69 protein-coding genes and 1 other RNA gene (1 of these 70 cut by a window edge) are annotated in these 56731 nt (G+C 31.8%); 64 read left to right on the top strand and 6 right to left on the bottom strand.

The genetic code is table 11. The features are described 5' to 3' along the window. From ABNK64_RS06045 to ABNK64_RS05875, 35 genes are all read left to right on the top strand, one after another. Window positions 1–274 carry part of the coding region annotated (locus ABNK64_RS06045) for an elongation factor Tu (protein ID WP_349763804.1) on the top strand (this coding region is incomplete at its 5' end). Its footprint begins 482 nt before the window's first position, so 274 of the 756 annotated nt are shown. A gap of 269 nt (window positions 275–543) precedes the next feature. Further along, entirely contained in the window at window positions 544–855 is a 312-nt protein-coding gene (gene rpsJ / locus ABNK64_RS06040; protein ID WP_349763803.1) for a 30S ribosomal protein S10, read from the top strand. 180 nt (window positions 856–1035) lie between these two features. Continuing rightward, entirely contained in the window at window positions 1036–1662 is a 627-nt protein-coding gene (rplC, locus tag ABNK64_RS06035) for a 50S ribosomal protein L3 (protein WP_291256205.1), read from the top strand. Window positions 1663–1692: 30 nt separating this feature from the next. Next, window positions 1693–2325: a 50S ribosomal protein L4 gene (rplD, locus tag ABNK64_RS06030; protein ID WP_291256206.1), complete on the top strand. Its 633-nt coding sequence runs from the start codon at window positions 1693–1695 to the stop codon at window positions 2323–2325. After that, window positions 2325–2612: a 50S ribosomal protein L23 gene (gene rplW, locus ABNK64_RS06025; RefSeq protein WP_005885871.1), complete on the top strand. Its 288-nt coding sequence runs from the start codon at window positions 2325–2327 to the stop codon at window positions 2610–2612. The genes rplD and rplW overlap by 1 nt, the downstream gene beginning before the upstream one ends. A 66-nt stretch (window positions 2613–2678) precedes the next feature. Further along, entirely contained in the window at window positions 2679–3509 is an 831-nt protein-coding gene (gene rplB / locus ABNK64_RS06020; RefSeq protein WP_291256207.1) for a 50S ribosomal protein L2, read from the top strand. A gap of 29 nt (window positions 3510–3538) precedes the next feature. Continuing rightward, entirely contained in the window at window positions 3539–3817 is a 279-nt protein-coding gene (rpsS, locus tag ABNK64_RS06015; RefSeq protein ID WP_291256208.1) for a 30S ribosomal protein S19, read from the top strand. A gap of 46 nt (window positions 3818–3863) precedes the next feature. Further along, window positions 3864–4196 (top strand): 50S ribosomal protein L22, encoded by a 333-nt coding sequence (rplV, locus tag ABNK64_RS06010; protein WP_291256209.1) that lies wholly within the window; start codon window positions 3864–3866, stop codon window positions 4194–4196. Window positions 4197–4213: 17 nt separating this feature from the next. Beyond that, window positions 4214–4870, top strand: a complete 657-nt coding sequence (rpsC, locus tag ABNK64_RS06005; protein ID WP_005885879.1) for a 30S ribosomal protein S3 — start codon at window positions 4214–4216, stop codon at window positions 4868–4870. Window positions 4871–4872: 2 nt separating this feature from the next. Then, a complete protein-coding gene (gene rplP, locus ABNK64_RS06000) occupies window positions 4873–5295 on the top strand; it encodes a 50S ribosomal protein L16 (RefSeq protein ID WP_291256210.1) in 423 nt (140 codons plus the stop codon). Then, complete coding sequence (rpmC, locus tag ABNK64_RS05995) at window positions 5295–5477, top strand: 50S ribosomal protein L29 (RefSeq protein ID WP_005885895.1); 183 nt, start codon at window positions 5295–5297, stop codon at window positions 5475–5477. The genes rplP and rpmC overlap by 1 nt, the downstream gene beginning before the upstream one ends. Before the next feature lie 47 nt (window positions 5478–5524). Further along, window positions 5525–5776 (top strand): 30S ribosomal protein S17, encoded by a 252-nt coding sequence (gene rpsQ / locus ABNK64_RS05990; RefSeq protein ID WP_005885897.1) that lies wholly within the window; start codon window positions 5525–5527, stop codon window positions 5774–5776. Between the two features lie 30 nt (window positions 5777–5806). Further along, window positions 5807–6175, top strand: coding sequence for a 50S ribosomal protein L14 (gene rplN, locus ABNK64_RS05985; protein WP_005885899.1), 369 nt, complete (start codon window positions 5807–5809; stop codon window positions 6173–6175). 24 nt (window positions 6176–6199) lie between these two features. Further along, window positions 6200–6541: a 50S ribosomal protein L24 gene (rplX, locus tag ABNK64_RS05980; protein WP_204688121.1), complete on the top strand. Its 342-nt coding sequence runs from the start codon at window positions 6200–6202 to the stop codon at window positions 6539–6541. Window positions 6542–6559: 18 nt separating this feature from the next. Then, window positions 6560–7111: a 50S ribosomal protein L5 gene (gene rplE, locus ABNK64_RS05975; protein WP_291256211.1), complete on the top strand. Its 552-nt coding sequence runs from the start codon at window positions 6560–6562 to the stop codon at window positions 7109–7111. A gap of 22 nt (window positions 7112–7133) precedes the next feature. Beyond that, window positions 7134–7421, top strand: a complete 288-nt coding sequence (gene rpsN, locus ABNK64_RS05970; RefSeq protein ID WP_005885905.1) for a 30S ribosomal protein S14 — start codon at window positions 7134–7136, stop codon at window positions 7419–7421. 26 nt (window positions 7422–7447) lie between these two features. After that, entirely contained in the window at window positions 7448–7843 is a 396-nt protein-coding gene (gene rpsH, locus ABNK64_RS05965) for a 30S ribosomal protein S8 (RefSeq protein WP_005885908.1), read from the top strand. Window positions 7844–7867: 24 nt separating this feature from the next. Beyond that, window positions 7868–8401: a 50S ribosomal protein L6 gene (rplF, locus tag ABNK64_RS05960; RefSeq protein WP_291256212.1), complete on the top strand. Its 534-nt coding sequence runs from the start codon at window positions 7868–7870 to the stop codon at window positions 8399–8401. A gap of 29 nt (window positions 8402–8430) precedes the next feature. Continuing rightward, window positions 8431–8799 carry a 50S ribosomal protein L18 gene (rplR, locus tag ABNK64_RS05955; protein WP_291256213.1) on the top strand — a complete coding sequence of 123 codons (369 nt, stop codon included), beginning with the start codon at window positions 8431–8433 and terminating at the stop codon, window positions 8797–8799. Window positions 8800–8823: 24 nt separating this feature from the next. Continuing rightward, entirely contained in the window at window positions 8824–9327 is a 504-nt protein-coding gene (rpsE, locus tag ABNK64_RS05950; protein WP_005885912.1) for a 30S ribosomal protein S5, read from the top strand. 14 nt (window positions 9328–9341) lie between these two features. Then, window positions 9342–9527, top strand: coding sequence for a 50S ribosomal protein L30 (rpmD, locus tag ABNK64_RS05945; protein ID WP_005885913.1), 186 nt, complete (start codon window positions 9342–9344; stop codon window positions 9525–9527). A 1-nt stretch (window position 9528) separates the two neighbouring features. Continuing rightward, window positions 9529–10008 carry a 50S ribosomal protein L15 gene (gene rplO / locus ABNK64_RS05940; RefSeq protein WP_349763802.1) on the top strand — a complete coding sequence of 160 codons (480 nt, stop codon included), beginning with the start codon at window positions 9529–9531 and terminating at the stop codon, window positions 10006–10008. A 38-nt stretch (window positions 10009–10046) separates the two neighbouring features. Continuing rightward, window positions 10047–11327 carry a preprotein translocase subunit SecY gene (gene secY / locus ABNK64_RS05935; RefSeq protein WP_300341726.1) on the top strand — a complete coding sequence of 427 codons (1281 nt, stop codon included), beginning with the start codon at window positions 10047–10049 and terminating at the stop codon, window positions 11325–11327. Window positions 11328–11470: 143 nt separating this feature from the next. Next, entirely contained in the window at window positions 11471–12379 is a 909-nt protein-coding gene (locus ABNK64_RS05930; protein ID WP_349763801.1) for a DMT family transporter, read from the top strand. A 130-nt stretch (window positions 12380–12509) separates the two neighbouring features. After that, on the top strand, window positions 12510–13151 hold the full coding sequence (locus ABNK64_RS05925; RefSeq protein WP_300341722.1) for an adenylate kinase: 642 nt from the start codon (window positions 12510–12512) through the stop codon (window positions 13149–13151). Between the two features lie 24 nt (window positions 13152–13175). Further along, on the top strand, window positions 13176–13940 hold the full coding sequence (gene map / locus ABNK64_RS05920; RefSeq protein ID WP_291256218.1) for a type I methionyl aminopeptidase: 765 nt from the start codon (window positions 13176–13178) through the stop codon (window positions 13938–13940). Window positions 13941–14041: 101 nt separating this feature from the next. Beyond that, window positions 14042–14263, top strand: a complete 222-nt coding sequence (gene infA, locus ABNK64_RS05915) for a translation initiation factor IF-1 (protein ID WP_005885934.1) — start codon at window positions 14042–14044, stop codon at window positions 14261–14263. Between the two features lie 22 nt (window positions 14264–14285). After that, window positions 14286–14399, top strand: a complete 114-nt coding sequence (gene rpmJ, locus ABNK64_RS05910) for a 50S ribosomal protein L36 (protein ID WP_005885935.1) — start codon at window positions 14286–14288, stop codon at window positions 14397–14399. A gap of 175 nt (window positions 14400–14574) precedes the next feature. Further along, the gene (gene rpsM / locus ABNK64_RS05905) at window positions 14575–14931 is read left to right on the top strand and encodes a 30S ribosomal protein S13 (protein WP_176846798.1); all 357 of its coding nucleotides are present in this window, start codon (window positions 14575–14577) and stop codon (window positions 14929–14931) included. A gap of 57 nt (window positions 14932–14988) precedes the next feature. Beyond that, window positions 14989–15378: a 30S ribosomal protein S11 gene (rpsK, locus tag ABNK64_RS05900; protein WP_005885940.1), complete on the top strand. Its 390-nt coding sequence runs from the start codon at window positions 14989–14991 to the stop codon at window positions 15376–15378. Between the two features lie 63 nt (window positions 15379–15441). Further along, the gene (gene rpsD, locus ABNK64_RS05895; RefSeq protein WP_291256219.1) at window positions 15442–16029 is read left to right on the top strand and encodes a 30S ribosomal protein S4; all 588 of its coding nucleotides are present in this window, start codon (window positions 15442–15444) and stop codon (window positions 16027–16029) included. 27 nt (window positions 16030–16056) lie between these two features. After that, entirely contained in the window at window positions 16057–17034 is a 978-nt protein-coding gene (locus tag ABNK64_RS05890; protein WP_291256220.1) for a DNA-directed RNA polymerase subunit alpha, read from the top strand. Between the two features lie 27 nt (window positions 17035–17061). Further along, on the top strand, window positions 17062–17412 hold the full coding sequence (rplQ, locus tag ABNK64_RS05885; RefSeq protein ID WP_291256221.1) for a 50S ribosomal protein L17: 351 nt from the start codon (window positions 17062–17064) through the stop codon (window positions 17410–17412). Between the two features lie 60 nt (window positions 17413–17472). Next, the gene (locus tag ABNK64_RS05880; protein WP_349763800.1) at window positions 17473–17943 is read left to right on the top strand and encodes a C-GCAxxG-C-C family protein; all 471 of its coding nucleotides are present in this window, start codon (window positions 17473–17475) and stop codon (window positions 17941–17943) included. Window positions 17944–18129: 186 nt separating this feature from the next. Continuing rightward, entirely contained in the window at window positions 18130–18570 is a 441-nt protein-coding gene (locus ABNK64_RS05875) for a PTS sugar transporter subunit IIA (protein WP_349763799.1), read from the top strand. 54 nt (window positions 18571–18624) lie between these two features. Here ABNK64_RS05875 and ABNK64_RS05870 read toward each other — a convergent pair whose 3' ends face one another. Next, window positions 18625–20505: a PTS fructose transporter subunit EIIC gene (locus ABNK64_RS05870; RefSeq protein ID WP_349763798.1), complete on the bottom strand. Its 1881-nt coding sequence runs from the start codon at window positions 20503–20505 to the stop codon at window positions 18625–18627. A gap of 173 nt (window positions 20506–20678) precedes the next feature. On the opposite strand from ABNK64_RS05870, the gene ABNK64_RS05865 reads away from it, so the two are divergent. Then, on the top strand, window positions 20679–22733 hold the full coding sequence (locus tag ABNK64_RS05865; RefSeq protein ID WP_349763797.1) for a BglG family transcription antiterminator: 2055 nt from the start codon (window positions 20679–20681) through the stop codon (window positions 22731–22733). A gap of 56 nt (window positions 22734–22789) precedes the next feature. Here the strand turns inward: ABNK64_RS05865 and ABNK64_RS05860 are convergent, their stop codons facing one another. Beyond that, on the bottom strand, window positions 22790–22990 hold the full coding sequence (locus tag ABNK64_RS05860; protein WP_291256227.1) for a cold-shock protein: 201 nt from the start codon (window positions 22988–22990) through the stop codon (window positions 22790–22792). 231 nt (window positions 22991–23221) lie between these two features. Here ABNK64_RS05860 and ABNK64_RS05855 point away from each other — a divergent pair, with 231 nt between their 5' ends. Further along, the gene (locus ABNK64_RS05855; protein WP_291256228.1) at window positions 23222–23812 is read left to right on the top strand and encodes a ComF family protein; all 591 of its coding nucleotides are present in this window, start codon (window positions 23222–23224) and stop codon (window positions 23810–23812) included. 72 nt (window positions 23813–23884) lie between these two features. Here ABNK64_RS05855 and ABNK64_RS05850 read toward each other — a convergent pair whose 3' ends face one another. Continuing rightward, complete coding sequence (locus ABNK64_RS05850) at window positions 23885–25432, bottom strand: sodium:solute symporter family protein (RefSeq protein WP_300341707.1); 1548 nt, start codon at window positions 25430–25432, stop codon at window positions 23885–23887. A 343-nt stretch (window positions 25433–25775) separates the two neighbouring features. On the opposite strand from ABNK64_RS05850, the gene ABNK64_RS05845 reads away from it, so the two are divergent. The 8 genes from ABNK64_RS05845 to eno all read left to right on the top strand — a co-directional run bounded on the left by ABNK64_RS05845 (window position 25776) and on the right by eno (window position 35069). Beyond that, window positions 25776–26801, top strand: coding sequence for a substrate-binding domain-containing protein (locus ABNK64_RS05845; RefSeq protein ID WP_300389855.1), 1026 nt, complete (start codon window positions 25776–25778; stop codon window positions 26799–26801). 25 nt (window positions 26802–26826) lie between these two features. Further along, the gene (locus ABNK64_RS05840) at window positions 26827–27813 is read left to right on the top strand and encodes a sialic acid TRAP transporter substrate-binding protein SiaP (RefSeq protein ID WP_291256230.1); all 987 of its coding nucleotides are present in this window, start codon (window positions 26827–26829) and stop codon (window positions 27811–27813) included. A gap of 25 nt (window positions 27814–27838) precedes the next feature. Beyond that, the gene (locus tag ABNK64_RS05835) at window positions 27839–29686 is read left to right on the top strand and encodes a TRAP transporter large permease (RefSeq protein ID WP_349763796.1); all 1848 of its coding nucleotides are present in this window, start codon (window positions 27839–27841) and stop codon (window positions 29684–29686) included. Between the two features lie 93 nt (window positions 29687–29779). Continuing rightward, a complete protein-coding gene (locus ABNK64_RS05830; RefSeq protein ID WP_349763795.1) occupies window positions 29780–30688 on the top strand; it encodes an ROK family protein in 909 nt (302 codons plus the stop codon). 74 nt (window positions 30689–30762) lie between these two features. Then, complete coding sequence (locus ABNK64_RS05825; RefSeq protein ID WP_291256233.1) at window positions 30763–31224, top strand: NanQ anomerase/TabA/YiaL family protein; 462 nt, start codon at window positions 30763–30765, stop codon at window positions 31222–31224. A gap of 24 nt (window positions 31225–31248) precedes the next feature. Beyond that, window positions 31249–31923, top strand: a complete 675-nt coding sequence (locus tag ABNK64_RS05820; protein ID WP_349763794.1) for an N-acetylmannosamine-6-phosphate 2-epimerase — start codon at window positions 31249–31251, stop codon at window positions 31921–31923. 353 nt (window positions 31924–32276) lie between these two features. Further along, on the top strand, window positions 32277–33689 hold the full coding sequence (gene pykF / locus ABNK64_RS05815; protein ID WP_300342546.1) for a pyruvate kinase PykF: 1413 nt from the start codon (window positions 32277–32279) through the stop codon (window positions 33687–33689). 72 nt (window positions 33690–33761) lie between these two features. Next, window positions 33762–35069 (top strand): phosphopyruvate hydratase, encoded by a 1308-nt coding sequence (eno, locus tag ABNK64_RS05810; RefSeq protein WP_291256236.1) that lies wholly within the window; start codon window positions 33762–33764, stop codon window positions 35067–35069. A 51-nt stretch (window positions 35070–35120) separates the two neighbouring features. On the opposite strand, the gene ABNK64_RS05805 is transcribed toward eno, so the two are convergent. Continuing rightward, the gene (locus ABNK64_RS05805) at window positions 35121–36398 is read right to left on the bottom strand and encodes an ArsB/NhaD family transporter (protein ID WP_349763793.1); all 1278 of its coding nucleotides are present in this window, start codon (window positions 36396–36398) and stop codon (window positions 35121–35123) included. A gap of 214 nt (window positions 36399–36612) precedes the next feature. On the opposite strand from ABNK64_RS05805, the gene ABNK64_RS05800 reads away from it, so the two are divergent. Both ABNK64_RS05800 and ABNK64_RS05795 read left to right on the top strand, forming a co-directional pair. Further along, on the top strand, window positions 36613–37131 hold the full coding sequence (locus ABNK64_RS05800) for a GNAT family N-acetyltransferase (RefSeq protein ID WP_349763792.1): 519 nt from the start codon (window positions 36613–36615) through the stop codon (window positions 37129–37131). A gap of 45 nt (window positions 37132–37176) precedes the next feature. Beyond that, window positions 37177–37794: a LysE/ArgO family amino acid transporter gene (locus ABNK64_RS05795; protein WP_349763791.1), complete on the top strand. Its 618-nt coding sequence runs from the start codon at window positions 37177–37179 to the stop codon at window positions 37792–37794. 394 nt (window positions 37795–38188) lie between these two features. Here the strand turns inward: ABNK64_RS05795 and trhA are convergent, their stop codons facing one another. Then, a complete protein-coding gene (trhA, locus tag ABNK64_RS05790) occupies window positions 38189–38809 on the bottom strand; it encodes a PAQR family membrane homeostasis protein TrhA (protein ID WP_349763790.1) in 621 nt (206 codons plus the stop codon). Window positions 38810–38836: 27 nt separating this feature from the next. Continuing rightward, on the bottom strand, window positions 38837–39460 hold the full coding sequence (gene pncA, locus ABNK64_RS05785; protein ID WP_349763789.1) for a bifunctional nicotinamidase/pyrazinamidase: 624 nt from the start codon (window positions 39458–39460) through the stop codon (window positions 38837–38839). 225 nt (window positions 39461–39685) lie between these two features. Here pncA and rpsB point away from each other — a divergent pair, with 225 nt between their 5' ends. The 17 genes from rpsB (at window position 39686) to rnpB (ending at window position 56566) form a co-directional block, all read left to right on the top strand. Next, a complete protein-coding gene (rpsB, locus tag ABNK64_RS05780) occupies window positions 39686–40435 on the top strand; it encodes a 30S ribosomal protein S2 (protein WP_291256505.1) in 750 nt (249 codons plus the stop codon). A 62-nt stretch (window positions 40436–40497) separates the two neighbouring features. Next, complete coding sequence (gene tsf / locus ABNK64_RS05775) at window positions 40498–41391, top strand: translation elongation factor Ts (protein WP_291256504.1); 894 nt, start codon at window positions 40498–40500, stop codon at window positions 41389–41391. Between the two features lie 65 nt (window positions 41392–41456). Beyond that, entirely contained in the window at window positions 41457–42176 is a 720-nt protein-coding gene (pyrH, locus tag ABNK64_RS05770; protein WP_291256503.1) for a UMP kinase, read from the top strand. Between the two features lie 16 nt (window positions 42177–42192). Continuing rightward, window positions 42193–42759 carry a ribosome recycling factor gene (frr, locus tag ABNK64_RS05765; protein WP_300341587.1) on the top strand — a complete coding sequence of 189 codons (567 nt, stop codon included), beginning with the start codon at window positions 42193–42195 and terminating at the stop codon, window positions 42757–42759. Window positions 42760–42900: 141 nt separating this feature from the next. Further along, the gene (gene uppS / locus ABNK64_RS05760; protein ID WP_291256501.1) at window positions 42901–43587 is read left to right on the top strand and encodes an undecaprenyl pyrophosphate synthase; all 687 of its coding nucleotides are present in this window, start codon (window positions 42901–42903) and stop codon (window positions 43585–43587) included. After that, window positions 43587–44408 carry a phosphatidate cytidylyltransferase gene (locus tag ABNK64_RS05755; RefSeq protein WP_291256500.1) on the top strand — a complete coding sequence of 274 codons (822 nt, stop codon included), beginning with the start codon at window positions 43587–43589 and terminating at the stop codon, window positions 44406–44408. The genes uppS and ABNK64_RS05755 overlap by 1 nt, the downstream gene beginning before the upstream one ends. A 47-nt stretch (window positions 44409–44455) precedes the next feature. After that, window positions 44456–45607, top strand: coding sequence for a 1-deoxy-D-xylulose-5-phosphate reductoisomerase (gene dxr, locus ABNK64_RS05750; protein WP_349763788.1), 1152 nt, complete (start codon window positions 44456–44458; stop codon window positions 45605–45607). Window positions 45608–45610: 3 nt separating this feature from the next. Then, window positions 45611–46282, top strand: coding sequence for a dTMP kinase (locus ABNK64_RS05745; protein ID WP_349763786.1), 672 nt, complete (start codon window positions 45611–45613; stop codon window positions 46280–46282). A gap of 23 nt (window positions 46283–46305) precedes the next feature. Continuing rightward, window positions 46306–47325, top strand: a complete 1020-nt coding sequence (locus ABNK64_RS05740) for a M50 family metallopeptidase (protein WP_349763784.1) — start codon at window positions 46306–46308, stop codon at window positions 47323–47325. Between the two features lie 142 nt (window positions 47326–47467). Further along, window positions 47468–48853: a sigma 54-interacting transcriptional regulator gene (locus ABNK64_RS05735; protein ID WP_349763783.1), complete on the top strand. Its 1386-nt coding sequence runs from the start codon at window positions 47468–47470 to the stop codon at window positions 48851–48853. A gap of 60 nt (window positions 48854–48913) precedes the next feature. Then, window positions 48914–50641: a peptidylprolyl isomerase gene (locus ABNK64_RS05730; RefSeq protein WP_349763782.1), complete on the top strand. Its 1728-nt coding sequence runs from the start codon at window positions 48914–48916 to the stop codon at window positions 50639–50641. Window positions 50642–50775: 134 nt separating this feature from the next. Further along, window positions 50776–52596: a DNA primase gene (dnaG, locus tag ABNK64_RS05725; protein WP_349763781.1), complete on the top strand. Its 1821-nt coding sequence runs from the start codon at window positions 50776–50778 to the stop codon at window positions 52594–52596. Between the two features lie 23 nt (window positions 52597–52619). Further along, on the top strand, window positions 52620–53948 hold the full coding sequence (gene rpoD / locus ABNK64_RS05720) for an RNA polymerase sigma factor RpoD (protein WP_291256493.1): 1329 nt from the start codon (window positions 52620–52622) through the stop codon (window positions 53946–53948). Between the two features lie 71 nt (window positions 53949–54019). After that, complete coding sequence (locus ABNK64_RS05715) at window positions 54020–54832, top strand: sigma-70 family RNA polymerase sigma factor (RefSeq protein WP_349763780.1); 813 nt, start codon at window positions 54020–54022, stop codon at window positions 54830–54832. Next, the gene (locus ABNK64_RS05710; protein WP_349763779.1) at window positions 54829–55608 is read left to right on the top strand and encodes a Nif3-like dinuclear metal center hexameric protein; all 780 of its coding nucleotides are present in this window, start codon (window positions 54829–54831) and stop codon (window positions 55606–55608) included. Before ABNK64_RS05715 ends, ABNK64_RS05710 begins: the two co-directional genes overlap by 4 nt. A gap of 13 nt (window positions 55609–55621) precedes the next feature. Beyond that, the gene (locus tag ABNK64_RS05705; RefSeq protein ID WP_349763778.1) at window positions 55622–56209 is read left to right on the top strand and encodes a hypothetical protein; all 588 of its coding nucleotides are present in this window, start codon (window positions 55622–55624) and stop codon (window positions 56207–56209) included. 9 nt (window positions 56210–56218) lie between these two features. After that, an RNA gene (gene rnpB / locus ABNK64_RS05700) (RNase P RNA component class A) lies at window positions 56219–56566 on the top strand. The last annotated feature ends 165 nt before the right edge of the window (window positions 56567–56731 follow it).

Below are 56731 nucleotides of genomic sequence, written 5' to 3'. Positions count from 1 at the left end.
CTTCAGATCAGAAGTATACGTATTAACTAAAGAAGAGGGAGGAAGACATACTCCATTCTTCTCAGGATACAGACCACAATTCTACTTCAGAACAACTGACATAACTGGAGCAATCACATTACCAGAAGGAGTAGAAATGGTAATGCCAGGAGACAACATCGAAATGAGAGTTGAATTAATCCACGCGATCGCAATGGAAACAGGATTAAGATTCGCTATCAGAGAAGGTGGAAGAACAGTAGCTTCAGGAGTAGTTGCTGAAATTCTTAAATAATAATTGATATGAAAGGGAGCTTTTAAAGCTTCCTTTTTTTTATAGAAAAATATATAAAATAATAATAAAGATTGAAGATTGGAAATTTTTGCTGGTTGTTTCCTTGTAAAATGATCTCTAAATCTATATTTGAAAAAAACTCAAAAAAACTTTAGAAAAAAATAAAAAAAAGCTTTTCTTTTTTGGGAAAGTATGATATACTCTTTAAAGTGTATAAGGATATTTGAAAAAATCCTTAAAGATAATTTTCAAGGAGGTGTAAAGAATAAATGGCTTCTAACAAATTAAGAATCTACTTAAAAGCTTATGATCACACTTTATTAGATCAATCAGCTAAGAAAATAGCGGAAGTTGCTAAAAAGTCTAGAGCGGAGATCGCAGGACCTATGCCATTACCTACTAAAATTAGAAAGTACACTGTATTAAGATCAGTGCATGTAAACAAGGATTCAAGAGAACAATTTGAAATGAGAGTACACAGAAGAATGGTTGAAATCAACAATTCTACACAAAAGACAATAGCTTCGTTAACAGCAGTTAACTTACCAGCTGGTGTTGGAATAGAAATCAAACAAATCTAGTTGATTTTTAGAAAAACATTGTAAGGTTATATTTCGAGAATTTGATTTGTTTGATAAGATGATTATCGGAATAAAAAATTTCCTTACAGAATAATACAAGTTGGCGCTTTTTTTAAAGCAAAGTGGTAGAACCACGAGGTCAAGTTGTCAACCAATATATTATTTGATGGAGGTAGAAAAATGTCAGGAATTTTAGCAAAGAAAATTGGAATGACTCAAATTTTTGAAGATGGAAAATTCATTCCAGTAACAGTTGTTGAAGCTGGTCCTAACTTCGTACTACAAAAGAAAACTGTAGAAAACGATGGATATACAGCTCTACAATTAGGATTTGATGAGAAAAAAGAGAAAAACACTACTAAACCAGTAATGGGAATCTTCAAGAAAGCAGGAGTAAACCCTCAAAGATTCGTAAAAGAATTAAGAGTTGACTCAGTTGAAGGTTATGAATTAGGTCAAGAGATCAAAGTTGATGTACTTGCTGAAGTAGCTTATGTAGATATTACAGGAACTTCAAAAGGTAAAGGAACATCAGGAGTTATGAAGAGACACGGATTCGGTGGAAACAGAGCTTCTCACGGGGTATCTAGAAACCACAGACTAGGTGGATCTATCGGAATGTCAAGTTGGCCTGGTAAAGTATTAAAAGGAAAAAGAATGGCTGGACAATATGGTAACGAAACAGTAACAGTTCAAAACTTAAAAGTAGTTAAAGTTGATGCAGAAAACAACTTATTACTAATAAAAGGTGCAGTACCTGGAGCAAAGAACGGTTACATAGTTGTTAAACCAGCTGTAAAAAAATAATTCATTAGTAGATGTGGAAGGAGGAAAATAATGGCAGTTTTAAACATATATGACTTGACAGGAACTCAAACTGGAACTGTAGAAGTTAAAGATACAGTGTTTGGGATTGAGCCTAATCAAGCAGTACTTCATGAAGTACTAACTGCAGAATTAGCAGCTGCTAGACAAGGAACTGCAGCTACTAAGACTAGAGCAATGGTTAGAGGAGGAGGAAGAAAACCTTTTAAACAAAAAGGAACTGGTAGAGCTAGACAAGGAAGTATCAGAGCTCCTCACATGGTTGGTGGAGGAGTAACATTCGGTCCTCACCCAAGATCATACGAGAAAAAAGTTAACAAGAAAGTTAGAAACTTAGCATTAAGATCAGCTTTATCTGCTAAAGTTGCTAACGGAGATATCTTAGTTCTTGAAGGAACTATCGAAACTCCAAAAACAAAAACAATAATTGCTTTAACAAATGCAGTTAATGCAACTAACAAGCAATTATTCGTAGTAAATGATTTAGCAGAGTTAAACGATTACAACTTATACTTATCAGTAAGAAACTTAGAGAACGCAGTTGTATTACAACCAAACGAGATCGGAGTTTACTGGTTATTAAAGCAAGAGAAAGTAATCGTAACTAGAGAGGCACTAACTACAATAGAGGAGGTGCTTGGATAATGACAGCTTATGATATCATCAAAAGACCTGTTATCACTGAGAAAAGTGAAATGTTAAGAAGAGAGTATAACAAATATACTTTCGAAGTAAACACAAAAGCAAACAAAATTCAAATAAGAAAAGCTGTAGAGGAAATATTTAACGTAAAAGTTGAATCTGTATCTACTTTAAACAGCAAACCAGTTGTTAAAAGACACGGAATGAAACTTTACAAAACTCAAGCTAAAAAGAAGGCTATTGTTAAATTAGCTCAAGGAAGCACAATCACTTATTTTAAAGAAGTGTAATAGATTAACGGCTAAAGATATATATAGGTCTAAATATAAAGGAATTTTTTCGGAGGTTAAGCAAAAATGGCTATTAGAAAAATGAAACCTATTACTAATGGACAAAGAGGAATGTCAAGATTAGTTAATACGGATTTAGATAATGTAAGACCTGAAAAGTCTTTAACTGTACCTTTAAAATCTGCATATGGTAGAGACAACTATGGACACAGAACATGTAGAGATAGACAAAAAGGACACAAAAGACTTTACAGAATTATCGATTTCAAGAGAAATAAATTAGATATACCTGCTAGAGTAGAATCTATCGAGTATGATCCAAATAGAACAGCTAATATAGCTCTTTTATTCTACGTTGATGGAGAGAAAAGATATATACTAGCTCCTAAAGGACTAAAAAAAGGTGACATGGTTATGGCAGGATCTCAAGCTGAGATTAAACCAGGAAACGCACTTAAAATAAAAGATATGCCAGTAGGGGTTCAAATTCACAATATTGAACTACAAAGAGGAAAGGGTGGACAATTAGTTAGATCTGCAGGAACTGCAGCAAGACTAGTTGCAAAAGAAGGAACTTACTGTCACGTTGAGTTACCATCAGGTGAGTTAAGATTAATTCACGGTGAATGTATGGCTACAATCGGTGAAGTAGGAAACTCAGAACATAGCTTAGTACAAATTGGTAAAGCTGGAAGAAACAGACATATGGGAAAAAGACCTCATGTAAGAGGATCTGTAATGAACCCTTGTGATCACCCTCATGGAGGAGGAGAAGGAAAGAATCCTGTAGGTAGAAAAGCTCCTTTAACACCTTGGGGAAAACCTGCTTTAGGTGTTAAAACTAGAGGTAAGAAAACTACAGATAAGTTTATCGTAAGAAGAAGAAACGATAAGTAATTCTAAATTCGAGAGGAGGCTAATAAGGAATGGCTAGATCATTAAAAAAAGGACCTTTCTGTGACCACCACTTAATGAAAAAAGTAGAAGAGGCAGTAGCTTCTGAAAACTTAAAAGCAGTTATTAAGACTTGGTCAAGAAGATCAACAATATTCCCTAACTTCATCGGAATCACTTTTGGTGTATATAACGGGAAAAAACATATCCCTGTTCACGTAACTGAGCAAATGGTTGGACATAAATTAGGAGAATTCGCTCCAACTAGAACTTACTATGGACACGGAGTAGACAAGAAAAAGAAAAAATAATTTCAATTAAGCATATATTTGAGAAAGTAAAGAGGAGGTTGGACTAGTGGAAGCTAGAGCAATTACGAGATACGTAAGAATGTCTCCTAGAAAAGCTAGATTAGTAGCTGACTTAGTGAGAGGAAAATCAGCACTAGAAGCATTAGATATTCTAGAATATACAAATAAAAAATCAGCTAGATTAATAAAGAAGACATTAGCATCAGCTATTGCTAATGCAACTAACAACTTCAAAATGGACGAAGATAAGTTAGTAGTTTCAACAATTATGATAAATGATGGACCAGCTCTTAAGAGAATAATGCCTAGAGCTATGGGAAGAGCAGATATAATCAGAAAGCCAACAGCTCACATTGTTGTTGCTGTTTCTGAAAAGTAGTTTAAGGAGGTAAGACTGTGGGACAAAAAGTAGACCCTAGAGGACTAAGACTTGGAATAACAAGATCTTGGGATTCTAACTGGTATGCAGATAAAAAGGAATACGCTAAGTACTTCCATGAAGATGTAAAAATCAGAGAGTATGTCAAGAAAAACTACTTCCACGCAGGAATAGCGAAGGTAAAGATCGAAAGAACTTCTCCTTCAAATGTAGTAGTTCTTGTTTACACAGCTAAAGCAGGAATAATCATCGGAAGAAAAGGTGCTGAAATAGATAACTTAAGAGTAAATCTTGAGAAATTAACAGGAAAGAAAGTAACTGTAAAAGTACAAGAAGTTAAAGAATTTAACAAAGATGCTGTACTAGTTGCTGAAAACATTGCTACATCTATCGAGAAAAGGGTAGCATACAAAAGAGCTGTAAGCCAAGCTGTAATGAGAGCTATGAGAGCTGGAGCTAAAGGAATCAAAGTTATGGTTTCAGGAAGACTAAATGGAGCAGAAATTGCCAGAGCTGAGTGGGTAGTTGAAGGAAAAGTTCCTTTACATACATTAAGAGCTGATATTGATTATGCAACAGCAACAGCTCACACAACTTATGGAGCTCTTGGAATAAAAGTATGGGTTTTCCATGGTGAAGTTCTTCCAACTAAAAGGGAAGGAGGAGAAGCGTAGTCATGTTAATGCCAAAAAGAACAAAACATAGAAAAATGTTTAGAGGTAGAATGAAAGGTACAGCTCAAAGAGGTAACACTGTAGCGTTCGGAGATTACGGACTACAAGCTCTTGAGCCACACTGGATAACAAATAGACAAATAGAATCATGCAGGGTTGCAATCAACAGAACATTCAAAAGAGAAGGAAAAACTTTCATAAGAATATTCCCTGACAAACCTATCACAGCTAGACCAGCTGGAGTGAGAATGGGTAAAGGTAAAGGAAGCGTTGAAGGTTGGGTAGCAGTAGTTTTACCTGGAAGAATGATGTTCGAAGTTTCAGGAGTAACTGAAGAGAAAGCTATAGCAGCATTAAGAAAAGCTTCTATGAAACTTCCTGTAAGATGTAAAATAGTAAAAAGAGAGAATGGTGGTGAAAACTAATGAGAGCTAAGGAAATAAGAGAAATGTCAACTGAAGACTTAGTTGTTAAGTGTAAAGAGCTTAAGGAAGAGCTATTCAACCTAAAGTTCCAACTTTCATTAGGTCAACTTACTAACACTGCTAAAATCAGAGAAGTTAGAAGAGAAATTGCTAGAATAAATACAATCTTAAATGAAAGATAATCTCATTCAAAGTATAAATTGATTCTTAGGAAGAGGAGGTTAATGTCTTGAGAAACGAAAGAAAAGTTAGAGAAGGAATAGTTGTTTCTGATAAAATGGATAAAACTATCGTTGTTGCAATAGAAACAATGGCTTTACACCCAATCTATAAGAAGAGAGTAAAAAGCACTACTAAGTTTAAAGCTCACGATGAAAATAATGTAGCTCAAACTGGAGATAGAGTAAGAATTATGGAAACTAGACCATTATCAAGAGATAAAAGATGGAGACTAGTAGAGATTGTTGAGAAAGCTAGATAATTCCAATTATTGTGAGAGGAGGATAATTTAATGGTACAACAACAAACTATCCTTAACGTTGCTGATAACTCAGGTGCAAAAAAATTAATGATAATCAGAGTATTAGGTGGATCTAAAAAAAGATTCGGAAAAATTGGAGATATCGTTGTAGCATCTGTTAAAGAAGCGATCCCTGGTGGAAACGTTAAAAAAGGTGACGTAGTTAAGGCTGTAATAGTTAGAACTAAAAAAGAATTAAGAAGAGAAGATGGATCATATATAAAATTTGATGATAACGCAGGAGTTATAATCAATAACAACAATGAGCCAAAAGCAACAAGAATATTTGGACCAGTTGCAAGAGAGTTAAGAGCTAAAAACTTTATGAAGATTTTATCTCTAGCTCCAGAAGTAATCTAATAAATAAGAGAGGAGGCTAATATCGTGGCTAAACCTAAAATTAAATTTATACCAGAAACTTTACACGTAAAAACAGGAGATATGGTTTATGTAATCTCTGGTAAAGATAAAGGTAAAACAGGTAAAGTTGTAAAGGTATTCCCTAAAAAAGGAAAAGTTGTAGTTGAAGGAATAAATATAGTAACTAAACATATGAAGCCAACTCCAATAAACCCACAAGGTGGAGTTGTTAGCAAGCCAGCTGCTATATTCTCATCTAAAGTAATGTTATTTGATGAGAAAGCTGGAAAACCAACAAGAGTTGGATACAAAATGGTAGATGGTAAAAAAGTAAGATACTCAAAAGTATCTGGAGAAGTTCTATAAGAAGGGAGGAAAACGTAAGTGTCTAAATACGTTTCTAGATATCATAAATTATATAATGACGTTGTAGCTCCAGCTTTAATAAAAGAGTTAGGAATTAATAACGTAATGGAATGTCCAAAGCTAGAAAAGATAATAGTAAATATGGGAGTTGGAGAAGCTACTCAAAACTCTAAATTAATAGATGCTGCTATGGGAGATCTAACTATTATTACTGGACAAAAACCAATAGTAAGAAAGGCTAAGAAATCTGAAGCAGGATTCAAATTAAGAGAAGGAATGCCAATCGGAGCAAAAGTTACTTTAAGAAAAGAAAGAATGTACGATTTTCTAGATAGATTAGTGAATGTGGTTCTTCCAAGAGTAAGAGACTTCGAAGGAGTTTCAGCTAACTCATTTGACGGAAGAGGAAACTACTCTTTAGGATTAAGAGATCAATTAGTTTTCCCTGAAATCGAATTTGATAAAGTTGAAAAACTTTTAGGAATGTCTATCACTATCGTTTCTTCTGCTAAAAATGATGAAGAAGGAAGAGCTTTACTTAAGGCGTTTGGAATGCCTTTCAAAAAGTAATAGTGAGGAGGGTAAAGAATAAATGGCAAAGAAGTCAATGATCGCTAGAGATGTTAAAAGAGCTGAACTATGCGAGAAATATGCTGAAAAAAGAGCTGAGCTAAAGAAGAGAGTTGCTGAAGGTGACATGGAAGCTATGTTCGAATTAAACAAACTTCCAAAAGATTCTTCTGTAGTTAGAAAAAGAAATAGATGTCAGTTAGACGGAAGACCAAGAGGATTCATGAGAGAATTTGGAATTTCGAGAGTAAAATTCAGACAGCTTGCAGGAGCTGGAGTAATACCAGGAGTTAAAAAATCATCTTGGTAATATTATAGGAAGGAGGATTTTCGTAGATGTATTTAACAGATCCAATTGCTGATATGTTAACAAGAATCAGAAATGCAAATGCAGTAATGCATGAGAAAGTAGATGTACCTCATTCAAATTTAAAAGATAGATTAGCAGAAATCCTAAAAGAAGAAGGATATATAGCTAACTATAAAGTTGTGACTGATGGGAACAAAAAAAATATAAGAGTTTACTTAAAATATGATGGTAAAGAGAGAGTTATCAAAGGAATAAAAAGAATCTCTAAACCTGGAAGAAGAGTGTATTCTTCAGTAGAAGATATGCCAAGAGTATTATCAGGATTAGGAATTGCTATCGTATCTACTTCTAAGGGAATTGTTACTGACAGAGTAGCTAGAAGAGAAAACGTAGGTGGAGAAATTCTTGCATTTGTTTGGTAATAATAACTTAGGAGGTGTTAGTAAATGTCAAGAGTAGGTAAAAAACCTATTATAGTGCCTTCTGGAGTTGAAGTAACATTAAACGGAAACGTAGTTACTGTAAAAGGACCAAAAGGTACTCTAACAAAAGAATTTAATTCAGAATTAACTATAAAAAAAGTAGAAAATGAAATCGTTGTTGAAAGACCAAACGATTTACCAGCTGTAAGAGCTATACATGGAACTACAAGAGCTTTAATCAACAACATGATCGTAGGAGTTTCTCAAGGATTTAGAAAAACTCTTAACCTAGTTGGAGTTGGATACAGAGCAGCTGCAAAAGGAAAAGGATTAGAATTAGCACTAGGATACTCTCATCCAGTTATTATAGATGAAGTACCTGGAATTACATTCACAGTAGAAAAGAATACAACTATCCATATCGATGGTAGCGAAAAAGATGTAGTAGGACAAGTTGCTGCTGATATAAGAGCTAAAAGAGCTCCTGAGCCTTACAAAGGAAAAGGAGTTAAGTATTCTGACGAAGTTGTTAGAAGAAAAGAAGGAAAAAAATCGTAAGGTAGCTTAACTAAAAGGAGGTAAGACAGTTGTTTAAGAAGGTAGATAGACAAGCTGTAAGAACAAGAAAGCATTTATCAATCAGAAACAAAATTTCTGGTACAGCTGATAGACCAAGACTTTCTGTATATAGATCAAACAACAATATCTTTGCTCAATTAATAGATGATGTTAATGGAGTAACTCTAGTTTCTGCATCAACTATTGATAAAGCATTAAAAGCAAATATTGCAAATGGTGGAAATACAGAAGCTGCTAAAACTGTAGGTAAAGCACTTGCAGAAAGAGCGGCAGCTAAAGGAATAACTAATATCGTATTCGATAGATCAGGATACAAGTACACAGGAAGAGTAGCGGCTCTTGCTGAGGCAGCTAGAGAAGCTGGATTAAGCTTCTAATTCTATTAGAGAGGAGGATTTCACTTGTCTAAGTTAGCAAATAGAGAAGAAAAACAATATCAAGAAAAATTATTAAAGATATCAAGAGTTTCTAAGACAACTAAAGGAGGAAGAACTATATCTTTCTCAGTTTTAGCAGCTGTTGGAGATGGAGAAGGTAAAGTTGGATTAGGATTAGGTAAAGCTAATGGTGTACCTGATGCTATAAGAAAAGCACTTTCTTCTGCAAAGAAAAATTTAGTAGATGTTTCTCTAAAAGGATCTACTATTCCTCATGAAACTGAAGGAAAATGGGGAGCAACAACTTTATGGATGGCACCAGCTTATGAAGGAACTGGAGTTATCGCTGGTTCTGCAACAAGAGAGATATTAGAGCTTGTTGGAGTACATGACATTTTAACTAAAATCAAAGGATCTAGAAACAAACATAACGTTGCTAGAGCTACAATAGAAGCTTTAAAATCACTTAGAACAGCTGAGCAAATCGCTGCTTTAAGAGGTAAAGAAGTTAAAGATATCTTAAGCTAGGAGGGAATTTAGAGATGGTAAAGCTTAGAATAGAGCTTGTAAAAAGCATAATCGGAAGAAAGCCTAACCACATAGCAACTGTAAAGTCGCTAGGGCTTAAGAAGATGAATGATGTTGTGGAGCATGTAGAAACTCCTGAGTTAAAAGGTAAACTAGCTCAAGTTTCTTACTTACTTAAAGTAGAGGAGGTGCAAGCTTAATATGAAATTAAACGAATTAATGCCTTCTGTACCAAGAAAAGCTAGAAAAAGAATCGGAAGAGGAGAATCTTCTGGATTAGGTAAAACAGCTGGAAAAGGAAGCAACGGACAAAAGTCTAGAGCTGGTGGAGGAGTAAAACCTTACTTCGAAGGTGGACAAATGCCTATCTATAGAAGAGTTCCAAAAAGAGGTTTCTCTAACGCATTATTCAAGAAAGAGTATGCTGTAATTACATTAGATCTTTTAAATAGATTTGAAGAGGGAGCAGAAGTTACTCCAGAAATCTTATTCGAAACTGGATTAGTTAGAAAAATGATGGACGGTATCAAAGTTTTAGGAAACGGAACTTTAGATAAAAAATTAACTGTAAAAGCTCACAAAATTTCTGCATCTGCAAAAGCTGCTATAGAAGCAAAAGGTGGAGTAGTAGAAATTATAGAAGTTAAAACTTTTGCTGACGTTGCAAAGAATAACAAGTAATAATAACTTGCTAAAACCTAAAGCGAGGTGAAGTTGTTTTGACTTTAATGGAAAAATTTAATACGAAATTGAGTAGCATTATGAGGATTCCCGAATTAAGGGAGAGAATCGTCTTCACCTTGTTGATGTTTTTAGTTGCAAGAGTTGGGACATATATTCCTGCACCAGGAGTAGATGTCGACAGACTTGCAACTATGACAACACAAAGTGATATATTAGGTTATATAAATATGTTCTCAGGTGGAGCTTTTAAAAGAGTATCTATTTTTGCTCTTGGAATAGTTCCATACATTAACTCATCAATTGTTTTCAGCTTATTAGCTGTGATTATTCCCAAGATTGAAGAGATTCAAAAAGAGGGAGAATCAGGAAGAAACAAGATTACTCAATGGACTAGATATTTAACAATTGGAATAGCAATAATTCAATCTTTTGGAGTTTGTATGTGGCTACAATCAGTAGGACTAGTAACAACTCCAGGAACTGCATTTTTCTTAACTACTATAGTTACTTTAACAGCAGGTACTGTATTCTTAATGTGGATTGGGGAGCAGATCTCTATTAAAGGAATAGGAAATGGAGTTTCACTTCTAATCTTTCTAAATGTAATATCTGGAGGACCTTCAAACGTTGTTCAGACTATTCAAAGTATGAGAGGAAGTAAGTTTTTAATACCTGTATTATTATTAATAGCCCTAGCTGGAATATTAGTTGTAGCAGGAATAGTTGTTTTTCAGTTGGGACAAAGAAAAATACCAATTCACTATGTAGGAAAAGGGTTTAATGGAAGAGGAGGAATGGGACAAAACTCATATATACCTCTTAAGTTAAATAGTGCAGGAGTAATGCCTGTAATCTTTGCTTCTGTAGTTATGATGATACCATCAGCTATAGTTAATGCAATCCCGTCAGAGTATACTCTGAAAACTACATTGGCGATGATATTTAATCAAAGTCATCCAGTATATATGATATTATATGCTGCAGTAATCATATTTTTCTCATTCTTCTATACTGCTATAGTTTTCGATCCTGAAAAGGTTGCAGATAACTTAAAGCAAGGTGGAGGAACAATTCCAGGAATAAGACCAGGAACAGAGACAGTTGAGTATTTAGAAGGTGTTGTTACAAGAATAACTTGGGGTGGCGCTTTCTTCTTAGCGGCTATATCAATACTTCCATATGCAATATTTACTTCTTTTGGACTACCAGTATTCTTTGGTGGAACAGGAATAATTATCGTAGTTGGAGTTGCTATTGATACAGTTCAACAAATAAATGCTCATTTAGTAATGAGAGAGTATAAAGGATTTATATAGAGCTTTATATAAAAGGCACAACCTTAGGGTTGTGCTTTTTTTAAGTTTCATATATAGAACAATAAAAGAAAATTTTTCTTGAGATAAGATATTATTTATATTAGAATATTAAAGAATAGAAAATTTTAGAAAGGAATAGAAAAATGAGAAAAAAAGGATTAGTTTATGCAATTTTAGCATCGGTTTTATGGGCTATAGTGAATCCAGTTATTAAGACAGGACTTAGTTATAATATGACACCAATGAACTTTGCAGGTTTAAGATTTACATCAGTTGGAATAATCTTATTTATATATACTTGGCATAGAGGAATGTGGCAGGAGATAAAAGAAAATAGGAGATTATTTACACTGTTGATACTATTAAATATATTTTTAGGGTATGCAGTTTTCTATTTAGGGGTAAATTTAGTTGATGGAGCTATTTCATCTATAATAATGGGAACAACACCATTTGTAAATGTAATTTTAAGTCATATTTTAACAAGTGATGACAAGTTAAATAAACATAAGATAGTTAGTATATTGATAAGTTTGGTTGGATTGTTTATGATACTTGGAGTAAAAAGTACTGGATATTCATTAAATAGTGCTAGTTTTTTAGGAATACTATTTCTATACTTGAATATAGTACTTCAAGGTTATTCAGGAATTAAAGTAGCAAAATATAAAGCTAATATAGATCCAATATTTTTAAATGCTGTACAGATGTTTTTTGGAGGATTGTTATTATATCTAACAGGAGTTAGTATAGAGGGATACAGAAGTTTTATAGATAAACCATTGGGATTTTATGTTAGCTTAGGAATTTTAGTTTTCGTATCAGTATTTGCTTTCAGCTTTTGGTTTATGGCTTTACAAGACAAGAATACAAAAGTTTCAGAGGTCAATATGTGTAGATTGATAAATCCAATTTTAGGTGCTGTACTAAGCTGGATCATACTACCAGATGAGAAACCTACTTTCAATACTGTAGCAGGAATGATTATCATTGTATTCTCTTTAGTTTATTATTTTAAGGGAAAAGAGTATTTTGAAAGAGTAAAAAAATAGAAATAGCTTAAAAAAAAGAGTAGAAAATTAGAGTTTCTCTCTTTTTTTTATTCATAAAATCGTGCATTTTTTTGGAAAGTGTAGTATAATAGAAAAGTGAAAACAAAATAAATTTAAGGAGTGATAACATATGAATATAATGTTATTTGGTGCACCAGGTGCAGGAAAAGGAACACAGGCAAAGTTCCTAATAGAAAAATATGGAATACCTCAAATTTCAACAGGAGATATCTTAAGAGCAGCTATAAAAGAGGGAACTGCTATGGGATTAGAGGCTAAAAAATTTATGGATGAAGGAAAATTAGTTCCAGATTCAACAATTATAGGAATAATAAAAGACAGATTATCTCAAGAGGATTGTAAAAAAGGATTCATATTAGATGGATTCCCTAGAACTTTAGCTCAAGCAGAGGCTCTAGAAGTATTAATGAAAGAGATGGGAATAGCTCTAGATAAAGTTATATCATTAAACGTTCCAGATGAATTGATAGTAGGAAGAGTAACAGGAAGAAAGGTATGTCCAGCTTGTGGAGCATCTTTCCACGTTGAATTTAACCCTTCAAAAGTAGCAGGAAAATGTGACTACTGTGGTGGAGAGTTAATCACTAGAAAAGATGATAATGCTGAGACAGTAACAAAAAGATTGGGAGAATACCACTCTCAAACAGCTCCATTATTTGATTTCTATCAATCAAGAAATCTATTAGTTGAGATAGATGGAACAAAAGAAGTAGATGCTATAACAAAAGAGATTTTTGCTATCCTTGGATAATTTTATATTAGAAAGGAGTTATAAATGGCATTAATAAAGACTTTAGATCAGATAAAGGAAATAAAGAAATCTAATCAAATAATTGCAAGACTATACAATGATATTTTACCAAAGTATATTAAACCAGGAGTTTCTACATATGAAATTGATAAGATTGTAGAGGACTATATAAGAAGTCAGGGTGCTATACCAGGGTGTATTGGAGTACCAGGACCTTATGGAGCTTTTCCAGCAGCTACATGTATATCTGTAAATGAAGAGGTAGTTCATGGAGTACCAAATGGAAGAGTATTAAATGAGGGAGATATAGTGAGCATTGACACAGTAACAGTGTTGAATGGTTACTATGGAGATTCTGCAATAACTCTACCTGTTGGAGAGATAGATGAAGAATCTAAAAAACTTCTAGAAGTAACAGAAAAATCAAGAACAATTGGAATAGAGATGGCTGTTGCAGGGAATAGACTTGGAGATATTGGTCATGCAATACAACAGTATGTTGAAAAAAATGGATTTAGTGTAGTTAGAGATTATGCTGGTCATGGAGTTGGATTATCTATGCATGAGGATCCAATGATACCTAACTTTGGAAGAAAAGGAAGAGGTATTAAAATTGAAAATGGAATGGTGTTTGCAATAGAACCAATGGTAAATGTTGGAACATACAAATTGAATATGAAAGATGATGGGTGGACAGTTGTAACAAAGGATGGAAAAAGATCTGCACACTTTGAACATTCAGTTGCAATAATAGATGGTAAAGCAGTAATTTTAAGTGAAATAGAGTAATGTAAATCCATAAAAAAAGTTTAGATAAATCAATAATTTTTATAGACTTTTTGTGATTTACGTGCTATAATAATTTGAAGTTCTGTTCGATAGGAGGAATTATGTCAAAAAAAGATGTTATCGAATTAGAAGGTACTATTTTAGAAGCCCTTCCAAATGCGATGTTTAAAGTTGAATTAGAGAATGGGCACACTATTTTAGGCCATATCTCTGGGAAAATGAGAATGAACTATATTAAAATTTTACCTGGAGATGGAGTGACTGTACAAATCTCTCCTTATGACTTGTCAAGGGGTAGAATAGTATACAGGAAAAAAAATTAATATCACGAAAGGAGGCAGATGAATGAAAGTAAGAGTATCAGTTAAACCTATTTGTGACAAGTGCAAAGTTATCAAGAGACATGGAAAAGTTAGAGTTATATGTGAAAACCCTAAACACAAACAAGTTCAAGGATAATTTTGAAAGAGAGTTTGTTAAAAAGTACGACAATTATGACATGTAGTACTGTAAAGATATGTTGGCTGTAGAGCCATCTCCGAATTTAGGAAACGGAACATATCGACGAAAGTATTGAGCTAGTTTATAATTACTAGCAAAATATATAAAATTTTCGATAGAGGAGGAAACAATTTTGGCTAGAATAGCAGGAGTAGATATCCCAAGAAACAAGAGAGTTGAGATAGCTTTAACTTACATTTATGGAATTGGAAAACCAACTTCACAAAAAGTTTTAACAGAAGCGGGAATTAACTTTGATACAAGAGTTAAGGACTTAACTGAAGAAGAAGTAAACAAAATTAGAGCTATTGTAGAAACAATTAAAGTAGAGGGAGACCTAAGAAAAGAAGTAAGACTTTCTATAAAAAGACTTATGGATATCAAATGTTACAGAGGATTAAGACACAAAATGAATCTACCTGTAAGAGGACAAAGTTCAAAAACTAACGCAAGAACAGTTAAAGGTCCAAAAAAACCTATTAAAAAATAATCGAGTATTTTAGAGGAATTATAGAATTTTATAATTTAGCAAGGGAGGTAGCTTAAGTTGGCTAAAAAGAAGGTAGCTAAGATTAAAAAGAAAGTTAAAAATATTCCTAACGGAGTTGCCCATATACATTCAACTTTTAATAACACAATAGTTGCTATTACTGATGCAGAAGGTAAAGTTGTAAGTTGGAAATCAGGAGGAACTTCTGGTTTCAAAGGTACTAAGAAAGGAACTCCATTTGCAGCTCAAATCGCAGCTGAGCAAGCAGCAAATATTGCTATGGAAAATGGAATGAAAAAAGTAGAAGTAAGAGTGAAAGGTCCAGGATCAGGAAGAGAAGCTTGTATCAGATCATTACAAGCAGCTGGATTAGAAGTAACTAAGATAACTGATGTTACTCCTATCCCACACAATGGATGTAGACCACCAAAAAGAAGAAGAGTGTAGTCTCACTTATTTATTTTGAAAATTATTGCGGCAAAATGAATATAAAGGAGGAATATTTAGAAAATGGCAAGAAATAGACAGCCTGTATTGAAGAAATGTAGAGCGCTAGGAATTGATCCAGTAGTTTTAGGAGTTAACAAATCTTCTAAAAGAGGACCTAGACCAAATGCAAACAAGAAGCCTACAGAGTATGCAGTTCAATTAAGAGAAAAACAAAAAGCGAAATTTATATATAATGTAATGGAAAAACAATTCAGAAAGATATACGAGGAAGCAGCAAGAAAACTTGGTGTAACTGGTTTAACTTTAATTGAATACTTAGAAAGAAGATTAGAGAACGTAGTTTACAGATTAGGATTTGCTAAAACTAGAAGACAAGCTAGACAAATCGTTTCTCACGGACACGTTGCTGTAAACGGAAGAAGAGTTAATATCGCTTCTTACAGAGTAAAAGTAGGAGACGTTATCTCTATAATAGAGAACTCTAAAAACTTAGATATAATAAAAGCGTCTGTAGAGGATGCAACTGTACCAGCTTGGTTAGAGTTAGATAGAGCTGCTTTCTCTGGTAAAGTTTTACAAAACCCAACTAAAGATGATTTAGATTTCGATCTAAACGAGTCATTAATAGTTGAGTTCTACTCTAGATAATAAGCCCTTTTAATAGGAGTTGATTAAATGTTAAAGATTGAAAAACATGCAAGGGGTATCAATATAACTGAAGTAAAAGAGAATGAATTTAAAGGACAATACGTGGTTGAGCCTTTATATAGAGGTTATGGGCATACTGTTGGTAATGCTTTGAGAAGAGTTTTACTTTCGTCTATCCCAGGAGCTGCTATTAAAGGTGTGAGAATTAACGGTGTATTAAGTGAATTCTCTGTTATGGAAGGAATAAAGGAAGCTGTTACTGAGATTATCCTAAACATAAAAGAAATAGTTGTAAAAGCTGAAACAACTGGAGAGAGAAAAATGACTCTTTCAGTTAAAGGACCTAAAACAGTAACTGCTGCTGATATAATACCTGATGTAGGAATAGAAATAGTAAATCCTGACCAAGTTATTTGTACAATAACTACAGATAGAGAACTTGACATGGAATTTCTTGTAGATACTGGAGAAGGATTTGTTGTATCAGAAGATATCGAAAGAAAAGATTGGGCAGTTGACTATATAGCTGTAGATGCTATATACACACCAATTAGAAAGGTATCATATACTATCCAAGACACTATGGTTGGAAGAATGACTGATTTCGACAAACTAACTTTAGATATAGAAACAGATGGAAGCATTGAAATTAGAGATGCATTATCTTATGCAGTTGAGTTATTGAAGTTACACTTTGATCCGTTCTTAGAATTAGGAAATAAAATGGAAAATTTAAGAACTGATGTTGAGGACGAAGATGAGGATTCAACTACTCATTCTAAAGATGATAATATTCTAAATACTAAGATAGAGGAGCTTGATTTAACAGTTAGATCATTTAACTGCTTAAAGAAAGCTGGAATAGAAGAAGTAAGCCAATTAGCAAAATTGTCGCTTAACGAACTTCTAAAAATTAAGAATCTAGGAAGAAAATCATTAGATGAGATCCTAGAGAAAATGAAAGAATTAGGATATGATCTAAATCAAAATGGATCTCCTGAGTAAGAATATATAAGGAGGATAGCTAACTAAATGAATCACAATAAATCATATAGAAAGTTAGGTAGAAGAGCTGACCATAGAAAAGCTATGCTAAAAAACTTAACTATATCTTTACTAAGTGCAGAGAAAATAGAAACTACTGTAACTAGAGCAAAAGAATTAAGAAAATTTGCTGAGAGAATGATAACTTTAGGAAAGAAAAATACTTTATCTTCTAGAAGAAATGCATTTGCATTCTTAAGAAACGAAGAAGTAGTAGCTAAGTTATTCAACGAAATAGCACCTAAATATGCAGAGAGAAATGGTGGTTACACAAGAATCATCAAAACTACTGTTAGAAAAGGTGACTCAGCTGAAATGGCTATAATCGAGCTAGTTTAATAATAGTTAGATATGAGGGGAGCAATGAGCTCCTCTTTTTTTTATTTTAAGGAGGATCTTATGAATGTAAAACAAGAGGTAAGTGTAAAAAAAGTTATAAAGGATGCAGAAGATTTATTTGGTGGATTTTATTGTTCAGAAGCAGTAGTGAGTTCTATTAGAAGTAATTTTGAACTAGATATACCTGAGGAAGTTATAAAGATGGCCTCAGGTTTTCCAGTTGGAATAGGGGGATCAAAGTGTCTATGTGGAGCAGTATCAGGTGGAGTATTAGCTCTAGGAATATTTTTTGGACGTAGTATACCTAATGATCCAAAAGTAAAAAAATTAATGGAATTAACAAAGGAACTTCACGATTGGTTTAAAGTAGCTAATGGGAAGAATAGTCTATGTTGTCGTGTATTAACTAGAGAATTTGATATGATTAAGGCAGAACATAAGGAACAATGTACTCTATTCACAGGATTAGTTGCTGGAAAGGTAGCTGAAATTATAATAAGGGAGTTAAATCTTAAAAATTTAGATAAATAGAGAAAAATATATTTTTACATACTACCTATTATTTCTAGTTATCATTTGTATATAAATTTCTTTAAATAAAGTAAACTTTACTTGAAGTAATGTCATTAAAAAAGTATAATATTATTGTGAGATTAAATAAGTGATAATGCAGGGAGAAGAAATTGTAGATTACTATACAATTATAAGGAGGAAATAATGGGACTAATAACAGAGAAGTTAGTAATGTTAGAGTTAGATTGTAGCACAAAAAAAGAAGTGATAGAGAGAATGGCAAAGGCATTTGCTGAAGAGGAATTTGTTGAAGATTATGAAGAGTTTTTAACTGCTTTATATAAGAGAGAGGATATAGCACCAACTGCTGTAGGATATGATGTTGGATTGCCTCATGGTACTTCAAAAACTGTAAAGAAACCAGGAATAGCATTTGCAAGATTAAAAACTCCAATTATGTGGAATGTAGAAGAGAAAGAGATTGCCAAAATGGTATTTATGTTAGCTATCCCAGATGAAGGAAAGGGAACTGATAAAATTAGTGTATTGATAGATCTATCTAAAAAAATTCTTGATGATAGTTTTAGAGAAAAAGTTATGAAATTATCAAAAGTTAGTGAAATAGCTAGATTAATAAACGAATAGATAGTAAATAACCTCTCCAGATTAGTGATCTAATTGGAGAGGTTATTTTTTCTATTATTTTAAGCTATTTTGAATTAGAGTTTTTGGATCTTGAATAGCTACCTTAGTTTTAACATCTACTACTTTTATATTTTTAAATCTATGAGGTTCTTTAATAGCAACATCATGAGCAAAGATAATAACTTTAGCATTCTCAACATCTTTTGGAGTTATTCTGTTAACGATTCCATTTGCTCCTTGAGTTTCTACTTTTATTTTTACTCCTAATTTAGCAGCAGTTTTTTCTAGAGCTTTTGCAGCTAAGAAAGTATGAGCTACTCCAGAAGGACAAGATGTTATTGCTAAAACTTCTGCTTCTCCTTCACCTTGTACACTTTCGTAATTTTCAATCTCTTCTTTTAGCTCCTCTTCTTCAACAGCAACAGGTTTTAAACTATTTACAATTATTGCAGTAACTAAAGCTCCAGCTATAGTACCAATTATATATCCTATTTTTCCTTCAACAACTGGAAGAACAATCCAACCTCCCCAAGGAGCATGGTTAATACAGTTCATTAAGAAACCGATAACGTTTCCAACAATACCTCCAGCAACTATGGCAGGTAAAACTCTCATAGGGTCAGCAGCAGCAAATGGAATTGCACCTTCACTAATACCAATAAGTCCCATAATAGCAGCAGCTTTTCCAGCTTCTTTTTCATCTTTTGTATATTTTTTAGGAGACATAAATGTAGCTAATGCCATTCCTAAAGGTGGAGTACAGATAGCGATTCCAACTCCTCCCATCAACCAAGGTTGAGTATCAACTTGAGTTTGAGCAAAAAGAGTAGCAACTTTATTGATAGGTCCACCCATATCAAATGCAGTCATTCCACCTAAAATAGTTCCTAATAAAACTTTTCCACTACCAGCCATTCCAGCTAGCCAATTGTTCATTGCTCCCATCATACTTGCAATAGGAGTACCTATTATCCAGATTACAACTGAACATACTAAGAAAGTTCCAATTAGGGGATAGATAAATATTGAACCTAGTGACTTCATACTATCTGGTAATTTTATTTTCTTTAAATATTGAACAATAAATCCAGCTATAAAACCAACAATGATTGCTCCTAAGAATCCAGTTTTATAGTTTTGAACTGCTATCCAAGATCCTATCATACCTGGTGCTAAACCTGGTTTATCAGCTATAGAGTAAGCTATATATCCTCCTAAAACAGCAGTGAAAAGAGTAAGTCCTGCAATACCCATATCTGCCATCTCTTTTAAGAAACCACTATCAGGGACAGCACCTTTTCCAGATAACATTACAGCTAACGAAAGTAATACTCCACCAGCAACTATAAATGGAATCATATGAGATGTTCCAAATAGTAAGTGTTCCTTCATTCTATTTAAAGTTTGTTTAAAATCTTTTTTCTCTTCAACTTCATAAGTAAAAGTATTTTCTTCCACTTTTTCTTCCTCTACTTTCTCCTCTTTTAGTATGACATTTAGAAACTCTTTTTTAGTTTTAGCATTTTTTAACTCCTCTAAAAATCCATCTTCCATAAATAGAGTAGTCAAATTTGAAAGAACTTCTATATGAGTAGAACCTTTTTCAGAATCTGGAATAGCTATTAAGAAAGCTAATTCAACCTCGTTGTCTTCATCAACTGATTCCCAGTCAGAGATTTTGTTCTTTAATCTTATTGCTGAAATCTTAGCATTTTTAACAGTTGTAGATTTTCCATGTGGAATAGCTAACCCCTCTTCTAATCCAGTAGGAGATTTTGTTTCTCTCTCCATAACAACTTTAAAAAATTCATCTCTATTTTCTAAAACTCCACTTGCATCTAGAAGATCAACTAATTTATTGATAACTTCAATTTTTGTTTTGCAATCAGAATCAAGAACAATTAGACTTTCATCAATTAAATTTCTAAAATTCATATCTGTACCTCCATATTTTTATATATTTTGAGTATAACAAAATTTTATATTTTTGAATAGAATCTAATTTTTTCAAAAAAATATGATTTTTTTTGACTTTATCTGTTTTATTTTAGTTAAAAATTGTAATTTATGATATAATTTAAACAATAAGGATTTGGAAGGAGAGAGAAATGACAAATAGAATGTTAGAGATATTAAAAATATTTTTAGAGAATGGTGGAAGATCATCCTATAAATATATTTCTGAAGTGGTTCAAATAAATGAGAGAACCATTAGATATGATATAGAGAAAATTAATCAAACTCTTTCTGAAAATAGATTTAATATTATTGAAAAAAGATCTAAGGGTGAACTACTATTTACAGATTTAACTGAACTCTCTAACATAATCTCTTTCTTTCAAAAAAATATTTCTACTGATGAGATAAAAGATGAGATTATTCTATTCAAAATCTTATTTCAAGGTAGGATAAATTTAAATGAGCTATGTGTTGAATTGGATGTAAGTAGGACAACAATAAAAAGTATAATAAGAGTAATTCGTGAAAAATTTGAAAAGTATACTCTAAAGTTGGAAACAGAGGTTCAGAAAGGTTTAATCCTAGTAGGAGAGGAAAGTAGTATTAGAACAGTTCAGTTAAAATTTTTAAATAGATATTTTAACTATTTTTCTAATAACAGCTCTCAATATATAGTGAAACTATTGAAAGAGATATTTTCAAATGAATTGAGAGAGGAAGCTAAATTATTTATAGATCTATTGATGAAAGAAAATAATACTGTAATTGCTGATGAACCATATTTGACATTTCAAAATTATATCTGTATTATGATTTGGAGAATAAAAAATGGTAGAGTTTTAACAAGTATTGAGAATGAAAATTTTTTTAGAAGAACTACAGAATTTTTACAGATAAAGAGAAATGTAGGAAGATTAGAGAAAAAATTTGATGTAGATATAAATGAAATGGAGATTTTAAGAGTGACTGACCTATATCTAGGATGTCATAACTATTGTGATGAGAGTAATTTTTATAATTTTTGGATAGAGATAGATATTTTAGCTAAGAAGATAATAGAGAATTTTTCTATTAATATGGAGATAGATCTAACTAAGGACAAGGATCTTTTATATGGAATTATTAATCATTTAAAACCGACTATACATAGATTAAAAAATAATATCTTGTTGGAGAACTCCATTTTAGATGATTTTTTAAAAAATTATAAGCCTATTTTTGAAGCTACTAAAAAATCTGTCTATCCATTAGAAGAGTTTATAGGAATGGAACTTACTTTAGATGAGATCGCTTTTTTAGGAACTCATTTTAAGAGTGCCATAGATAAAAATTTTTCATTAGAGAAAAAAGTTCTAATTGTTTGTGGTTTTGGTTATGGAACATCAAAACTGTTAGCTCAACAATTGAAAAATACTTATAGTATCTTTGTGAAAGATATAATTCCAGTATATAAATTAGAGGAGTATGATCTAGAAGAGATAGATCTAATTGTAACTACTCTACACTTAGAGAATAGATTTTCAAAACCTCTAGTACAGGTGAATACAATCTTATCAGGTGACGATAGGATAAATTTAGAAAGAGCTGGTCTGCAGGAGCAACAGAGAAAGGTTAAATTCACTAACTTGATAAAGATTATAGAAAAAAATACTCTGATAACTAATCTATCAACATTAAAAAAAGAGTTAAAAGAGCTTATGGGAGATCTTCTTATTGATGATACCAGCAAAAATATACTCTCTCTTTCTGAACTTTTAGGAGATAATATAATTTTACAGAGTGAGGCTAAAGGTTGGAAGGAGGCCGTTCAAGATATTGGAGAGTTATTGATAGAGGAAGGAGCATGTAATATAAGCTATATAGAGAGTATGATTAAGAAAATAGAAGAGTATGGATCCTATATGGTAACTAATAAAAAAATTGCTATTCCTCACAGTAAGAATGATAATAATGTATTTAAAACAAGTATGGGACTTTTGATATTAAAAGAAGAGATAGATTTTCCAGGAGGTTTACCTGTAAAAATAATATTAATTTTTACATCTAATGATGGAGAGGAACATTTAGAGGCTTTGGCAGATTTTATGGATTTGACGAATAATCACAGTTTTATAGCAAAATTAGATGAGTTTGTAAATCCTAGAAAAGTATTAGACACCATTAAGAAATTTGAATTTTTATCTAAGATAGGAAAAAATAGGTAATAGTTAAAAAAATAGAGAGCGATTGATCGCTCTCTAAAATCTCTATGTATAAAGGATTAAGCAACTTTTACGTCAATAGCCATAGGACCTTTTTTACCTTCAGTAACCTCAAAAGTAACAGCTTGTCCCTCCTCTAAAGTTCTAAATCCATCTCCGATAATTCCAGTAAAGTGTACGAAATAATCGTTTCCATCTTCGCTAGTTACAAATCCAAACCCCTTCTCTTTATTAAACCATTTTACTTTTCCATTTAACATTTTACAACCTCCAAAAGAATAAAAAACTTCTTGTTCTTAAACAAAATCAGAGTTAAAGAACAATTAACTAGATTATACAATATGAAGTAAATAATATCAAGCATTTTTTTGAAAAAATCTTAAAAAACAGTTAAAAAATAATTATATTGAAAAAAAATAAGACAGTTCATTTGATTTTTACTCACAAAAAATGTATAATTTAGTTATAGAAACAATTAGGAGGGAAGAAAAGTGAAGATAAATCCTATGATAATAGAAGGAAACTGGCAGGAAGGTTATACATTAGATTATTTTATGCTAAAGAGTAATTATGAAGGGGAAGATATATTTGGTTATCCTATATTTGATGTTGAATATAGTGAGATTGGAAAAGCTTTAAATGAATTAAAATATCATAAAGAGTATGATAAGGCTATTGATATAGCAGAAGTTGCTACTGATTTTATAAGAAATCAATGGAAGATAGAGGATAAGATAGATGGAATAATAGCTACTCCTCCTACTTTTAAAAGGGAGATACAGCCACTTTTTCAAATAGTAAAACATCTAGGTGAAAATTTAAACAAACCAATTTCATTGGACTTTTTTAGAAAATTGAGCTCTGAAGAGATGAAAAAACTACCAATAGAAAAGAAAATGGAACTATTCAAAAATAGTATCAGTAAGGAGAGAAAACTAACTAAGAGAGGTAATATACTCATTGTTGATGATATTTTTAGTACAGGAGCTACTTTGAGAAATCTATGTGAATTATTGAAAGATGATATCTATGTAGATAATATCTATGTCTTAACAATTTGTAAAAATATAAAGAGTGAATAAAAAAAAGAGGATGATATACCGTATTCAAATAAGAACGAATATAGTATAGAAATCCTCTTTTTTATCTATCAATTATCCTAATTTGCTATCTTCTTTCATTTTCTTAACAGAAGAATAAGTTAAACCTTCTATTTGATGTTTTTCTGGTGAAGCAGTGAAAAATGAAGCAATAAGAGAAATAATAACACTTCCACCAATTATTAAGAAAGAGATCATAAACTCAAATACTTTAGGTTGAACATAATTAGGTATAATTGCACTAGCTATTCCCATAGGATTAGTTAGATATAGTGCTATTAATATAGAAGCTATAAATCCAATCCAAACAGCTTTTGTATCAACTTTTTCAAAGAAGATACCTGCAAGGAATACTCCAGCAATAGGTCCACCTAATAAACCAGTTATAGCTTGGAAATATAGGAACATATCTCCTTGTCCTGAATATAGGAAATGTACAGCAATTATTGTACTAAGGATACCAACTAACCAGCTAGACTTTTTAGCAAAAGATAGTTTTTGATGATCAGTCATATCAGGTCTTAAGTGCTCTAAAATATCTGCAGTCATACAAGTAGAAACAGAGTTTAAACTTGAAGAAACAGTAGATTGAGCAGCAGCAAATATAGCTGCTAAAACAAGTCCTGAAATACCAGTAGGTATATATTGGATTACAAAATATGGTAGTATAGCATTACCATTGATTCCAGCAGGAAGTTGTGCTTTGTATTTAAAGAATATAAATAAAGCAGATCCCATACCCACAAAGATAAAAATACTAGTAAGTAGTAAAGGAATATTCATAAATAAACTTCTTTTAGCTTCATGCTCATTTTTTGTAGTATTGTATCTTTGTACTATATCCTGACTTCCAACATATGCATAGATAGAGTTTACAAATCCACCAATTAACATAGTCCAAATACTAATTTTTGCTAGATCTAAACTGAAAAAGTCACTATTTAATAACATTCCATTTTCAGATAGAGTAGAAAATCCTTGTCCAACTCCTTCAGGAGCTGCAGTAAATCCAGCTATGATAATTAAAATAGCTCCAAATAGAAGAACAATAGTTTGTATAGCATCAGACCATAGTACAGCTTCAATTCCTCCCATAGAAGTATAAGCTACACAGAAAATAGCTACTCCAACTGTTAAAACAACAGGATTAAGTGATGGAAGTGCTTGTTGTAAAGCTAGTGTTGGTAAGTAAAGAACAATAGCCATTCTAACTATATGAAATAGAATAAAAGCTAAACTTCCAATAAGTCTAAATTTGTTGTCAAATCTTTTCCCAAGATATTCATAAGCAGTAGTGACATTAACTCTTCTAAAGAAAGGAACAAATACTACAGCAGCAACCCAAACAATAGGAATTATTCCTAATGGAGCCATACCAAGTAGCCAACCTTTACTAAAGACAGATGCAGGAATAGCTATGAATGAAATAGAAGATAATGCAGTTGCATAGATACTGCAAGCAGTAACCCAAGAAGGAACTCTTCCCCCTGCTTTGAAGTAATCTTCAGTAGAGTTAGCTCTTTTAGAGAAATAAACCCCAACCATAAACATTCCTATAAAATACAGTAAAATAACAATCCAGTTAAGCCAGTGCCAGCTCATAAATAACCTCCTAAATAATAAATTAAGTAAAATCAAAATTGTTCTCGTGAACAATATTGTTGCGTTGATTTATAATATTATTTTTATTAAAATTTGTCAACATATATTTTTTGAAATTATTGTACTAAAATAGTAAGAATAGGTTAAAATATACTTAGAATACTGAATTTTACGTGTACGCATGTGGGGAAAAATTTTTTCTCAATAAAATTTTCTAGTTTTAAAAAAATAATAATTGATTATATAGTGTCTTAAATGTACTGAAAAAATATAAAAAATTAGAGAAAACATTGACAAAAATAGAAAAAAAGGGTATATTATTATTAAATGATCACGTGAACATATTTTAAGGAGAGAGCTTGCTATGATAACACAAAAAGAGATAGCTGAAAAATTGGGGATAAGCAGAACAACTGTAGCAAGAGCTATAAATGGAAGTCCTTTAATAAAAGAAGAAACGAAAAAAAAGATTTTGGAGTTAGTAAAAGAGACTAACTATGAAAAAAATTATCTAGGAAGCTCACTAGGAGCCAAAAAGAGCAAAAGAGTGTGTGCTTTGGTAGTTAAATCTAGAAATGAGTTTTATACTCAAGAGATATTGAGAGGGATAGAAGAGGTAGCTAATGAATATAGAGCTTACAACTATCATATTGATATTAAGATAACAGATATTAACGATCCAGAGGAACAGTTAGATGTTTTAAAAAAAGTATTAAAAGAGAGAGATTTAGATGGAATAATAATAACTCCACTAGATAAGAATAGAGTATATGAAATATTAAAACCTAAATTAAAGGATCTGAAAATTTTATCGTTGGGAATTAGATTGCACAGAGATATTCCACATGTAGGTCCAGATCATAAGAAACAAGGGAAGATAGCAGCAGGATTGATGTCACAACTTCTACGTAGAGATGAAAAGATACTGATCATTGACAATGGAGATGATAAAGTTTCATCAAAACTCTATTTAGATGGATTTCTAAAAAGAATAACTGAGGAAAATTTCCAAATAGAGGGACCAATTAATTTGAGTGGAATAGAGGAGAGCATAGAGTATTTAGAGGAAAAATTGAAGAGCGATAATATAAAAGGTTTATACATCAATAGATATGCTCACGATATACTGGATAAAGTGCCACATAATCTATTAGAAGATAGAAAGATTGTAACTAATGGTATTGGAATAATTATAAAAAAATTGATAAGAAAAAAAATTATTGATATTACAGTAATGGAAGAGATAGCATCAGAAGGGTATATGGCAGGGAAAAGAGTATTTGAAATGCTATATAGAAACAAAGAACAAGATAGGAATTGGGATATTTCAAAATCGCACATAATCTTTTATGAGAATTTAGAAGATTAATATAAAAAATGTTGGAGGTTAAGTTATGAAAAAGAGTTTAAGAATTTTAGGACTAGGAATGTTATTTGGAGTAATGACAACAGCAGCACTTGCAGCAGAGTATGAACTTAAAATGGGAATGGTAGCTGGAACATCATCAAATGAGTATAAAGCAGCAGAGTATTTTGCAAAACAATTAAAAGAAAAATCAAATGGACAGATTGAAGTTTCTATTTTCCCAAATGGACAACTTGGAGACGATAGAAGTATGATAGAGCAACTATCAGGAGGAGCATTAGACTTTACATTTGCAGAATTAGGAAGATTCTCTATATTTTTCCCAGAAGCAGAAGTATATACTTTACCATATATGATGAAAGATTTTAACCATATGCAAAAAGCAACTTGGGAAACTGAGTTTGGTAAAAACTTAATTGGAAAAATCAATGATGAGTTAGGAATTACAATATTAGCACAAGGATATAACGGAACAAGAGAAACTACTTCAAACAAAGCAATCAAATCTATTAAAGATATGAAAGGTTTAAAATTAAGAGTTCCAACTGCACCAGCAAACTTAAACTATGCTAAATATTCAGGAGCATCTCCTACACCAATGGCATTCTCAGAAGTTTACTTAGCTCTACAAACTAACTCAGTAGATGGACAAGAGAACCCATTATCAGCTATAAGAGCACAAAAATTCTATGAGGTACAACCATATTTGGCAATGACTAACCATATAATCAATGACCAATTATACATTGTAAGTAACTCTACTATGGAGATGTTACCAGAGGATTTACAACAAGTAGTAAAAGCAGCAGCTGAAGATGCAGCAAACTATCATACAAAATTATTCGTAGATGAAGAAGCAAACTTAAAAGATTTCTTTAAATCTAATGGAGTAACAATAACTGAACCAAATACAGATGAGTTTAAAACAGCTATGCAACCAGTATATGAAGAGTATACTAAGAAAAATGGAAAAGTTGGAGAAGAGGGAATTAAAGAGATTAACGCAGTAAGATAGTATCAAAATATAGAGGGAGTTAATAATGAAAATAGTTGATAAATTAGAAGAGTGGATTGGAGGGACCCTATTTGTAGGAATGTTCTTGGTATTGGTGTTACAGATTATATCAAGACAGGTACTAGGAAAACCTCTTATGTGGAGTGAGGAGCTTTCAAGTTTAATATTTGTTTATGTAGGAATGTTAGGAATAAGTATGGGAATAAGAAAACAGACACACGTACTAATAGATTTCTTATTTACTAGATTTAGTCCAATGGTTCAAAAAATAGTTTTCACAATATCTCAATTGATTATATTGGTTTGTATTATCTTTATGGGATATTTGGGAAATATTTTGTATCAAAAGAAATGGATATTTGAGTTGGTATCGTTAAAAATATCAAGTGGTTGGATGTATTTAGCACTACCTTTGATCTCAATACTTATGTTATTCCGTTTTTATCAGGCATATAAAGAGAACTATGAAAATGATAAAGTTCTTATAAAACCAGTATTTATACTTATAGCTCTAGCTATAATAATAGGTTTAGTAATAGTAAATCCAAAGATATTTGCTGCATTGAGAGTATCTAAATATATCAAATTAGGTAGTATGGGTGGATTTGTAACAATAGCTGTATGGCTAGTAATGATATTTGCTGGACTTCCAGTAGGATGGTCATTAATGGCAGCAACACTTTTCTATTTCTCAACTGGAAGATGGAATGTAGTATATTTTGCATCAGCAAAATTAGTAGATAGTTTAAATAGTTTTAGCTTATTGAGTGTACCGTTCTTTGTACTTACAGGTATATTGATGAATGGTTCAGGAATCACTGAAAGAATATTCAACTTTGCAAAAGCATTATTGGGACACTATACTGGAGGAATGGGACATGTAAACGTAGCAGCATCTCTTATTTTCTCTGGAATGTCAGGATCAGCTATTGCAGATGCTGGTGGATTGGGACAATTGGAAATAAAGGCTATGAGAGATGAGGGTTATGATGATGATATCTGTGGAGGTATCACAGCAGCTTCTTGTATAATAGGTCCATTAGTGCCACCTAGTATCAGTATGATAGTTTATGGTGTAATTGCTAACCAATCAATAGCAAAACTATTCTTAGCAGGATTTGTTCCTGGAGTATTAACAACAATAGCTTTAATGATAATGAACTATTTTATTTGTAAAAAAAGAGGATATAAGAAAGCTAAAAAAGCTACTTTTAAAGAGCAAGTTCACGCTTTTAAAAAGTCTTTCTGGGCTCTATTAACTCCATTTATAATAATAGGTGGAATCTTCTCAGGACTATTTACTCCAACAGAAGCAGCAGTTGTAGCAGCTCTATATTCAGTTGTTTTAGGAGCTTTTATATATAAAGAGTTAACTATTGAATCTTTCTTTAAACATTGTGTAGAAGCTATGGCAATAAGTGGAGTTACAGTATTAATGATAATTACTGTTACTTTCTTTGGAGATATGATAGCTAGAGAGCAGATTGCAATGAGAATAGCTGATCTATTTATGAAGTTTGCAAGTTCTAAATTAACAGTGTTAATAATGATAAATGCATTATTACTTTTCTTAGGAATGTTTATAGATGCTTTAGCATTACAATTCCTAGTATTACCTATGTTAATTCCTGTAGCTGCAAATGTTGGAATAGATTTAGTATTCTTTGGAGTAATGACAACTTTAAATATGATGATAGGAATTTTAACACCTCCAATGGGAATGGCTCTATTTGTGGTTGCCCAAGTTGGAAAAATGTCAGTAAGTACAGTAGCAAAAGGAGTACTGCCATTTTTAATACCAATATTTATAACATTAGTAATTATAACTGTTTTCCCAGGAATAATAACTTTCTTACCAAATTTAATAATGTAACAAAAAAAAGAATACAAGAGTAAAAAATTGTGATAAAATAAAAAGAGTGAATTTTTAATTCACTCTTTTTATAAATATAACTGAGGAGGAATAATGAAAGTAATAGGTATTGATATAGGTGGAACTGCAGTAAAATTTGCTCTTTTGACAGAGATGGGAGAGATTTTAGAGACAGGAGAGTTTCCAACAGAAGCAAATAAAGGAGTTGAAAATCTATTTAACAATATTTGCAAAGTGATAGATGGATATTTGTCAGAAGATGTATTGGGAATAGCAGTGTCTGGAACAGGACAGATAGATGGAACTATAGGAAAAGTAATAGGTGGAAACCCAATAATCCCAGGTTGGATAGGAACTAATTTAGTTGAGAGATTGGAAAGTAAGTATAAATTACCAGCTGTTTTAGAAAATGATGTAAACTGTGCAGCACTGGGAGAAAAGTGGCTAGGAGCAGGAAAAGATGATAAAGATTTTCTATGTTTAACAATTGGAACAGGAATTGGTGGTGGAATAGTTTTAGATGGAGATATCTTTAGAGGAAAAACTTGTGTAGCAGGAGAATTTGGACATATACAGATAGAAAAAAATGGTGAGCAGTGTCTATGTGGAAAAAAAGGTTGCTATGAGAGATATGCTTCAGCAACAGCTTTAGTAAAAATGGTAGAAGAGAAAACTGGAAAGAAATTAAATGGAAAAGAGATTTTTGAGCTTGAAAAATCTGGAGATTTAGAGATAAAATCAGTAGTAGATAGTTGGATAGACTATTTTACAGATGGATTGAGCACAATAGCTTATATATTCAATCCTACTTTGGTTGTAGTTGGTGGTGGAGTTACAAAACAGGGTGACTACCTTTTAGATAGAATTAAGAAGAGTTTAGATGGAAAATTAGGAGAGAACTATAAAAAGAATTTAGAGATAAAATTTGCAGAATTAGGAAATAATGCTGGAATCTTAGGTGCAGAGTATTTGTTATTGAAAAAAATAGGGAAACTAAAATAAAATGTATTGACAAAACTCAGAAAAGATTGTATGTTTTATATATATGTTCACGAGAACAAAACGGAGGTAAAGGTATGATATATGGAGAGATAAAAGAATTAGGAAAGTACAAAGGGATTTCAAAAAATTTAGATACAGCTATTGACTTTATATTAGAAGGTAAGTATAAAAATGGAGTAGTTGGAAAGAATATAGTTGATGGAGAGAAGGTTTATTTCAATCAGCCAGATTCACCTATGACAAAAGAGTTAGCTGAAGGATTTATAGAAAACCATAGAAAATATATTGATATTCATATGGTAATAGAGGGAGAAGAGAAGATAGGATATATCTCAAATACTGATATCAAATTGACAAAAGAGTATGATGATGCAGGAGATTATGAGTTATATGAGGGAGAGTTAGAAAACCTATTCTATTTAGATCCTAAAAAATATATAATTCTTTTCCCAGGAGAGCCACACATGGCACTAATCAAAGGTGGAGAGGAAACTAAAAAAATAAAAAAAGTAATCTTTAAAGTGTTAGTAGACTAATAAAACTTAGGAAAGGTGATATAGATGAATAGATTAGATAGAGTAAAAGGAAAATTAATAGTATCTTGTCAAGCACTTCCAGAAGAACCATTACACAGCTCATTTATAATGGGAAGAATGGCTTATGCTGCATATGTAGGTGGAGCATCAGGAATTAGAGCCAATACAGTTGTAGATATACAAGAGATAAAAAAGAATGTAGATCTTCCAATAATTGGAATAATAAAAGAGCAGTATGGAGATAATGAAGTATATATTACTCCAACTATGAAAGAGATAGATGCATTAGTAGCTGAAGGTGTAGATGTAATTGCTATAGATGGAACTAAGAGAGAGAGACCTGATGGAAGAACTTTAGATGATTTGATGAAAGAAGCTAAAGAGAAGTATCCTAACCAATTATTTATGGCTGATATTTCATCAGTTGAAGAGGCAGTAAATGCTGAAAAGATAGGTTTTGATATAGTAGGAACTACATTGGTAGGTTATACACACTATACTAAAGGGAATGATCCAGTGACAGAATTAGAAAAAGTTATAAAAGCTGTATCAATTCCAGTAATTGGTGAAGGAAACCTAGATACACCATCTAAGGCTAAAAAAGCATTAGATTTAGGAGCTTTTGCTGTTGTAGTAGGTGGAGCTATAACTAGACCACAACAGATAACTAAGAAGTTTGTAACTGAAATGGAAAAATAAAATATGATAAAAGGGGGGAAGATTTTAATTAGTTAAAATTTTTCTCCTTTTATGCATTATGCTAAAATTATAAGCTAAAAAAGTAAAAAAGGATTTTATGAAATTTGAAAAATGGACATATAGAAAAAATTCTTTTAAAAATATACAAAAAAATGAAATAGCTAGTCAAAAAATATCCAGAAAAAGATTAAAAAATATACTTATATTTTCTTGATAAATAGTGTAGTTTAGTATAGAATTTATATTAGGTAAGTTTATGCTAAATGGTTAATTATTGGGTATGGGTATAAAGGAGAACTGTATAAACTGAGCTAGAATTAAAAAAATTTTTATAATAATTTGAGGTGAGTAATTTGAAAAAGACTAAAATTGTTTGTACAATTGGGCCTAAAACTGAATCAGTGGAAAGTTTAAAAACTCTTTTAAACACAGGAATGAACATGATGAGATTAAATTTCTCTCACGGAGATTACGAAGAGCATGGAAATAGAATAATAAACTTTAGACAAGCTCAAAAAGAAACAGGAATTAGAGCTGCATTATTATTAGATACAAAAGGACCTGAAATAAGAACTATAAAACTTGAGGGTGGAAAAGATGTTACAATAGTAGCAGGACAAGAGTTTACAATAACAACAGATAAGAGTGTTATTGGAGATAATACAAAGGTTGCAGTAACTTATGATGGTTTTGCAAAAGACTTAAAAGTTGGAAATACTATATTAATAGATGATGGATTACTAGCTTTTACAGTTACTGAGATCAACGGAAATGAAGTAAAATGCGTTGCTCAAAACGGTGGAGAGTTAGGAGAAAATAAAGGAGTTAACCTACCAAATGTAGCTGTTAATTTACCAGCATTAGCTGAAAAAGATATAAACGACCTTAAATTTGGTTGTGAACAAGGAATAGATTATGTTGCAGCTTCTTTCATCAGAAAGGCTGACGACGTAAGAGCAGTAAGAAAAGTATTAGATGAAAATGGTGGAGAGAGAATACAAATTATCTCTAAAATAGAAAACCAAGAGGGATTAGATAATTTTGAAGAGATATTAGCATTATCTGATGGTATAATGGTAGCAAGAGGAGACTTAGGAGTAGAGATTCCAGTTGAAGAGGTTCCTTTAGCACAAAAAATGATGATAAAAAGATGTAACGAAGTTGGAAAAGTAGTTATTACAGCTACTCAAATGCTAGATTCTATGATAAAAAATCCTAGACCTACAAGAGCAGAGGTAAACGACGTTGCAAATGCAATTTTAGATGGTACTGACTGTGTAATGTTATCTGGAGAATCAGCAAAAGGAAAATATCCAGTAGAAGCAGTTACTGTAATGGCAAAAGTAGCAACTAAGATGGATCCATTAGTAAAAGTAGAAAGAAGTATAAATAAAGGTGACATAACAATAACTTCTGCAGTAGCAAGAGGAACTGCTGATGTAAGTGAAGAGCTAGGAGCTAAAGTTATAGTTGTTGGAACTCAATCAGGAAGAGCTGCAAGAGATATGAGAAGATACTTCCCAGCAGCAACAATACTAGCAATAACTAATGATGAAAAAACAGCTAACCAATTAGTAATTTCAAGAGGAGTAGTTCCTTACTATGATGATAAGGCAGAGACATTAGAGTCATTCTTCGAATTAGCTGAAAAAGTTTCAGTAGAGTTAGGATTAGCACAATCAGGAGATATAGTTGTTGCAACTTGTGGAGAAAAAGTTTTCCAAAGAGGAACAACTAACTCAGTAAAAGTAATAAAAGTAAAATAGTCAAAAAATACAAATTGTGATATAATTATTTTATAGTTTAAGATAATATAAAAACTTAGGAGGTTTTTTAAAATGACAAGAATAGTTGATGTAGTAGCTAGAGAAATACTTGATTCAAGAGGTAACCCTACAGTAGAAGTAGATGTAGTGTTAGAGTGTGGAGCAAAAGGAAGAGCAGCAGTTCCATCTGGAGCTTCAACAGGAGCTTACGAAGCTGTTGAGTTAAGAGATGGAGACAAATCAAGATATTTAGGAAAAGGTGTTTTAACTGCAGTTAAAAACGTAAACACTGAAATAAGAGAAGCTATCTTAGGAATGGACGCTATAGACCAAGTTGCAATAGACAGAACTATGATCGAATTAGACGGAACTCCAAACAAAGGAAGATTAGGAGCTAATGCTATACTAGGAGTATCTTTAGCAGTTGCAAAAGCAGCAGCAGAAGCATTAGGAATGCCTTTATATAAATACTTAGGAGGAGTAAACGCCAAAGAATTACCTCTACCTATGATGAATATCTTAAACGGAGGATCTCACGCTGACTCTGCAGTAGACGTACAAGAGTTTATGATCCAACCAGTTGGAGCAAAAACATTTGCTGAAGCTATGAGAATGGGTTGTGAAGTTTTCCACCACTTAGGAAAATTATTAAAGAAAATGGGAGATTCTACTAACGTAGGAAACGAAGGTGGATATGCTCCAGCTAAAATAAATGGAACAGAAGGAGCTTTAGACCTTATAGTTGAGGCTATAAAAGCTGCTGGATATGAGCCAGGAAAAGATATCACATTTGCAATAGATGCTGCATCAAGTGAGTTCTGTAAAGAAGTAGCACCTGGTAAATTCGAATACCACTTCACAAGAGAAGGAGGAGTTGTAAGAACTTCAGAAGAAATGGTAGAATGGTATGCTGGATTAGTAGAAAAATATCCAATCAAATCTATCGAAGATGGATTAGGAGAAGACGACTGGGCAGGATGGCAATTATTAACTGCTAAGATCGGAGATAAAGTACAAATCGTTGGAGACGACCTATTTGTAACTAACACAGAAAGACTTAAAAAAGGAATAGAGACAAAAGCTGGAAACTCTATCTTAATAAAACTTAACCAAATCGGATCATTAACTGAGACTTTAGATGCTATAGAAATGGCAAAAAGAGCAGGAATGACTGCAGTTGTATCTCACAGATCTGGAGAAACTGAAGATGCTACAATAGCTGATATCGCTGTTGCAACAAACGCAGGACAAATCAAAACTGGTTCAACTTCAAGAACTGATAGAATGGCTAAATACAACCAATTATTAAGAATTGAGCAAGAATTAGGATCAATGGCTCAATACAATGGAATGGATGTATTCTACAACATAAAAAAATAGTAATATGAAAATGTTAAACCCCTTAGAGTAATCTAAGGGGCTATTTTTATATTAATATCTAAAATATAGATAGATCATACTAAGAACAGTTGATTGAATAACTACAATAGTACCCCATTTAAAGAATTCAAGGAATGAGATTTCAATTCCCCCTTTTTTTGCAACAGAAGCACCAATAATATTGGCAGCGGCACCAACGATAGTCATATTTCCACCTAAACAAGCTCCCAATGATAAAGCCCACCATAATACTTGAGTATTACCTTGAAAACTAGGTGCAATTTGTAATAAAATTTTACCAAAAGATAAAGTATGTGGAATAGATCCAACAATAGGTGAAAGAATTGTTGATAGTATAAGTATTAAAGATGAGGTAAATTTGATATTTCCCTCTGTAAATACAATTAGATATTCAGAAAGCTTACTGATAACTCCTAAGTTTTCAATTCCATCAACTAAAACAAAAAGTCCACCAAAGAAGAAGAGTGTTTCCCATTCTATTTTAGCAAATACCTCTTCTGGCTTCTTTTTGCTTAGAAAGACTAGGACAGCAGCTCCTGTAATAGCTATAATAGCCAATCCTATTTCTGTAAAGCTATTAGTTAGGAATCCTAAAATTACAAGAGAAAAAACAATAATAGATTGAATTAAAAGTTTTTTATTTGTAATAGTTCTATCTAGACTTAATTCCATAATACCAGCTTTTAATTCATTTGAAACTTCTAATTTGTTCCTTAGAAAAAATACAGAGCTAGTCAATAAGACAGCCATATTTATGATTATGAGTGGAGTTAGATTGATGATAAAGTCATTGAAATCAAGACCACTTAAACTTGCTATAATAAGGTTAGGTGGATCTCCAATCATAGTAGCTGTTCCTCCTATATTAGATGCAAATATTTGAAGAAGAACAAAAGGCTTAGGATCTACCTCAAGTCTTTTGGCCAAAAAAATAGTGACAGGTACTACAAGTAAAATAGTAGTAACATTATCCAAAACTGCTGAAAATACTGCTGTTATAATAGATATAAAAACGAGAATTTTTACTGGATTACCTCTAACTAATTGAGCTATTTTAATAGCAACCCATTGAAAGACTCCTGTTTCAGACATTATTTCAACGATAACCATCATACCAATAAGTAAAAAGAGAATCTCAAGATTATAACCAATAGTCTCTAAAGCTTGTTCTTCAGTGATTATCTGAAGAATAACCATCAGAGCTCCTCCTATTATTGTGACGATAGATTTAGGGTGTTTTTCAGTAATGATAAAATAGAAAGTGATAAGAAAAATAAGAATACCAGATGTAAGTTTAAATAACTCCATAAATCTCTGCCCCCTTTATTAATAATAATATACAGTACTATATCATTATATATCTTTAAAATAAAACTACAAGTTAAATTTTAGAAAAAAGTATGCAAAAAATGAATGTAAAAACCAATATCAATATATATTACAAATATTGATAGAGTGGAATTATTTTAACTAATTATGTTATAATTATTAAATAGAAAAAATTAATATGAGGGGTAGGAATATGTTAAAGAAAATTGGTGAGTATCAATTAAAAATATTGGATAAATCTTTGATGGAAAGAAAAAAAGAGGAGATATTAAAACTATTAAAGTTAATACCAAATTCTCACTATACATTGGAAGACATTTTAGGAGAAAAGAAAGGAGAAAGAGTGCTTTATGGAAAGTGGGAGTATAGTCTTGTGCTTTTTGATAAAGAGAGAGTTGTTGGGGTATTGATAGGGTATGAGAGAGAAAAAGAGGAGAGCAAACTCTACTCTGAAAATTGTTTCTATATAAATGAAGTGGCAATTTCAAGAGAGTTAAAAGGTAAGGGATTGGGCAGAAGTCTACTGAGATATTTTATAGATAATTTAAAATGTTACAAATATCTAGATGGAGATTTTATAATAAGGATACAAACAACAAATAGTGTTGAAAATATAAAAGTGATAGAGCTCTATGAAGAGTTAGGATTTAAAAGGGTAGGAACAAAAGATTATCTAACAAAACAGGATCTAATTTTGGAAATAAGAAGATAAATGTGGTAAAATAGAGTAAGGAAAATATTTAGGAGGGGAAAAAAGATGAAACATTTATTACAAGGTTTTACTATGGGATTGGCTTATGTTGCTCCGATAGGGTTACAGAATCTATTTGTTATCAATACAGCTTTGGTACAGAAGAGAAGTAGGGCTATTATAACAGCTATGATAGTTATATTTTTTGATATCACCTTAGCTTTAGCCTGTTTTTTAGGAGTAGGGGCAATAATGGAAAAGTCTAAAATTTTAGAGCTAGGAATACTCTTAGTTGGAAGTATTATTGTAATCTATATCGGGTATGGTTTGATAAGATCTAAAGGTGTTATGGACAAAACAGCAGATGTCAATATACCTTTGAAAAAAGTTATTACAACAGCCTGTGTTGTAACTTGGTTTAATCCTCAAGCAATAATAGATGGAAGTATGATGTTGGGAGCATTTAGAGCATCTTTATTACCAGAGGAAGGAGTAAATTTTATAATAGGAGTGATGAGTGCTTCAGCTACTTGGTTTTTAGGATTGACTCTATTTTTAAGTATATTTAAGAGTAAATTTACAGACAATATTTTAACTTGGATAAATAGAGTGTGTGGAGTAGTAATAGTCCTATATGGAATAAAATTGCTATATAGTTTTATTGAGATGATAAAAGCATATTAAAATAGTTCAAATATATAAAAAGGGAAAAAATTACATTCAATAGTTGATATTGTAGTAATTTTCTCCCTTTTTTTAACCAAATAGGCAAGAAGTCGCCCACCTCTATAGGTGGTGCGATGAATTGCCTAATTTGTAATTTTATGATATACTAATATCAAAGGACATTAGCAACTGAATATATAAGGTTAAGGCAAGTAAACTGTTGCCTTGTAAAATATTCACAGTATAGTTTTGTTATTACAAAACATAAAAGCATTGATAAACAAAATGCAAATTATTATATATTCAGGCTAGGAACTAGCCATAGAGCTTGGTAAATATAGTTGGCTAACAAAAGCAACTACTTCCCAAGAAGCTCCCACTTCTATAAGTAGTGAGTAGTTCACTAATTACATTAAATAAAATATACAGATAGATAGTTAAATATGCTTCCAACTAATACAAAGATATGCCAAATTCCATGCATAAATCTAATATTTTTCATTCCATAGAAAATTGTTCCAACTGAATAGGCTATTCCACCACAGATAAGGAATTTTATGGAAATAGGACTGACAAAAGTTTTTAGATCATCAAAAACAAATACTATCATCCAACCCATAAATAGATAGATCAAAGTTGAAAGAAATCTGAACCTACCTGCAAAAAAGATTTTAAAAATAATCCCAATCAATGTCATTCCCCATTGTATAAAAAAAAGAACCCATTTTATTTTGCCATCAAAGAATCCTAATAGATAGGGAGTGTAAGAGCCAGATATTAAAACATATATAGCTGAGTGATCAAGAATTTTGAAAATTCTTTTAAATTTACCAATAGGTAAAATATGGTAAGTACCAGACATAGTATAGAGTAGAATAAGGGAACAACAAAATACCATAGATCCTACAAGATATCCAATGTTGCCACTCTGTAAGGTATGTATCAATAATGCTCCAGTACCAATTAAAGCTAAAACTACACCGAAATAATGAGTCATAGAGTTAACCCATTCCTCAATTCTTGAAATCTCCAATATTTAGCACCTCCTTCAAATAATTGATCATAATAAATCAATACTTTTTACGATAGTAGCCCCACAATTTTTCATCTCTTCAATCGCTTTAGTAGAGGAATCAGCTTCTAAATTTACACCTCTACAACCATCTTCAACAAGATATACTTCATAACCAAGCTGTAAAGCATCAAGAACAGTGAATTTAACACAGAAATCTGTAGCTAATCCTAAAATATATAAAGTATCAATTTTATTCTCTTTTAATATGGAGTTTAGAGTAGTTTCATTGAGTCTACCATTATCAAAAAATCCACTATATGAATCAATTTCAGGATTAGTTCCTTTATATATTATTGTAGATATTAGATCCTTGTTTAAATCAGGATGAAATTCACTTCCCTTTGTATTTTCAACACAGTGTACAGGCCACCAAACTTGTGGAATCCCATTTAAAGTTCCAATTTCTCCAATAGTTCCATTAGAGTTTATAGCAAAACTCTTGTGAGAACTAGGATGCCAGTCCTTTGTGGCTAAAATTAAACTGTTCTCTTGAGAAAATTTATTTATAAGAGAGTTGGCAACAGAAATAGTCTCATCTCCATTTTTTACCTCAAGAGCACCATTTTTACAGAAGTCATTTTGTAAATCAACAAGTATTAAAGCTTTCATAATTCCTCCACCCAAATATTTTTAAATTACACTACTAATATTATACCATTTTTTTAGAAAACAGATAAGTATATATTGAAATTATTGACATTTTTTAAAAAATATGATACAATGAACCGTTGTGAAATACACACATCAGTTATTTCTAAGCCAGGTGTCTTTTATAAAGATTGCTTAGTTTTGAGACTGATGGAAGAAAAACCAAAAGACTATTAGGAGGAAAAAATGGCAGTAATAACAATGAAACAACTATTAGAAGCTGGAGTTCACTTCGGACACCAAGCAAAAAGATGGAACCCAAAAATGGCTAAGTACATCTTCACAGAGAGAAATGGAATCCACGTAATCGATTTACACAAATCTTTAAAGAAAATCGAAGAAGCTTATGCAGTAATGAGAGAGATTGCTGAGCAAGGTGGAAAAGTATTATTCGTAGGAACTAAAAAACAAGCTCAAGAAGCTGTAAAAGAGCAAGCTGAAAGATCAGGAATGTACTATGTAAACAACAGATGGTTAGGAGGAATGTTAACTAACTTCGCAACTATCAAAACTAGAGTAGAAAGATTAAAAGAGTTAGAGCAAATGGAAGCAGACGGAACTTTAGATACTGCTTACACTAAAAAAGAAGCAGCTAACTTCAGAAAAGAATTAGCAAAATTATCTAAAAACTTATGCGGAATCAAAGATATGAAAGAAGTTCCAGCAGCTATATTTATCGTAGACTGTAAAAAAGAAACTTTAGCAATAAAAGAAGCTTCTGACTTAGGAATCCCTGTATTTGCAATGATCGATACTAACGTAGATCCAGATTTAATAACTTACCCAATTCCTGCAAACGACGATGCTATAAGATCAGTAAAATTAATCTCATCTGTAATGGCTAACGCTATAGTTGAAGGAAACCAAGGTAAAGAAGTAGTAGAAGCACCTGCTACTGAAGAAGAAGTTGTAGTAGAAGAAGGATCAGCTGAGTAATTTTTTACTCATCTGATTGTTGAGCATAAATTAATAAAATAAAATTTTATTAGGAGGAAAAAATGGCAGTAATAACAGCTGGTTTAGTTAAAGAACTAAGAGAGAGAACTGGTGCTGGAATGATGGATTGTAAAAAAGCACTACAAGAAAATAACGGAGATATGGATAAAGCAATTGACTACTTAAGAGAGAAAGGAATTGCTAAAGCAGTTAAAAAAGCTGGAAGAGTTGCAGCAGAAGGATTAATATTTGATGCTGTATCAGCAGATCACAAAAGAGCTGTACTAATCGAGTTCAACTCTGAAACAGACTTCGTTGCTAAAAACGTAGAGTTTAAAGAGTTTGGAAAGAAATTAGCTGAAATTGCTATTGCAAACAACGTAAAAACAATAGAAGCTTTAAATGAGACAGAAGTAGAAGCTGGAAAAACTGTTGCTCAAGCAGTAACTGATTTAATCGCAAAAATCGGAGAAAACATGAACATCAGAAGAATCCACGAAACTGAAGCTAAAGATGGTTTTGTAGCTACTTATAGCCACTTAGGAGGAAAATTAGGAGTTATAGTTGAACTATCTGGAGAAGCTACTGAAGAGAACGTAACTAAAGCTAGAGATATCGCTATGCACGTAGCAGCTATGGATCCTAAATACCTAAATGAGTCTGAAGTAACAACAGCTGATTTAGAGCACGAAAAAGAGATAGCTAGAAAACAATTAGAAGCTGAAGGAAAACCAGCTCAAATTATTGAAAAAATCCTAGTTGGAAAAATGAACAAATTCTATGAAGAGAACTGTTTAGTAGATCAAATCTACGTAAGAGCAGAAAATAAAGAAACTGTTGCTAAATTCGCAGCACCTTCAACTGTATTATCTTATACAAGATACAAAGTTGGAGACGGAATCGAGAAAAAAGAAGAGAACTTCGCAGAAGAAGTTGCAGCTCAAATCAAAGGATAATAGCTAACAGTATAATGGGATGCAACAGCATCCCATTTTTTTAAAAAATCAAATTAGGAGGAGTTATGGAGAAGCCATTTTATAAGAGAGTTTTATTAAAGCTTAGTGGAGAAGCATTAATGGGAGAACAGGAGTTCGGAATTTCATCTGACGTAATTTCATCTTATGCTAAGCAAATAAAAGAGATTGCAGACTTAGGAGTAGAAGTTTCAGTAGTTATAGGTGGAGGAAATATATTTAGGGGGTTGTCAGGTGCAACTCAAGGAGTAGATAGAGTAACAGGAGACCATATGGGAATGTTAGCAACTGTTATAAACTCATTGGCACTTCAGAACTCAATAGAAAAATTAGGTGTACAAACAAGAGTATTAACAGCGATTGAGATGCCTAAAATAGCTGAGCCATTCATAAAAAGAAGAGCTCAAAGACACTTGGAAAAAGGAAGAGTTGTAATATTTGGAGCAGGAACAGGAAATCCATATTTTACAACTGATACAGCAGCAGCATTGAGAGCTATAGAGATGAATACAGAAGTTGTATTAAAAGCTACAAAAGTAGATGGAATCTATGATAAAGATCCTGTAAAATATGCTGACGCAGTAAAATATGAAACAGTAACTTATGCAGAAGTTCTAAATAAAAATCTTAAAGTAATGGATGCAACAGCAATATCATTATGTAGAGAAAATAAATTACCTATTATAGTTTTTGATTCTTTAACAGAGGGAAATATCAAAAGAGTAATAATGGGAGAAAAAATAGGAACAACAGTAATAGCTGATTAATTATTAGGAGGATTTTATGACAGGTAAAGAAGTAGTAAGTTTATGTAAAGATAAAATGGGAAAGGCTGTTGAAGCTACAAAACATAAGTTTGCATCAATAAGAGCAGGAAGAGCAAGTGTTTCTATGCTTGATGGAATAAAAGTTGAGCAATATGGATCAGAGATGCCTTTAAATCAAGTAGGATCTGTTTCAGCTCCAGAAGCAAGATTATTAGTAATTGATCCTTGGGATAAATCACTAATAGCTAAAATAGAAAAATCAATAATCGCAGCTAACTTAGGATTAACTCCAAACAATGACGGAAAAGTTATAAGATTAGTAATGCCAGAATTAACTGCTGACAGAAGAAAAGAGTATGTAAAAATGGCTAAATCAGAAGCTGAAAATGGAAAAGTAGCTGTAAGAAACATCAGAAAAGATGGAAATAATGATCTTAAAAAATTATTAAAAGATAAAGAAAATCCTATCTCTGAAGATGAAGTTAAAAACTTAGAAGCTGAAATTCAAAAATTAACAGATGCTCACATAAAAGAGATTGATGAGTTATTTGCTAAAAAAGAAAAAGAGATAACAACTGTTTAATAAAAATAGTTGAGTAAGAAATAAGCAACCATTAGATGACAAGTTTAATGGTTGCTTATTTTATATTGTGCAGAAAAAAGAAATTAGTAGAAAAAATTGTGTAAATATGGTACAATTTACGAAGTATAGTGAGGTGAAAATATGGAGAGATATGTACCAAATCATATAGCAATAATTATGGACGGAAATGGAAGATGGGCAAAAAAAAGAGGACTGCCTAGAACTTTTGGACATAAAGAGGGAGCAGCAGCCCTTAGAAAAATAATAACATATGCAGCTAAGTTAGGAGTTAAATATTTAACTGTATATGCCTTTTCTACTGAAAACTGGAAGAGAAGTCAAGAAGAGGTAAGTGCTTTAATGTTTTTATTTAAAAGTTATATAAAGAACGAAGAGAAGAATATTATGGAAAATAATATTAGATTTATGGTTTCAGGGAGAAAAGACAATGTTAGTAACTCTCTTTTAGAAGCTATAGATAATCTTCAAGAAAAAAGTAAAAATAATACAGGATTAACTTTTAATATAGCATTCAATTATGGTGGAAGAGCTGAGATAGTTGATGCTGTAAATAAGATTTTAAAGTCTGGAAAAGATTCAATTGATGAAGAGGAGTTTTCTAAATACTTATATAGTGATATACCAGATCCAGAGCTTTTAATTAGAACTAGTGGAGAATTGAGAATATCTAACTTTTTACTATGGCAGATAGCTTATTCAGAGATATATATAACAGATACTTTATGGCCTGACTTTAATGAGGATGAGTTGGATAAAGCAATTGAAAATTATACAAAAAGGGATAGACGTTTTGGAGGAGTAAAATAATGCTAAGTAGAATAATAGTTGCTCTAATAGGTATTCCAATCTTGGTGGGCGTATTATATCACGGTGGATTTCCACTTTTGATATTTACAAATATTATAGTTGGAATGGGAGCTTATGAATTTTATCAGATGTCAGAGATAGGTGGAAAGAATCCAAATAAAATATTGGGAATAGTGATGGCAGTTTTAATTCCTAATATACTATTTTTTGAAAAACTTGGAACACTCTCTTTGGGAGTAGAGGGAGTATTGGCTATAGCAACAGTTTTAGCTATAGGAACAAGAGTTGTTCAAAATAGAGTAGAAGATGCTAGTGCTGACTTGGGAGATACTGTATTAGGAGCTCTATATACAGGAATACTTTTTTCTCATGTGCTTTTAATAAGCTTTTTACCAAACGGAGGAAAATGGCTGTTGACAGCTCAAATAATGGTATGGGTTTGTGATAGTTTTGCTTATTTTGTAGGAATGGCTATTGGAAGAAAGTTTTTTAAAAGAGGGTTTAATAGTATAAGTCCTAAGAAATCAATTGAAGGATCATTGGGTGGAACAATTTTTACAATAATATCACTATTTTTATTGGATAGATATTTTATATTAGTAGAGGGTGGAATGTCCCTAATAAATATAATTATATTGGGAATATTTATCAGTGGAGTAGCTCAAATTGGAGATTTGGGAGAGTCAATGTTCAAGAGAGAGTTCAAAGTAAAGGATTCTGGAACTGTGTTAAGAGGACATGGTGGGATTTTAGATAGATTTGACAGTATGCTTTTCGTAGCTCCAGTGATGTATTATCTATTAAAATTTATCATATTGTAGTGTAAAAGGGTGAGGCAACTTACCCACTTTTTTTCAAGGAGGAGTTTATGAAAAAAATTATAATATTGGGATCAACAGGAAGTATAGGAACAAATGCTCTTGAAGTGGTTAGAAAATCTCAGGATAAATTTCAAGTTGTAGGAATAAGTGGACATAGAAATTATAAATTATTAATTGAACAGATAGAGGAGTTTAAGCCTAAATATGTGTCTGTTGGAACAGATGAGGGTTATGAGAAGATAAGGGAAAAATTTCCTGAAATTGAGGTCTACTTAAAAGATGAGGGATTGAAAGAACTAGCTTCAAAAGATGACTATGATATACTATTGACTGCAGTTAGTGGAGCTATTGGGATAGAAGCTACTGTTGAGGGTATAAAGAGAGGAAAAAGAATTGCTTTAGCAAATAAAGAAACAATGGTAGCAGCAGGACCATATATAAATAGATTGTTGAAAGAGAATCCAAAAGCGGAGATAGTTCCTGTAGACAGTGAACATTCAGCAATATTTCAATCAATGCTAGGGGGAGCTAAAAAAGAGGTAAGAAAAATAATAATCACAGCAAGTGGGGGAACTTTTAGAGGAAAAACTGAAGAGGAACTTAGAGATGTAAGTGTTGAACAGGCTCTAAAACATCCTAACTGGTCAATGGGGAAAAAGATAACTATAGATTCTTCAACTCTTGTAAATAAAGGGCTAGAAGTAATAGAAGCTCACGAGCTATTTGGTGTAGATTATGATGATATAGAGGTATTGGTACATCCACAGAGTATAATACATTCAATGGTAGAGTTTAAAGATAGAGCGGTTATAGCTCAATTGGGAGCTCCAGATATGAAATTACCAATTCAATATGCTTTCACTTATCCTTGTAGAGAGGAAAGTTTGGCTATGGAACCATTGGATTTTATGAAGGTTTCAACTTTAACCTTTGAAAAGCCTGATCATAAAACTTTTAAAGGTATTCAGTTGGCATTTAAAGCTGGAAAGATAGGGAAAACTATGCCTGCTGTTTTGAATGCTGCTAATGAAGTTGCAGTTGAGCTATTTTTAAAGGGAAAGATAAAGTTTTTAACTATTTATGAGATAATTGAAAAAGCTATGGAGAGACACATTCCTCTTGAGATAGATGGAGTTGAATTGATAAAAACTGTAGATAGAGAAACAAGAGAATGGGTATATTCAAATTATGAGAGGTAAGAGATGGGAAGAGTAATAGTAATAGAGGGGACAGATTCAAGTGGAAAAGAGACTCAAACAAAGAGATTATTTGAAAGATTGGAAAGAGAAGGAGTTAAGATAAAAAAACTGTCATTTCCTAACTATGAGAGTCCAGCTTGTGAGCCAGTAAAAATGTATTTGGCTGGAGCATTTGGAGATAAGGCTTTAGATATAAATCCCTATCCTGTATCTACAATGTTTGCAATAGATAGATATGCCTCATACAAAATGGAATGGGAGAGTTTCTATAAAAGTGAAGGAGTAGTTGTAACAGATAGATATACAACTTCTAATATGGTTCACCAAGCATCAAAGATAGAGGATAAGGAAAAGAAAGAGGAGTATTTAAATTGGTTAGAAGATTTAGAATATAAAAAGATGAATATTCCCGCTCCAGACTTGGTTATATTTTTGAATATGCCAACTGAGATGGCAGTTAAATTGATGGCAGAGAGAAAAAACAAGATAACAGGTGAAGAGAAAAAGGATATCCATGAACAGGATACCAATTATTTAAAAAAATCATATGAGAATGCTTGTGAGATAGCTAGAAAATATGAGTGGAAAGAGATAAAATGTGTTGATGAGGGAAGATTGAAGACAATTGAAGAGATAGGAGAAGAGGTATATTCAATTGTGAGAGATATAATTTAACTAAGAAGTAAGGAGAATTAATAATGGAGATACTAATAGCAATTTTAGTACTGGGGATAATTATATTTATTCATGAATTGGGACATTTTATGACAGCGAAATTTTTTAAAATGCCTGTAAGTGAGTTTTCAATAGGTATGGGACCACAAGTTTATTCCTATGATACTATCAAAACTACCTATTCTTTCAGAGCGATTCCTATTGGAGGATTTGTAAATATTGAGGGAATGGAAGTGGATAGCAAACTTGAAGATGGATTTAATTCAAAACCTGCTTATGCAAGGTTTATAGTGTTGATAGCAGGAGTTTTTATGAATTTTCTGTTGGCATTTATTATTATGTTTAGCTCTATCTATATAAATGGAAAGCCGATTATAAGTGAGAAGCCTATAATTGGAAATATATTTAAAGAGGCTCAATCAAGTGAATATCTAAAAGTTAAGGATAGAATAATTGAGATTGATGGAAAAAAGATAGATAGTTGGAAAGATATTAGTGAAAAGTTAAAGGGAATAAAAGAAGCTGATGAAATTGAGATAAAAATCGAGAGAGATGGGAAAATAGAGGAGTTAGAAGTACCTTTAACATATGATTCAAACACTAAAAATTACATGCTAGGAATACTGCCAGAGTATTCCGTAGAAAAGTTTTCTGTAATTGAAGCTACTGAGTTGACTTTTAAAAGTGGAATAAAAATAGTAGAAGATACAATAGTAGGCTTAAAAATGATGATAACTGGTCAAGTAAAAGCTAAGGAGATAAGTGGACCTATAGGAATAATAAAAGTTGTTGGGGAAGCCTCGAGAGATGGACTTGGAATAGTGTTATGGCTAATGGCATTACTATCAATAAATGTGGGAGTTTTAAACTTATTACCACTACCAGCACTTGATGGTGGAAGAATAATTTTTGTGTTATTAGAGATGGTAGGAATAAAGGTGAATAAAAAGTTGGAAGAGAGAGTTCATATGGTAGGAATGTTGGTATTATTTGGGCTAATTATCTTCATTACAACTAATGATATTTTTAACTTAGTAAAATAAAAATTTACAGATGCCCTAAAATTGGGCAAATGTGCAAAATAAAAAAAATAGTCTTGAAAAAATACAAATAATCTATTATAATACATGTATAAGATGTAGTCAAAAAATACGTTTATTTATAAATTAGTTACGGAGGTATTATATGAAAAATGCTATTTTAGCAATTTCAGAGAGAAAAGAAACTTTAAAACAAATAAGAAAAGAATTATCAGAACATTATGAAATAATAACTTTTAACAACTTACTAGATGCACTAGATATGTTAAGAGAGAGTGATTTTGATATAATTCTTTTAGATGAGTATTTAACTTGGTTCAATTTTGCTGAAGCAAAGAGAAAGTTAAGTGGATTAGGAAAAGATTTTGTAGTAGTTGGATTATTAGAAGATGAGACTGAGACAGCTATTCAAGAGTTAAAAAATGCAGATATTTATAACTACTTAATGAAACCTGTAGAATTAAAAGAGATGAATAGAATAATATTACCAGCTATTAAGAACTTAGAGATACTAAAAGAGAAGAGAAAATTAGAGGAGAAGTTAGCAAGTTTAGAGGAAGAGAGCGAAATAGTTGGACAATCTTCAAGAATTAAAGATATAAAAAGCTTAGTAGAAAAAGTTGCAGAGAGTGATTTAGCTGTATTGATTACAGGAGAAAATGGATTAGGAAAAGAGATTGTTGCAAAAGAGATCTACAAGAAAAGTGATAGAAGAAAGAATAACTACATAGTTGTAAGTTGTGCTTCATTGAGTGAAGAGGCTATGGAAAGAGAGTTATTCGGTTATGAAAGAGGAGCTTTCACAGGAGCAAACTCAAGTAAAAGAGGACTTTTAGAGGAAGCAGATGGTGGAACAATATTCTTAGATGATATTTCAGCTATGGATATAAGATGCCAAGCTAAACTTTTAAAAGTTATAGAGTATGGAGAGTTAAAAAGAGTTGGTGGAAATAAAACAAGAAGAGTTGATGTAAGATTTATTGCTTCAAGCAATAAGGATCTAAAAGAGGAAACTGAAAAGGGAAGATTCAGAAAAGATCTATATCACAGATTAACAGCTTTCCCTATTGAGGTTCCACCTTTAAGAGAGAGAAAAGAGGATATACCATTATTAGCAAACTACTTCTTAAATAAAGTTGTAAGAGAGTTACACAGAGATACTCCAGTAATTTCAGGAGAGGCTATGAAATATTTAATGGAATACTCATATCCTGGAAATATAAGAGAGTTAAAAAACATGATCGAAAGAATGGTAATACTTTCAACTGATAAAGTTATAGATGTAGAGGATTTACCATTAGAGATCAAAATGAAATCTGACACAGTAGAAAACAAAACTGTAGTAGGTGTTGGACCATTAAAAGATATTCTAGAGCAAGAGATATACAGCTTAGCAGATGTTGAGAAGGTAGTAATAGCAATTGCACTTCAAAAAACAAGATGGAATAAGCAAGAGACTTCAAAATTATTAGGAATTGGAAGAACTACTCTTTATGAAAAAATTAGAAAATATGGTTTAGATTTTAAATAGAAAGAATTTATCAATAAACTATTAATACTATGAAAGGGGACAGCTCTGCTGAATAGAAAAATGGCAATAAGAAAATTTCGTAAACATATAAAACCATTTATTTGGTTCATAACAGTATTATTTATACTTTCATCTGGAATGTTAGCATATATGAATGTGAGAAGTTCATATGATAGATCAAATGTATATGCTTTCAAATTAGATGGAGAAAAGGTTTCAAAAATGGAAGTGGAAAGAACTAAAAATAACTTGGTACAGGGGTATTCAAGATTTTTAGGAGATAAGTTAGACAAAAAGCTGATAGAAGTATTAGCTTTTGATGAAGTTATCAATAGAAATTTAACATTGGAGATAGCTGATGAGTTAAATATTAAAGTTCCAAATAAAGAGGTTAATGCTCAATATGATTCAATAGAGAAATCTATAGGAAACAAGGAACAGTTTAAAAGAATGTTAGCTGCACAAGGATATACTAAGAAGACATTTAAACAGGATATAAAAAATAATATTCTTATAGAAAAGACTTTCCAAAAGATTAAAGAGGGAGTAGTTCCAACAGATGAAGAGATCCAAAGAGAGTATGAGAATGGAGTTGCTACTCTATATGATGGTAAGAGTCTAGATGAAGTGAGAGATCAAGTTATAAATAACTTAAAAGAGCAAAAAGGAATGGAAGAATACTTAGTTCTATTGAAAAAAAGCAAAGATAAAGTAAAAATAGATAGTGTTTCTCCTGAGTACGAAGAATTATTAGCAAAAGTAGAGATAGATAAAGATGGATTTAAGGTAACAAATATTGATTTTGCTAAGAAGATGTTAAATGCTCTATATGTAACTAATGGAGACAAGGAGAAGGCTGATCTTCAAGTTAGAGAGTACTATGACAATCAGATAAAGATAGCTAAGGAAGCTATGAAAAGAGGAATAGTAGTACCTGAGGATCTACCATTAGAGTATAGATTTGAAATATTCCAAAGAGAGCTATTTAACAATATAAAATCAACAATTAAACCAACAGATGAGGAATTAAAAGAGTATTTTAATAACAATAACTTAAAATATGATATTTTCCCAAGTGCACAAGCTGAAATTGCAAAAGTTCAGATAGAACCTTCTGCTGAGGATAAAGAGATAGCTAAAAAACAAGCTGAAGATATCTTAAAAGAAGCTACTCCAGAAAACTTTAAAGAGAAAGCTAAGGAGTATTCAACAGGACCAAGTGCAGGAAATGGTGGAGAGTTAGGATGGTTCTCTAAAGGAGATATGGTAGAACCATTCCAAAAAGCAGCTTTTGAAGGTGAAGTTGGTAAGATATATCCTACACCTGTAGAAACAGTTTTCGGATATCATTTGATTTTAGTTGAGGATAAGAATGAAAAAGAGGATAAAGTAAAAGCTAGTCATATTTTAATCTCACCTAAAATATCTAAGAAAACAGTTGAAGATAAAGAGAAGGATATTGAGAATTTAAGAGAAAAAATACAAAATAAAGAGATAGAATTTAAAAATATCTCAAAAGATAGAACAGATATAGTTCAAAATAATAGCTTTAGAATTAACAATGCTGGGTATATTTCAGGACTTGGTTATAATGAGGAGTTAGCAAAAACTATATTAGACGCTCCATTAAATAAAGTGGAAAGTTTAAAAATAGATAACGAAATCTATATTTTCAATAAAACTGAGGATGTAAAATATAAAAAAGCTAAGTATGAAGATGTTAAGGATAGAGTAAAAGAGGATTACTTAAATAGTAAGGCTCAAGAGGAAATGAAGAAATATATGTAAATAGAAAAAAGAGAATGACCATAATTGGTTGCTCTCTTTTTTATTGATTTTTTTATTTGCTTTATTTCAGAAAATATATTATACTATATAGCTGAATAACATTAAAATTATAATAGAAATGAGAGGGAGGGAAAATGAGATATAGATCAGAAGATATAGACCTCTTGATAGATTCTTTAAAGATAGAAGATGTTGTCGGAGAATTTGTAGAGCTAAAAAAATCTGGTGCAAACTATAAGGGATTATGTCCATTCCACTCTGATACCACTCCCTCATTTATGGTGAGTCCAAGCAAAAATATTTGTAAATGTTTTGTGTGTGGGGCTGGAGGAAATCCAATCTCTTTTTATTCTCAGTATAAAAAGATATCTTTTATGGAAGCTGTAGATGAATTAGCTAAAAAATATAGTATTCCAATAAAAGAGTTAGAGAGTAAGAGTAAAAATAGTGAGAATTTTGATAAATACTATAAAATAATGGACGAGGCTCATAAATACTATACAGATAATATCTTTTCTCTTCAGGGAAGAACAGCTTTGGAGTATCTATCCAATAGAGCTATCAATCCAAAAATAATAAAAGATAATGGACTGGGATTTGCTTCAAATAGATGGAGCGACTTAACTGATTATCTGGTAAGTAAAGGGTACGAAAGTAAGGATCTAATATTATTAGGATTGACAAAAGAGGGAGATAATGGAAATAATTATGATGCTTTTAGAAATAGGATAATTTTTCCAATCTACTCTATAAAAGGAGAGGTTATTGCTTTTGGAGGAAGAACTCTTGAAAAGGATAAGGAGACACCAAAATATATAAACTCACCAGATACCCCAATATTTAAGAAGGGAAAGAATTTATACGGATTGGAGAGAAGCTCAATAATAAGAAAGAAAAACTATACAATGCTGATGGAAGGGTATATGGATGTTTTGTCAGCAAATATCTATGGTTTTGATGTAGCTTTAGCTCCTCTAGGGACAGCTTTGACAGAGGAACAAGGAGCAATTTTAAAGAGGTATACTTCCAATGTTATACTCTCTTTTGACTCAGATGCTCCAGGTCAGTCTGCAACGGAGAGGGCAGGATTGATCTTAAAGAGTTTGGGATTTAATATTAGAGTGTTACAACTAGATGGAGCAAAGGATCCAGATGAATATCTGAAAACTTATGGAAAAGAGAGATTTTTACAGTGTGTAAAAAATTCAGTAGAGATATTTGATTTTTTATTCAGCTACTATTCAAAAGAGTATGATTTTAGTAGTATTATGTCTAAACAAAATTTTGTAAATAGATTTAAAAGTTTTTTCCAATGTATTGATACAGAACTTGAGAAAATGCTGTATTTGGATAAATTATCAAAAAATCTTAATTTAGAAAAAGATACCCTTAAAGAGATTTTAATAAATAAAAATAGAAAAAAATCAAGGAAATTTGAAGATGATTTAGTAAATATAAGTATAGGGGAAAAATTTGTCGCTTTGGACAGATTGGAAAGAGATACCCTGTTTTTAGTTCTTGTAAATAGAGATTATTTTAGATATTTTAAGGATAAAAAGATAAAAACATCAATTGGAAAGAAAATATATGATTATTTAGAAAAAGAGGACAGTGTAGACATAATTTCAACTTTTGCCACAGAGTATGATCTGAAAGATGAGGAATTAGAACAGTGGAATCTATTGAGATGTACTGTTATTGAAGACTGTTCAGATGAGAAAAAAATAGAGGAACTATTGAGAGAGAGCTTTATCTCTTGGTTTAAACAGGAGATAGATGAGAGCTATGTAAAGATAAATAGTGGATTCTATGGGACAAAAGAGCTAAACATAATAGATAAATTGATGTTGGCAAGAAAGATCAAAGAGATAGAGATAAATTTAAGCAAAGTAAATGGATTTAATGAGATAGAAGAATTGTATAAAGGTTTTAATAATTTATTAATTAATCTATAAGTTATTTAGAGGAGGCTCAAATAATGAGAGAGTTTATAAAAAACGAAAAGGTTCTAGGCTTGGTAAGAAAAGCAATGGAAAACAAGTGCATCACTTATGAAGAGATCAATGATGGATTAAAAGATGATTTTCCTGTTGAAAAGATAGAACAGCTTATTACAGGAATGATCGATCAAGGTATTGAGATAGTAAGACAAGAGGATATAGAAAAAACTAAAAAATTAGCAAAAGCTACTAAAACTAAGAAAACTAAGGAAACTACTGCTAAGAAAGTTACAAAAAAGAAAGAGAAAGATCCTGAAGAGGACTATAGTGACGAAGAAAAATATGATGATTTAAAAGATGAAGATAATGAAAGTTTTGAAAAAGATGACTTTTTAGATGAAGATGATTTTGATGATGCTTTAGATAGTAAGTTAGATGATTTTGATGATGACTTTGATCATTTCAATCCTGATGATCTGGAAGATATAGGAGATGAGGACTATATCAGTGATGATTTATTCACTCTTTCAGGAGATATGAAGGTAGATGAGCCAATAAAGATGTACCTACGTGAGATAGGACAGATTCCTCTATTGAATCATGATGAGGAGCTAGAGTATGCTAAGAGAGCTCTAGAGGGAGACGAATGGGCAAGTCAACAGTTGATTGAAGCTAACTTAAGACTAGTTGTAAGTATTGCAAAAAAACATACAAATAGAGGATTGAAGTTATTAGATCTTATTCAAGAAGGAAATATTGGTCTAATGAAAGCTGTAGAAAAATTTGAATATACAAAGGGATATAAGTTTTCAACATATGCTACTTGGTGGATTAGACAGGCTATAACAAGAGCTATAGCAGACCAAGGAAGAACAATAAGAATACCAGTACATATGATAGAGACAATTAATAAGATCAAGAAAGAAGCTAGAATATACTTACAGGAGACAGGAAAAGATGCAACTCCAGAGGTTTTAGCTGAAAGATTGGGAATGGAGATAGAGAAAGTCAAAGCAATACAAGAGATGAATCAAGATCCTATCTCGTTGGAAACTCCAGTTGGAAGTGAAGAAGACAGTGAATTAGGAGATTTTGTTGAGGATAACAAAATGTTGAATCCATATGAATTAACAAATAGATCTTTATTGAGAGAGCAATTAGACGGTGTACTAAATAGTTTGAGCAGTAGAGAGGAAAAGGTATTGAGATATAGATATGGACTTGACGATGGTTCACCTAAAACTCTAGAAGAAGTTGGAAAAATATTTAAAGTAACAAGAGAAAGAATCAGACAGATAGAGGTAAAAGCTCTTAGAAAATTAAGACATCCAAGCAGAAGAAAGAAATTAGAGGATTTTAAAGTATAATAACTAAAATAGAGGCTGATACAATAAAAATAAAGAATCAGTCTCTTTTTTAAATTATAATAGGAGGAAAAATGGAAAAAATTAACGTGTTAGATTTTGAGAGAAGTGTAATAGCAGAGTATACATCAGATATAGAGTTTTTAAAATTTTTGGAGAAAAATGGGAAAAAGGAATTAAACTTAGATTATTCAAAACTTGAGTTAAAAGAGCTAGAGGATGAGGATTTAGATACACTGGGAGAAGAGACAGTGTTGGATTATCTAGAAGAGGTAGCTAGTATTACTTTAACAAATGAGATAGAGGGGGAGGATTTTGTAGTTCAAAATCTTCCAGCAGTGGCTTCAATTGCTTTTAATTACTTGAGAGAGGGAGTAGCCTACTTAGATGTTGTTCAAGAGGGGACAATGGGGCTTATAAAGGGAATAGAAGCTTATAAAGGCGAAATACATGGTGATTTCGATAACTATAAAAATTATTGGATAGTTAGAGAGATGGTACTATTCATAGAGAGTAAGATAAATGATATAAAAAATGAATTTAAAAGCTTTTTCAAGGGTAAGAGAGAGAATTTTGGAAAAACTCAAGAGGAAGAAAGTGATAAATCAGAGGTTTATTTGACAGAGGAGGATCTTTTACCGAATTTAGAGGCCATAGATAAGAGAGAAAAACTTATGGAAAAAACTATGGATTTCTTTGCTTTAAAAAACAGATTGAGTAAGAGACAGATAGATGTATTAAATTACTACTTTGGTTTTGGTGTAGATAGAAGATATTCAACTTTTGAGATTGAAGAGAAGCTAGGATTAAATAAAGGTGATGGTGAAGTTATTTTTGAACAAGCACTTTTAATTTTATCTACAATGGAAGGGAAGATGTTTTTATGATAGCTCAACAAATTATCAATGGTTTAGAGGAGAGGTATCCAAAAAGATTGGCTGAAGATTGGGACAATGTTGGTCTGTTGTTAGGGGATAATAAGCAGGAGATAAAAAAAGTTCAGTTATCTTTGGATATTACTGATAAAGTTATTGAAAATGCAGTAAAAAATGGTGTTAATATGATAGTAACACATCACCCATTCATATTTAAAGGGATTAAAAATATTGATTTTAGTACAACGATTGGAAAAAAGATAAGAGATTTAATAAAAAATGATATTAGTGTATACTCTATACATACAAATTTAGACTCAGCTCAGGGAGGATTGAATGACTATCTTTTGAGTTTACTTGACATCTGTGAAAGTAAAGTCATTGATAAGAACTCTGAAAATGAGAGTTGTGGTATAGGTAGACTGTATAAATTGAAAGAGGAAACACTTTTAAAAGAGTATATTGTTCAATTAAAAGAGAGATTTCAATTGGAAAATTTAAGGGTAATAGCAGAAAGTGATGAAGTTAAAATAAAAAGAGTGGCCCTTATAAATGGATCAGGAATGAGCTATTGGAGAAAAGTTAAGAGTTTGGGAGCAGATCTTTTTATAACAGGAGATGTAGGTTATCATGAGGCACTAGAAGCCAAAGAGAGTGGATTAGCTGTAATAGATATAGGTCATTTTGAAGGAGAACAGCATTTTGTAAGACTTTTAAAAACTTACTTTGAAAAAATTAATATTGATGTTATAATTTATAATGATGGACCCACATTTAAAATTTATTAATTAGGAGTAAAGAATGAGTAAAAAACTTATAGCATTAAGTTTCTTTTTATTGAATATCTTAACTTTTGCCAAAGTAAATGATGAACTTGGAGTTTTAAATGATGAGCAGAAGGTAAGTATTGAAAAGAAAATTGAGGAGATCTCTGAAAAAAGAGGAATAAATATATATGTTAACACTTTTTCAGGAGATGAGGGATTTGTTGCTGATAAAGCTGAAAAATTAGTGATTTTAAATTTGACAAAACCTGAAGAGAAATCTTTAAAAGTTGAACTGAAGTTGACTAAAGATATGGAATTAGAGGAAGTCCAAGAAGATATAGACAATATTTTAAATGGAAATGAGAAAAGTTTAAAAGAAAAAAATTATTTTGAGTATATTACAGAAGTGCTAGTTGGTATTGATGGAGTCCTAGAAAATATTAAGTTTGAAGAGCCTATTGTAGTTGAAGAAGAAGTGGTTCAAGAGAAAAAAAATGGATTTTTTATAGGAATGGGTATTGCATTTTTTGTAATATTTGGTATTATAATAAGAGTGCTTATGATAAAATATCGTAAAAGTTTTAAAGAAGAGATGGAAATAGTAAGCAGAAGAAAATATTAAAAATATATAGAAGGTATTAAAGTTAATCGCTGCTTAATTTTTTAAGGAGAGGAAAGTCCGGGCTCCACAGAGCAAGAGGGCAGCTAACGGCTGCTAAAGGTAACTTTAAGGAAAGTGCCACAGAAAATAGACCGCCCATTTTTATAGTGGGTAAGGGTGAAAAGGCGGTGTAAGAGACCACCAGTTTTTTAGGGGACTAAAAAAGCTAGGTAAACCCCCTCTGGAGCAAGACTAAATAGGAAAGGTTAAGGGCTGCTCGTCCAGCTTTCAGGGTAAGTTGCTAAAAACTATAAGAGATTATAGGCTTAGATAAATGATTAACATAAACAAAACCCGGCTTATTTAATGCCTTCACAAATTTTTTAAAAAAAATTAAAAAAAAGTATTGACGAAAATTATTATTTGTGATATTATAATCTATGTCTGCGAGAGAGCGGTACAAAAAAATGTTAAGGACATTAGCAACAGAATAGAGAAAGACAATAAATGCAAACACAACAATAAATTGGTGTAAATTATCAG

It is taken from the genome of Fusobacterium sp. SYSU M8D902 (assembly GCF_040199715.1).
In the GTDB taxonomy this organism is placed as follows: Bacteria; Fusobacteriota; Fusobacteriia; order Fusobacteriales; family Fusobacteriaceae; genus Fusobacterium_A.
The sequence above is the reverse complement of the archived record's forward strand: the minus strand, read 5'-3'. Positions and strand labels throughout refer to the sequence as shown.

What these genes read in the sequence shown, in the direction of transcription:
- rpsS (WP_291256208.1), top strand. Translation starts at nt 3,539, where the DNA reads ATGGCTAGATCATTAAAAAAAGGACCTTTCTGTGACCACCACTTAATG.
- ABNK64_RS05890 (WP_291256220.1), top strand. Translation starts at nt 16,057, where the DNA reads ATGTTAAAGATTGAAAAACATGCAAGGGGTATCAATATAACTGAAGTA.
- ABNK64_RS05840 (WP_291256230.1), top strand. Translation starts at nt 26,827, where the DNA reads ATGAAAAAGAGTTTAAGAATTTTAGGACTAGGAATGTTATTTGGAGTA.
- ABNK64_RS05755 (WP_291256500.1), top strand. Translation starts at nt 43,587, where the DNA reads ATGCTAAGTAGAATAATAGTTGCTCTAATAGGTATTCCAATCTTGGTG.
- ABNK64_RS05835 (WP_349763796.1), top strand. Translation starts at nt 27,839, where the DNA reads ATGAAAATAGTTGATAAATTAGAAGAGTGGATTGGAGGGACCCTATTT.
- ABNK64_RS05865 (WP_349763797.1), top strand. Translation starts at nt 20,679, where the DNA reads ATGACAAATAGAATGTTAGAGATATTAAAAATATTTTTAGAGAATGGT.
- rplB (WP_291256207.1), top strand. Translation starts at nt 2,679, where the DNA reads ATGGCTATTAGAAAAATGAAACCTATTACTAATGGACAAAGAGGAATG.
- pyrH (WP_291256503.1), top strand. Translation starts at nt 41,457, where the DNA reads ATGGAGAAGCCATTTTATAAGAGAGTTTTATTAAAGCTTAGTGGAGAA.
- ABNK64_RS05870 (WP_349763798.1), bottom strand. Translation starts at nt 20,505, where the DNA reads ATGAATTTTAGAAATTTAATTGATGAAAGTCTAATTGTTCTTGATTCT.
- ABNK64_RS05805 (WP_349763793.1), bottom strand. Translation starts at nt 36,398, where the DNA reads ATGGAGTTATTTAAACTTACATCTGGTATTCTTATTTTTCTTATCACT.
- ABNK64_RS05730 (WP_349763782.1), top strand. Translation starts at nt 48,914, where the DNA reads ATGGCAATAAGAAAATTTCGTAAACATATAAAACCATTTATTTGGTTC.
- ABNK64_RS05705 (WP_349763778.1), top strand. Translation starts at nt 55,622, where the DNA reads ATGAGTAAAAAACTTATAGCATTAAGTTTCTTTTTATTGAATATCTTA.
- ABNK64_RS05710 (WP_349763779.1), top strand. Translation starts at nt 54,829, where the DNA reads ATGATAGCTCAACAAATTATCAATGGTTTAGAGGAGAGGTATCCAAAA.
- ABNK64_RS05795 (WP_349763791.1), top strand. Translation starts at nt 37,177, where the DNA reads ATGAAACATTTATTACAAGGTTTTACTATGGGATTGGCTTATGTTGCT.
- rpsB (WP_291256505.1), top strand. Translation starts at nt 39,686, where the DNA reads ATGGCAGTAATAACAATGAAACAACTATTAGAAGCTGGAGTTCACTTC.
- uppS (WP_291256501.1), top strand. Translation starts at nt 42,901, where the DNA reads ATGGAGAGATATGTACCAAATCATATAGCAATAATTATGGACGGAAAT.
- ABNK64_RS05745 (WP_349763786.1), top strand. Translation starts at nt 45,611, where the DNA reads ATGGGAAGAGTAATAGTAATAGAGGGGACAGATTCAAGTGGAAAAGAG.
- rplD (WP_291256206.1), top strand. Translation starts at nt 1,693, where the DNA reads ATGGCAGTTTTAAACATATATGACTTGACAGGAACTCAAACTGGAACT.
- frr (WP_300341587.1), top strand. Translation starts at nt 42,193, where the DNA reads ATGACAGGTAAAGAAGTAGTAAGTTTATGTAAAGATAAAATGGGAAAG.
- rpsD (WP_291256219.1), top strand. Translation starts at nt 15,442, where the DNA reads ATGGCAAGAAATAGACAGCCTGTATTGAAGAAATGTAGAGCGCTAGGA.
- rpsH (WP_005885908.1), top strand. Translation starts at nt 7,448, where the DNA reads ATGTATTTAACAGATCCAATTGCTGATATGTTAACAAGAATCAGAAAT.
- rpoD (WP_291256493.1), top strand. Translation starts at nt 52,620, where the DNA reads ATGAGAGAGTTTATAAAAAACGAAAAGGTTCTAGGCTTGGTAAGAAAA.
- rplF (WP_291256212.1), top strand. Translation starts at nt 7,868, where the DNA reads ATGTCAAGAGTAGGTAAAAAACCTATTATAGTGCCTTCTGGAGTTGAA.
- dnaG (WP_349763781.1), top strand. Translation starts at nt 50,776, where the DNA reads ATGAGATATAGATCAGAAGATATAGACCTCTTGATAGATTCTTTAAAG.
- rpmC (WP_005885895.1), top strand. Translation starts at nt 5,295, where the DNA reads ATGAGAGCTAAGGAAATAAGAGAAATGTCAACTGAAGACTTAGTTGTT.
- ABNK64_RS05735 (WP_349763783.1), top strand. Translation starts at nt 47,468, where the DNA reads ATGAAAAATGCTATTTTAGCAATTTCAGAGAGAAAAGAAACTTTAAAA.
- ABNK64_RS05820 (WP_349763794.1), top strand. Translation starts at nt 31,249, where the DNA reads ATGAATAGATTAGATAGAGTAAAAGGAAAATTAATAGTATCTTGTCAA.
- ABNK64_RS05875 (WP_349763799.1), top strand. Translation starts at nt 18,130, where the DNA reads ATGGGACTAATAACAGAGAAGTTAGTAATGTTAGAGTTAGATTGTAGC.
- ABNK64_RS05880 (WP_349763800.1), top strand. Translation starts at nt 17,473, where the DNA reads ATGAATGTAAAACAAGAGGTAAGTGTAAAAAAAGTTATAAAGGATGCA.
- ABNK64_RS05930 (WP_349763801.1), top strand. Translation starts at nt 11,471, where the DNA reads ATGAGAAAAAAAGGATTAGTTTATGCAATTTTAGCATCGGTTTTATGG.
- rpsN (WP_005885905.1), top strand. Translation starts at nt 7,134, where the DNA reads ATGGCAAAGAAGTCAATGATCGCTAGAGATGTTAAAAGAGCTGAACTA.
- ABNK64_RS05830 (WP_349763795.1), top strand. Translation starts at nt 29,780, where the DNA reads ATGAAAGTAATAGGTATTGATATAGGTGGAACTGCAGTAAAATTTGCT.
- rpmJ (WP_005885935.1), top strand. Translation starts at nt 14,286, where the DNA reads ATGAAAGTAAGAGTATCAGTTAAACCTATTTGTGACAAGTGCAAAGTT.
- ABNK64_RS05825 (WP_291256233.1), top strand. Translation starts at nt 30,763, where the DNA reads ATGATATATGGAGAGATAAAAGAATTAGGAAAGTACAAAGGGATTTCA.
- rpsJ (WP_349763803.1), top strand. Translation starts at nt 544, where the DNA reads ATGGCTTCTAACAAATTAAGAATCTACTTAAAAGCTTATGATCACACT.
- ABNK64_RS05925 (WP_300341722.1), top strand. Translation starts at nt 12,510, where the DNA reads ATGAATATAATGTTATTTGGTGCACCAGGTGCAGGAAAAGGAACACAG.
- ABNK64_RS05850 (WP_300341707.1), bottom strand. Translation starts at nt 25,432, where the DNA reads ATGAGCTGGCACTGGCTTAACTGGATTGTTATTTTACTGTATTTTATA.
- dxr (WP_349763788.1), top strand. Translation starts at nt 44,456, where the DNA reads ATGAAAAAAATTATAATATTGGGATCAACAGGAAGTATAGGAACAAAT.
- rplN (WP_005885899.1), top strand. Translation starts at nt 5,807, where the DNA reads ATGGTACAACAACAAACTATCCTTAACGTTGCTGATAACTCAGGTGCA.
- rplW (WP_005885871.1), top strand. Translation starts at nt 2,325, where the DNA reads ATGACAGCTTATGATATCATCAAAAGACCTGTTATCACTGAGAAAAGT.
- ABNK64_RS05800 (WP_349763792.1), top strand. Translation starts at nt 36,613, where the DNA reads ATGTTAAAGAAAATTGGTGAGTATCAATTAAAAATATTGGATAAATCT.
- infA (WP_005885934.1), top strand. Translation starts at nt 14,042, where the DNA reads ATGTCAAAAAAAGATGTTATCGAATTAGAAGGTACTATTTTAGAAGCC.
- rplC (WP_291256205.1), top strand. Translation starts at nt 1,036, where the DNA reads ATGTCAGGAATTTTAGCAAAGAAAATTGGAATGACTCAAATTTTTGAA.
- map (WP_291256218.1), top strand. Translation starts at nt 13,176, where the DNA reads ATGGCATTAATAAAGACTTTAGATCAGATAAAGGAAATAAAGAAATCT.
- rplP (WP_291256210.1), top strand. Translation starts at nt 4,873, where the DNA reads ATGTTAATGCCAAAAAGAACAAAACATAGAAAAATGTTTAGAGGTAGA.
- pncA (WP_349763789.1), bottom strand. Translation starts at nt 39,460, where the DNA reads ATGAAAGCTTTAATACTTGTTGATTTACAAAATGACTTCTGTAAAAAT.
- eno (WP_291256236.1), top strand. Translation starts at nt 33,762, where the DNA reads ATGACAAGAATAGTTGATGTAGTAGCTAGAGAAATACTTGATTCAAGA.
- ABNK64_RS05860 (WP_291256227.1), bottom strand. Translation starts at nt 22,990, where the DNA reads ATGTTAAATGGAAAAGTAAAATGGTTTAATAAAGAGAAGGGGTTTGGA.
- ABNK64_RS05715 (WP_349763780.1), top strand. Translation starts at nt 54,020, where the DNA reads ATGGAAAAAATTAACGTGTTAGATTTTGAGAGAAGTGTAATAGCAGAG.
- rplQ (WP_291256221.1), top strand. Translation starts at nt 17,062, where the DNA reads ATGAATCACAATAAATCATATAGAAAGTTAGGTAGAAGAGCTGACCAT.
- tsf (WP_291256504.1), top strand. Translation starts at nt 40,498, where the DNA reads ATGGCAGTAATAACAGCTGGTTTAGTTAAAGAACTAAGAGAGAGAACT.
- rpmD (WP_005885913.1), top strand. Translation starts at nt 9,342, where the DNA reads ATGGTAAAGCTTAGAATAGAGCTTGTAAAAAGCATAATCGGAAGAAAG.
- rplO (WP_349763802.1), top strand. Translation starts at nt 9,529, where the DNA reads ATGAAATTAAACGAATTAATGCCTTCTGTACCAAGAAAAGCTAGAAAA.
- ABNK64_RS05740 (WP_349763784.1), top strand. Translation starts at nt 46,306, where the DNA reads ATGGAGATACTAATAGCAATTTTAGTACTGGGGATAATTATATTTATT.